The 55,086-nt window shown below is 61.7% G+C and carries 59 protein-coding genes (1 of these 59 only partly in view); 21 read left to right on the plus strand and 38 right to left on the minus strand.

Features of this window, described 5'->3' with window-relative positions:
• Positions 1 to 1,144: benzoate/H(+) symporter BenE family transporter (locus OB03_RS04460; protein WP_461343340.1), on the plus strand; the 1,144-nt coding region annotated here is incomplete at its 5' end.
• Positions 1,145 to 1,233: 89 nt separating this feature from the next.
• Entirely contained in the window at positions 1,234 to 1,407 is a 174-nt protein-coding gene (locus tag OB03_RS04465) for a YegP family protein (protein WP_242912443.1), read from the plus strand.
• Between the two features lie 58 nt (positions 1,408 to 1,465).
• Here OB03_RS04465 and rimM read toward each other — a convergent pair whose 3' ends face one another.
• The 3 genes from rimM to ffh form a co-directional block, all read right to left on the minus strand.
• Positions 1,466 to 1,993, minus strand: a complete 528-nt coding sequence (rimM, locus tag OB03_RS04470) for a ribosome maturation factor RimM (RefSeq protein WP_242912444.1) — start codon at positions 1,991 to 1,993, stop codon at positions 1,466 to 1,468.
• A gap of 101 nt (positions 1,994 to 2,094) precedes the next feature.
• Positions 2,095 to 2,568: a 30S ribosomal protein S16 gene (gene rpsP, locus OB03_RS04475; protein ID WP_461343341.1), complete on the minus strand. Its 474-nt coding sequence runs from the start codon at positions 2,566 to 2,568 to the stop codon at positions 2,095 to 2,097.
• Between the two features lie 25 nt (positions 2,569 to 2,593).
• Entirely contained in the window at positions 2,594 to 4,114 is a 1,521-nt protein-coding gene (gene ffh, locus OB03_RS04480; protein WP_242912446.1) for a signal recognition particle protein, read from the minus strand.
• A 532-nt stretch (positions 4,115 to 4,646) separates the two neighbouring features.
• Between ffh and OB03_RS04485 the strand changes: the two genes are divergently transcribed.
• Positions 4,647 to 4,949: a UrcA family protein gene (locus OB03_RS04485; RefSeq protein ID WP_242912447.1), complete on the plus strand. Its 303-nt coding sequence runs from the start codon at positions 4,647 to 4,649 to the stop codon at positions 4,947 to 4,949.
• Between the two features lie 119 nt (positions 4,950 to 5,068).
• Here the strand turns inward: OB03_RS04485 and OB03_RS04490 are convergent, their stop codons facing one another.
• Entirely contained in the window at positions 5,069 to 6,034 is a 966-nt protein-coding gene (locus OB03_RS04490; RefSeq protein WP_242912448.1) for a magnesium and cobalt transport protein CorA, read from the minus strand.
• Between the two features lie 96 nt (positions 6,035 to 6,130).
• Positions 6,131 to 8,302, minus strand: a complete 2,172-nt coding sequence (locus OB03_RS04495; RefSeq protein ID WP_427846558.1) for a M3 family metallopeptidase — start codon at positions 8,300 to 8,302, stop codon at positions 6,131 to 6,133.
• Between the two features lie 117 nt (positions 8,303 to 8,419).
• Here OB03_RS04495 and OB03_RS04500 point away from each other — a divergent pair, with 117 nt between their 5' ends.
• Positions 8,420 to 9,283 carry a glutamate racemase gene (locus OB03_RS04500; protein WP_461343342.1) on the plus strand — a complete coding sequence of 288 codons (864 nt, stop codon included), beginning with the start codon at positions 8,420 to 8,422 and terminating at the stop codon, positions 9,281 to 9,283.
• A 3-nt stretch (positions 9,284 to 9,286) separates the two neighbouring features.
• Here OB03_RS04500 and OB03_RS04505 read toward each other — a convergent pair whose 3' ends face one another.
• On the minus strand, positions 9,287 to 9,790 hold the full coding sequence (locus OB03_RS04505; RefSeq protein WP_461343343.1) for an S-type pyocin family protein: 504 nt from the start codon (positions 9,788 to 9,790) through the stop codon (positions 9,287 to 9,289).
• Between the two features lie 115 nt (positions 9,791 to 9,905).
• Between OB03_RS04505 and coaBC the strand changes: the two genes are divergently transcribed.
• The 3 genes from coaBC to OB03_RS04520 are packed head-to-tail and all read left to right on the plus strand — an operon-like array spanning position 9,906 to position 12,046.
• The gene (gene coaBC / locus OB03_RS04510) at positions 9,906 to 11,144 is read left to right on the plus strand and encodes a bifunctional phosphopantothenoylcysteine decarboxylase/phosphopantothenate--cysteine ligase CoaBC (protein ID WP_461343344.1); all 1,239 of its coding nucleotides are present in this window, start codon (positions 9,906 to 9,908) and stop codon (positions 11,142 to 11,144) included.
• Positions 11,141 to 11,590 (plus strand): dUTP diphosphatase, encoded by a 450-nt coding sequence (gene dut, locus OB03_RS04515; protein WP_242912453.1) that lies wholly within the window; start codon positions 11,141 to 11,143, stop codon positions 11,588 to 11,590. Before coaBC ends, dut begins: the two co-directional genes overlap by 4 nt.
• Positions 11,591 to 11,638: 48 nt before the next feature.
• Complete coding sequence (locus OB03_RS04520) at positions 11,639 to 12,046, plus strand: BLUF domain-containing protein (protein ID WP_242912454.1); 408 nt, start codon at positions 11,639 to 11,641, stop codon at positions 12,044 to 12,046.
• Here OB03_RS04520 and OB03_RS04525 read toward each other — a convergent pair whose 3' ends face one another.
• From OB03_RS04525 to dnaK, 4 genes are all read right to left on the minus strand, one after another.
• Entirely contained in the window at positions 12,047 to 12,958 is a 912-nt protein-coding gene (locus tag OB03_RS04525) for a DMT family transporter (RefSeq protein WP_242912455.1), read from the minus strand. It lies immediately after the preceding gene.
• Between the two features lie 14 nt (positions 12,959 to 12,972).
• Positions 12,973 to 13,722 (minus strand): 4-hydroxy-tetrahydrodipicolinate reductase, encoded by a 750-nt coding sequence (gene dapB / locus OB03_RS04530; RefSeq protein ID WP_461343345.1) that lies wholly within the window; start codon positions 13,720 to 13,722, stop codon positions 12,973 to 12,975.
• Positions 13,719 to 14,927, minus strand: coding sequence for a molecular chaperone DnaJ (dnaJ, locus tag OB03_RS04535; protein ID WP_461343346.1), 1,209 nt, complete (start codon positions 14,925 to 14,927; stop codon positions 13,719 to 13,721). The genes dapB and dnaJ overlap by 4 nt, the downstream gene beginning before the upstream one ends.
• Positions 14,928 to 15,230: 303 nt before the next feature.
• Entirely contained in the window at positions 15,231 to 17,129 is a 1,899-nt protein-coding gene (gene dnaK, locus OB03_RS04540) for a molecular chaperone DnaK (protein ID WP_461343347.1), read from the minus strand.
• 300 nt (positions 17,130 to 17,429) lie between these two features.
• Here dnaK and OB03_RS04545 point away from each other — a divergent pair, with 300 nt between their 5' ends.
• Positions 17,430 to 18,095, plus strand: a complete 666-nt coding sequence (locus tag OB03_RS04545; RefSeq protein ID WP_461343348.1) for an alpha-ketoglutarate-dependent dioxygenase AlkB family protein — start codon at positions 17,430 to 17,432, stop codon at positions 18,093 to 18,095.
• A gap of 39 nt (positions 18,096 to 18,134) precedes the next feature.
• Positions 18,135 to 19,043, plus strand: coding sequence for a dienelactone hydrolase family protein (locus tag OB03_RS04550; protein WP_242912460.1), 909 nt, complete (start codon positions 18,135 to 18,137; stop codon positions 19,041 to 19,043).
• Positions 19,044 to 19,106: 63 nt separating this feature from the next.
• Here OB03_RS04550 and grpE read toward each other — a convergent pair whose 3' ends face one another.
• Complete coding sequence (gene grpE, locus OB03_RS04555; RefSeq protein ID WP_461343377.1) at positions 19,107 to 19,673, minus strand: nucleotide exchange factor GrpE; 567 nt, start codon at positions 19,671 to 19,673, stop codon at positions 19,107 to 19,109.
• A gap of 43 nt (positions 19,674 to 19,716) precedes the next feature.
• A complete protein-coding gene (hrcA, locus tag OB03_RS04560; RefSeq protein WP_461343349.1) occupies positions 19,717 to 20,811 on the minus strand; it encodes a heat-inducible transcriptional repressor HrcA in 1,095 nt (364 codons plus the stop codon).
• A gap of 116 nt (positions 20,812 to 20,927) precedes the next feature.
• Between hrcA and rph the strand changes: the two genes are divergently transcribed.
• Both rph and OB03_RS04570 read left to right on the plus strand, forming a co-directional pair.
• The gene (gene rph, locus OB03_RS04565) at positions 20,928 to 21,647 is read left to right on the plus strand and encodes a ribonuclease PH (RefSeq protein ID WP_461343350.1); all 720 of its coding nucleotides are present in this window, start codon (positions 20,928 to 20,930) and stop codon (positions 21,645 to 21,647) included.
• Positions 21,648 to 21,704: 57 nt separating this feature from the next.
• Positions 21,705 to 22,085 (plus strand): hypothetical protein, encoded by a 381-nt coding sequence (locus OB03_RS04570; RefSeq protein ID WP_461343351.1) that lies wholly within the window; start codon positions 21,705 to 21,707, stop codon positions 22,083 to 22,085.
• Positions 22,086 to 22,238: 153 nt separating this feature from the next.
• On the opposite strand, the gene pnp is transcribed toward OB03_RS04570, so the two are convergent.
• From pnp to rimP, 10 genes are all read right to left on the minus strand, one after another.
• On the minus strand, positions 22,239 to 24,467 hold the full coding sequence (pnp, locus tag OB03_RS04575; RefSeq protein ID WP_461343352.1) for a polyribonucleotide nucleotidyltransferase: 2,229 nt from the start codon (positions 24,465 to 24,467) through the stop codon (positions 22,239 to 22,241).
• A 257-nt stretch (positions 24,468 to 24,724) separates the two neighbouring features.
• Positions 24,725 to 24,994, minus strand: coding sequence for a 30S ribosomal protein S15 (rpsO, locus tag OB03_RS04580; RefSeq protein ID WP_242912465.1), 270 nt, complete (start codon positions 24,992 to 24,994; stop codon positions 24,725 to 24,727).
• Between the two features lie 11 nt (positions 24,995 to 25,005).
• A complete protein-coding gene (gene truB, locus OB03_RS04585) occupies positions 25,006 to 25,938 on the minus strand; it encodes a tRNA pseudouridine(55) synthase TruB (protein WP_461343353.1) in 933 nt (310 codons plus the stop codon).
• On the minus strand, positions 25,938 to 26,390 hold the full coding sequence (rbfA, locus tag OB03_RS04590; protein ID WP_242912467.1) for a 30S ribosome-binding factor RbfA: 453 nt from the start codon (positions 26,388 to 26,390) through the stop codon (positions 25,938 to 25,940). The genes truB and rbfA overlap by 1 nt, the downstream gene beginning before the upstream one ends.
• Positions 26,391 to 26,463: 73 nt before the next feature.
• A complete protein-coding gene (locus OB03_RS04595) occupies positions 26,464 to 27,153 on the minus strand; it encodes a DUF2459 domain-containing protein (RefSeq protein WP_461343354.1) in 690 nt (229 codons plus the stop codon).
• Between the two features lie 3 nt (positions 27,154 to 27,156).
• On the minus strand, positions 27,157 to 27,669 hold the full coding sequence (locus tag OB03_RS04600) for a hypothetical protein (RefSeq protein WP_461343355.1): 513 nt from the start codon (positions 27,667 to 27,669) through the stop codon (positions 27,157 to 27,159).
• A 127-nt stretch (positions 27,670 to 27,796) separates the two neighbouring features.
• On the minus strand, positions 27,797 to 30,763 hold the full coding sequence (gene infB, locus OB03_RS04605; protein ID WP_461343356.1) for a translation initiation factor IF-2: 2,967 nt from the start codon (positions 30,761 to 30,763) through the stop codon (positions 27,797 to 27,799).
• Positions 30,764 to 30,870: 107 nt separating this feature from the next.
• Positions 30,871 to 31,545 (minus strand): RNA-binding protein, encoded by a 675-nt coding sequence (locus tag OB03_RS04610; RefSeq protein WP_242912471.1) that lies wholly within the window; start codon positions 31,543 to 31,545, stop codon positions 30,871 to 30,873.
• 18 nt (positions 31,546 to 31,563) lie between these two features.
• On the minus strand, positions 31,564 to 33,291 hold the full coding sequence (gene nusA, locus OB03_RS04615) for a transcription termination factor NusA (protein WP_242912472.1): 1,728 nt from the start codon (positions 33,289 to 33,291) through the stop codon (positions 31,564 to 31,566).
• On the minus strand, positions 33,291 to 33,881 hold the full coding sequence (rimP, locus tag OB03_RS04620; RefSeq protein WP_242912473.1) for a ribosome maturation factor RimP: 591 nt from the start codon (positions 33,879 to 33,881) through the stop codon (positions 33,291 to 33,293). The genes nusA and rimP overlap by 1 nt, the downstream gene beginning before the upstream one ends.
• A 194-nt stretch (positions 33,882 to 34,075) precedes the next feature.
• Here rimP and OB03_RS04625 point away from each other — a divergent pair, with 194 nt between their 5' ends.
• A complete protein-coding gene (locus OB03_RS04625; protein ID WP_461343357.1) occupies positions 34,076 to 34,588 on the plus strand; it encodes a biotin transporter BioY in 513 nt (170 codons plus the stop codon).
• Here the strand turns inward: OB03_RS04625 and trmB are convergent.
• On the minus strand, positions 34,566 to 35,297 hold the full coding sequence (gene trmB, locus OB03_RS04630) for a tRNA (guanosine(46)-N7)-methyltransferase TrmB (RefSeq protein ID WP_461343358.1): 732 nt from the start codon (positions 35,295 to 35,297) through the stop codon (positions 34,566 to 34,568). The two genes, OB03_RS04625 and trmB, sit on opposite strands and share 23 nt — an antisense overlap.
• Positions 35,298 to 35,352: 55 nt before the next feature.
• The gene (gene htpX / locus OB03_RS04635; protein ID WP_461343359.1) at positions 35,353 to 36,330 is read right to left on the minus strand and encodes a zinc metalloprotease HtpX; all 978 of its coding nucleotides are present in this window, start codon (positions 36,328 to 36,330) and stop codon (positions 35,353 to 35,355) included.
• Between the two features lie 86 nt (positions 36,331 to 36,416).
• Here htpX and OB03_RS04640 point away from each other — a divergent pair, with 86 nt between their 5' ends.
• Positions 36,417 to 36,704 (plus strand): DUF1674 domain-containing protein, encoded by a 288-nt coding sequence (locus OB03_RS04640; protein WP_461343360.1) that lies wholly within the window; start codon positions 36,417 to 36,419, stop codon positions 36,702 to 36,704.
• Positions 36,705 to 36,799: 95 nt separating this feature from the next.
• Here OB03_RS04640 and pyrF read toward each other — a convergent pair whose 3' ends face one another.
• Positions 36,800 to 37,534, minus strand: coding sequence for an orotidine-5'-phosphate decarboxylase (gene pyrF / locus OB03_RS04645; protein WP_242912477.1), 735 nt, complete (start codon positions 37,532 to 37,534; stop codon positions 36,800 to 36,802).
• A 100-nt stretch (positions 37,535 to 37,634) separates the two neighbouring features.
• Between pyrF and OB03_RS04650 the strand changes: the two genes are divergently transcribed.
• Positions 37,635 to 38,330, plus strand: coding sequence for a MarC family protein (locus OB03_RS04650; RefSeq protein WP_242912478.1), 696 nt, complete (start codon positions 37,635 to 37,637; stop codon positions 38,328 to 38,330).
• A gap of 44 nt (positions 38,331 to 38,374) precedes the next feature.
• Here OB03_RS04650 and OB03_RS04655 read toward each other — a convergent pair whose 3' ends face one another.
• The 4 genes from OB03_RS04655 to glpK all read right to left on the minus strand — a co-directional run bounded on the left by OB03_RS04655 (position 38,375) and on the right by glpK (position 42,382).
• Complete coding sequence (locus OB03_RS04655; protein WP_461343361.1) at positions 38,375 to 39,178, minus strand: SDR family NAD(P)-dependent oxidoreductase; 804 nt, start codon at positions 39,176 to 39,178, stop codon at positions 38,375 to 38,377.
• Positions 39,179 to 39,215: 37 nt separating this feature from the next.
• Complete coding sequence (locus OB03_RS04660) at positions 39,216 to 39,686, minus strand: Rrf2 family transcriptional regulator (RefSeq protein WP_242912480.1); 471 nt, start codon at positions 39,684 to 39,686, stop codon at positions 39,216 to 39,218.
• Positions 39,687 to 39,781: 95 nt separating this feature from the next.
• Entirely contained in the window at positions 39,782 to 40,855 is a 1,074-nt protein-coding gene (locus OB03_RS04665) for a phosphotransferase family protein (protein WP_461343362.1), read from the minus strand.
• A gap of 24 nt (positions 40,856 to 40,879) precedes the next feature.
• Complete coding sequence (glpK, locus tag OB03_RS04670; protein WP_461343363.1) at positions 40,880 to 42,382, minus strand: glycerol kinase GlpK; 1,503 nt, start codon at positions 42,380 to 42,382, stop codon at positions 40,880 to 40,882.
• Between the two features lie 45 nt (positions 42,383 to 42,427).
• On the opposite strand from glpK, the gene OB03_RS04675 reads away from it, so the two are divergent.
• Together OB03_RS04675 and OB03_RS04680 are read left to right on the plus strand one after the other, a co-directional pair.
• Positions 42,428 to 43,402: a threonine ammonia-lyase gene (locus OB03_RS04675; protein WP_461343364.1), complete on the plus strand. Its 975-nt coding sequence runs from the start codon at positions 42,428 to 42,430 to the stop codon at positions 43,400 to 43,402.
• Positions 43,403 to 43,470: 68 nt separating this feature from the next.
• Entirely contained in the window at positions 43,471 to 43,944 is a 474-nt protein-coding gene (locus OB03_RS04680; RefSeq protein ID WP_461343365.1) for a MaoC family dehydratase, read from the plus strand.
• Positions 43,945 to 44,272: 328 nt separating this feature from the next.
• Here OB03_RS04680 and OB03_RS04685 read toward each other — a convergent pair whose 3' ends face one another.
• Both OB03_RS04685 and OB03_RS04690 read right to left on the minus strand, forming a co-directional pair.
• Positions 44,273 to 45,193 (minus strand): Gfo/Idh/MocA family oxidoreductase, encoded by a 921-nt coding sequence (locus tag OB03_RS04685; RefSeq protein ID WP_461343366.1) that lies wholly within the window; start codon positions 45,191 to 45,193, stop codon positions 44,273 to 44,275.
• A gap of 6 nt (positions 45,194 to 45,199) precedes the next feature.
• Positions 45,200 to 46,357, minus strand: coding sequence for a DegT/DnrJ/EryC1/StrS family aminotransferase (locus OB03_RS04690; protein WP_461343367.1), 1,158 nt, complete (start codon positions 46,355 to 46,357; stop codon positions 45,200 to 45,202).
• 211 nt (positions 46,358 to 46,568) lie between these two features.
• On the opposite strand from OB03_RS04690, the gene OB03_RS04695 reads away from it, so the two are divergent.
• Both OB03_RS04695 and OB03_RS04700 read left to right on the plus strand, forming a co-directional pair.
• The gene (locus tag OB03_RS04695) at positions 46,569 to 47,078 is read left to right on the plus strand and encodes a D-glycero-alpha-D-manno-heptose-1,7-bisphosphate 7-phosphatase (protein ID WP_242912487.1); all 510 of its coding nucleotides are present in this window, start codon (positions 46,569 to 46,571) and stop codon (positions 47,076 to 47,078) included.
• A gap of 64 nt (positions 47,079 to 47,142) precedes the next feature.
• On the plus strand, positions 47,143 to 48,018 hold the full coding sequence (locus OB03_RS04700; RefSeq protein ID WP_461343368.1) for an alpha/beta fold hydrolase: 876 nt from the start codon (positions 47,143 to 47,145) through the stop codon (positions 48,016 to 48,018).
• A 48-nt stretch (positions 48,019 to 48,066) separates the two neighbouring features.
• Here the strand turns inward: OB03_RS04700 and OB03_RS04705 are convergent, their stop codons facing one another.
• Positions 48,067 to 48,291, minus strand: a complete 225-nt coding sequence (locus OB03_RS04705) for an alkylphosphonate utilization protein (RefSeq protein ID WP_242912489.1) — start codon at positions 48,289 to 48,291, stop codon at positions 48,067 to 48,069.
• Positions 48,292 to 48,357: 66 nt separating this feature from the next.
• Entirely contained in the window at positions 48,358 to 50,421 is a 2,064-nt protein-coding gene (locus OB03_RS04710; protein ID WP_461343369.1) for an NAD(+) synthase, read from the minus strand.
• Positions 50,422 to 50,506: 85 nt separating this feature from the next.
• Here OB03_RS04710 and ftsY point away from each other — a divergent pair, with 85 nt between their 5' ends.
• From ftsY to OB03_RS04725, 3 genes are all read left to right on the plus strand, one after another.
• On the plus strand, positions 50,507 to 51,442 hold the full coding sequence (gene ftsY / locus OB03_RS04715) for a signal recognition particle-docking protein FtsY (RefSeq protein WP_461343370.1): 936 nt from the start codon (positions 50,507 to 50,509) through the stop codon (positions 51,440 to 51,442).
• A gap of 3 nt (positions 51,443 to 51,445) precedes the next feature.
• Positions 51,446 to 52,057, plus strand: coding sequence for an inner membrane-spanning protein YciB (locus OB03_RS04720; protein ID WP_242912492.1), 612 nt, complete (start codon positions 51,446 to 51,448; stop codon positions 52,055 to 52,057).
• 155 nt (positions 52,058 to 52,212) lie between these two features.
• Entirely contained in the window at positions 52,213 to 52,806 is a 594-nt protein-coding gene (locus tag OB03_RS04725) for a MarR family winged helix-turn-helix transcriptional regulator (RefSeq protein ID WP_242912493.1), read from the plus strand.
• Here the strand turns inward: OB03_RS04725 and OB03_RS04730 are convergent.
• From OB03_RS04730 to OB03_RS04750, 5 genes are all read right to left on the minus strand, one after another.
• Positions 52,803 to 53,021 (minus strand): hypothetical protein, encoded by a 219-nt coding sequence (locus OB03_RS04730; protein WP_461343371.1) that lies wholly within the window; start codon positions 53,019 to 53,021, stop codon positions 52,803 to 52,805. The genes OB03_RS04725 and OB03_RS04730 overlap by 4 nt on opposite strands.
• Before the next feature lie 61 nt (positions 53,022 to 53,082).
• The gene (locus OB03_RS04735; RefSeq protein ID WP_242912495.1) at positions 53,083 to 53,634 is read right to left on the minus strand and encodes a DsbE family thiol:disulfide interchange protein; all 552 of its coding nucleotides are present in this window, start codon (positions 53,632 to 53,634) and stop codon (positions 53,083 to 53,085) included.
• A complete protein-coding gene (gene ccmD, locus OB03_RS04740) occupies positions 53,631 to 53,789 on the minus strand; it encodes a heme exporter protein CcmD (RefSeq protein WP_242912496.1) in 159 nt (52 codons plus the stop codon). Before ccmD ends, OB03_RS04735 begins: the two co-directional genes overlap by 4 nt.
• A gap of 15 nt (positions 53,790 to 53,804) precedes the next feature.
• Entirely contained in the window at positions 53,805 to 54,524 is a 720-nt protein-coding gene (gene ccmC, locus OB03_RS04745; protein ID WP_242912497.1) for a heme ABC transporter permease CcmC, read from the minus strand.
• 74 nt (positions 54,525 to 54,598) lie between these two features.
• On the minus strand, positions 54,599 to 55,086 hold the end of the coding sequence (locus tag OB03_RS04750) for an adenosine kinase (protein WP_461343372.1). 532 nt of this gene lie beyond the right edge of the window; 488 of the gene's 1,020 nt are visible here — the last part of the coding sequence; its start codon lies beyond the right edge, outside the window; its stop codon occupies positions 54,599 to 54,601.

Consider the following 55,086-nt stretch of genomic DNA (forward strand, 5'->3'; position numbering starts at 1 on the left):
CCTTCCGCCTGCGTCCTTCTCTGCGGCTGTGGTCGCGGTTGTTGTCGGATTTGGCGGCACCGTCGCTCTGGTCGTTCAGGCCGGACAGACCCTGGGGGCCTCGCCCGCCCAGATCATTTCCATGCTGGCGGCCCTGACGCTCGGGATCGGTGTTACAGGCGCGGTTCTAAGCTGGCGGCTAAAGATGCCGGTGGTCATGGCTTGGTCCACGCCGGGGGCCGCGCTTCTGGCCGCAACCAGCGCCGGATATGACTGGGCAACAGCTGTCGGGGCCTTTGTGCTGGCAGGCCTGATGATGGTGGCGACGGGACTGGTGCCGGTTCTGGGCCGGATGGCGGGGCGCATTCCCTCGGGCATCGCCTCCGGCATGTTGGCCGGCGTGCTCCTGCCTTTCTGCATCAAGCTATTGCAGGCAGTGCCGGTTGACCCCGTTCTGGTGATCGGCCTGATCGGCCTGTTCCTGATAATGAAAAGGCTTGCCGCGACATGGGCTGTGCCTGCGGTGCTGGTCGGCGCTTTTGCCGTACTGGCTTGGCGGGGGCAGTTGCCCCTGCCGCTGGAGGCAGGTGTGCTGACGCGGCTGTCGCCAACGATGCCAATCTTTGGCTGGAAAGCAGCGGTGAGTCTGGCCCTTCCGCTCTATCTTGTGACCCTGGCCTCCCAGAACCTTCCCGGCCTCGTGGTGTTGAAGGCGGCAGGATATGAGCCGCCTGCCAACAGGCTGATCTTCTGGGGCGGACTATCCAGCACGCTTACCGCCCCTTTCGGAGCACACGGGGTTAATCTGGCTGCCATCACCGCCGCGATCTGCACCGGTGACGATGCCCATCCTGATGCCACCCAGCGTTGGAAAGTGGGCGTTATCTATGGCGCGCTCTATCTGGTCGTCGCACTGTTTATCCCGCCGCTGGTCCAACTCTTTGTCGCCATGCCTACGCATGTGCTGGCCAGCGTGACGGGGCTGGCGCTGCTGGCCCCGCTGACCAGCGCGCTGGCGGGTGTTTACAAGGACGACACCCACCGGGAGGCTGCCGTCTTGACCTTTGTCTGCACGGCATCAGGGCTGGCGCTGTGGGGTATCGGGTCGGCCTTCTGGGGACTGGTGGTCGGGTTTGCGGCCTTGCTGGTCTTCAAGCGCCCATAGCCAAGCTTTACATTCGGGGGCTTTACAGCCTTTGGGGACATGTCACCTTGGCGAGCGACCGATAACGGTGACACCCCAAGGAGACAGCCATGGCTCACAAGTTCGAAGTCTATCAGGACAAAGCCGGCGAGTACCGCGTGCGCTTTAAGTACAATTCGGAAGTGATCTTCTCGACCGAAGGCTATTCGGACAAGTCGGGAGCCAAGCGCGCCATCGAGTCGATCAAAAAATACGTCGGCGATGCGCCGGTCGAAGACGCATAAGCTGCGGCTTTCGCGCCAAGAAAAGGGGCGTCGGATCACTCCGACGCCCCCTCTTTAATTAGTCCGGATCGCGCTCGCTGGTCTCGACAGGGCGAATGACCCTCAGCCAGCCCTCGGCGATTTTGATCTCGGGGGCCGCCTCTTTGGTGAACGGCAGATACCACGTCGGACCGCCTTCGGCCGGAGTGATCTCCAGCATATCGTCGGCACCGAAGTTCTGAACCGCCTTCACCTTGCCGATGACCTTGTCGTCAGCGTCACGGCCTTCCAGACCGATTAGGTCGGTGAGGTAGAACTCGTCCTCGTCGGTGTCCGGCAGTTGGTCGCGGTGGACGTAGAGCTTGCGGCCGCGCGCAGCGTCCGCCTCTTCCTTGGTGGTTAGCTCTTTCACCTTGGCGACCAGACCGTGTTTGTCCGGACGGGCCGAGATGATGGTCAGCGCCGGCTGGCCCTTGGCATCCAGCAGGGGCGAATAGGTCTTCAGCGACTGGGCATCGGCGGTATAGGCGGTGATCTTCACCTCGCCCTTCACACCGAATGCGCCGCCGATCTGGGCCACCAGAATGTATTTGTCGTCGCCGCTCAACTCGGGGCTCCTTGGTTCAACTGTCGTCCAGATAGCAGAAAAGCAGCGCCCTTGCGGACGCTGCCTTCCTTAAATCATCGAAGATACCGATGAAGCCGGAATTAGGCTTCGGTGGTTTCTTCAGCAGCACCTTCAGCAGCCGGGGCTTCTTCAGCCGGAGCAGCGGCGGCAGCAGCAGCAGCGGCTTCAGCTTCAGCCTTGGCAGCAGCTTCGGCTTCCAGACGGTCAGCTTCGCGTTGAGCGCGTTCAGCAACGCGTTCTTGAGCCTTCTTGCCCGGGGTACCCTTCTTCGGGTTGTTGCCCTGGACCCACTTGACCTTTTCGCCCAGAACTTCGTCTTGCGACAGGAAGCGAGCAACGCGGTCGGTCGGCTGAGCGCCCTTGACCAGCCACTCGTTGATGCGCTCGACCTTCAGCGAAACGCGCGGGGTCTCGCCGTCCTTCGGCAGCATCGGGTTGTACGAGCCAACCTTCTCGAGGAACTTACCATCGCGCGGCGAACGGGCGTCGGCGATCACGATGTGGTAGTAAGGACGCTTCTTGGAGCCACCACGGGCCAGACGGATCTTCAGCATTTTAGTCTCTTTCTAGGAAAGTCAGTTATTTTTTGGGGAAGCCCGGAAGACCCGGAAGCCCCCCCGGAAGTTGTCCGCCACCCAGGCCGGCCATGCGGTCCTGAAGGGCTTTCAATTCGTCGGCGCTGGGTTCCGGCATCTTGCCGCCGCCCAGTGCTTTCAAGCGGGCCATGTCGGCACCGCCGCCGCCCATGCCGGGCAAACCGCCCATCATGGCCGCCATCTTTTGCAGGTTCTTGCCACCGCCCTTGGACAGCGACTTGACCATGTCCGACATCTGACGGTGCTGCTTGAGCAGACGGTTGATGTCTTGAACCTCTACGCCCGAACCGGCGGCGATACGCTTTTTACGGCTCGCGTTCAGCAGGTCGGGTTTCTTTCGCTCGGCCTTTGTCATCGAGGAGATGACAGCCAGCTGGCGATCGATCAGCTTGTCCGAGATGTTGTTGTCGGCCATCTGGTTCTTCAGCTTGGCGACACCCGGCAGCAGGCCCATGATGCCCTGCAGACCGCCCATCTTCTTCATCTGGTTCAGTTGGCCTGCGAGATCGTCCAGATCAAACTGGCCCTTGGCCAGCTTGCGGGCCATCTTCTCGGCCTTGGCTTGATCCAGCTCACCGGCAGCCTTTTCGACCAGCGCGACGATATCGCCCTGACCGAGGATGCGGCCAGCGACACGGCGGGCGTCAAAGACATCCAGAGCGTCGACCTTTTCGCCGGCACCCATGTATTTGATCGGCAGGCCGGTAACGGCTCGCATCGACAGCATGGCACCGCCACGGCCGTCACCGTCCGCGCGGGTCAGGATCAGACCCGTCAGCGGCAGACGCTCGTTAAAGGCCGATGCGGTACGCACGGCGTCCTGACCAGTCAGGCTGTCGGCGACCAGCAGGGTCTCGATCGGCTTGGCGATCTCGGCCACTTCGGCGACTTCGTTCATCAGCGCTTCGTCGAGCGTGATGCGGCCGGCAGTGTCGAGGATCAGGACGTCAAAGCCTTGCAGCTTTGCCGATTGCAGGGCGCGACGGGTGATCTGGACGGCGCTTTCACCCGCCACGATCGGCAGGGTCGCCACTTCGATCTGTTGGCCCAGCGTGGCCAGCTGTTCCATTGCGGCCGGACGACGGGTGTCTAGCGAGGCCATCATCACCTTCTTGCGGTCGAACTTCGACAGACGCAGGGCCAGCTTGGCCGAGGTGGTGGTCTTACCCGAGCCTTGCAGACCGGCCATCAGGATGACCGCAGGCGGGGTGGCATTGGTGTTCAGCGGAACCGGCTCTTCGCCGCCCAGCATTTCGACGAGGCCGTCGTAAACGATCTTGATGACCTGATCCGCGGGCTTAACCGCACGGATGACTTCCTCGCCCGTCGCCTGTTCCTTGGCGCGGCTGATGAAGTCCTTGACGACCGGCAGGGCAACGTCGGCTTCGAGCAGGGCCACGCGAACTTCGCGCAGGGCCTCTTCGACGTCCTTTTCGGACAGCGCGCCGCGGCCGGTAATCCGGTCAAATACGCCTGTCAGCCGCTCGTTCAGAGCATCAAACATTCAAAACCTCAAATCCATGGCGGGCGGTTAGGTCGGCTCCATACGACAACGACCTCTGTGGACGTAACACGTCGACAGAGGGTTCTCGCCTGCCTCGTTCTCGATGCTGGAGCTACCGGCCTATCGGCCTACTTGAGCCCCGAAAGACCCAAGGACCACCGTCAAAACCTGAGCCCTGTAAAACGTGCTCAAGTAGCGCGGTAGCGCGGTAGCACAACAAACAAAGAGCTGTCGTGCAGGTGGAGACGCGAGTTTCACTTGCGCCGGAAGTGGGGGCTTATGCCTCATTTTCAAGCCCGTGTCGACTCAGGAGTCCCGCAGCCACCGAGAAGAGCATTCAGATGCCACCGCAACATATTTAGAGATATTACATGACGGTAATATTGCATTGATTTCATGTAAGATAAGTAATCATGAGCAAGAATTATAGATTGGTCCGAATTATACCATAGCGCTGTCATTTCAACTTCAACGTCATGGGACACAAGGGCAGCCAGTACAGATGACCACTCCAACAAGCTGGAAACGCCCAATGATCAAGATCGTATCGCTTGCGGCCGCCGCCGCTCTTCTGGCCACCTCGGCCCACGCCCAGATCACCATCAGCACCAACGATATCGGCACGCCCGCCGGTGCCGCCCGCTTCGAGCAAGACGTGCGAAAGGCCGCCCGCACGCTTTGCGGTGAGCAGCGCGGGCTTCGCGGACTGTCCTGCAAGCAAGCCGTTCGTGAAGAAGCGCTTGAGCGTCTGCCGGAGCCGCTGCGCATGGCCTACGTCCAGTCGCGCTCGGCCCGCACCATTGAATACGCCGCCAATCGTACCAACGAAGGGTAAGGCTCCCGCTAGTCTGTAAGCGTTGTCCTAGAAGGTTAAGTAACCGTCCCGTCTCCCCGCCTCCAATCGACGGGACGCAAAGGCATCGCCCCTAATCGGGCGGTGCCTTTTTTTCATGCCTAAAGCCAGCCGGACTTTTTGAAGCTGATGTAAAGGCCGCTGCACACGGCCAGCATCAGCAGCAGAGCCGCCGGATAACCCCAAGTCCAGCTCAGTTCAGGCATATGCTGGAAGTTCATGCCGTAGATGCCGGCGATCGCCGTGGGGGTCGCCAGTATGGCCGCCCATGCCGCGAGCTTTCGGGTGATGATACCCTGGCGCTGCTGCTCGAGCAGGCTGGACAGGTCGAACACGGACAACAAGATTTCGCGCAAGCCCCCTGCCCTGCTGGACACCCGGCGGACGTGGTCGGTGACGTCCCTGAAATAGGGCCTGACATCCTTGTCGATGCCCGGCAAATCAAGAGTGCCCAGGCGGTTGGCCAATTCTTCCATCGGACCGAGAACACGAGTGAACTTCAGCAGCTGGCGACGTAGCTGGAACAGGGACGTGATGTCCTGACGGGACAGGAAGCGATTTAGCGTCGTCTGTTCGAACTCCAGCACCCTGTCTTCGATCGCGTCGACGATCGGCAGATAGCCGTCGACGATGAAATCCAAAACACCATGAAGGATCAGGTCCGGGCCGTGTCGCAGAAGAAGTGGCGCGGCCTCCAGCTGTTGCCTGAGCTGGGTATGTCCGCGCGCCGATCCGTGCCGGATGGTGATGACGTAGTTCTTTCCCAGAAAGATATGCGTCTCGCCGTAGATGATCTCGTCATCATGCTCGCGCGCCGTTCGCGTGACCACAAACAGACCGGTGCCATAAACCTCGAGCTTGGGGAGTTGGTGCGCGGTCAGGCTGTCCTCGACGGCGAGGTGGTGCAGTTGAAACCGCTGGACCAGCGCCTCCATTTCCTCGGTCGTGGGCTCGAACAGACCGATCCAGACGAACTCGCCGTCACCGAGGGCCAGACCTTCGGGGGTCAGGGGCGCTTCCCGCACCCGCTTGCCGTTTCGATAAACATATGAGGCGACGACAGTCATGGCAGGCCCTTAGGTTTGCCCGACGCTACGCCGCCTTTGCGCAAAAGAGAACGGCCGGTGAAGACATCCACCGGCCGTTCATATGGTCATTCCGACTTAGTGGGTCGGGAAGCCACGCACCTTCAGAAGGGCAGCCACATCCGGGTTACGGCCACGGAAGCGGCGGTAGGCTTCGCCGCGATCCGTGGTGTTGCCTTCGGACAGGATGATCTCCTTGTACTTGGCACCGATCACCGGATTGAACACGTCTCCGGACTCTTCGAAATAGGCCCAGGTGTCAGCGTCCATCACTTCGGACCACAGGTAGGAATAGTAGCCTGCCGAGTAGGCATCCGAGGTGAACAGGTGGTTGAACTGCGGCAGACGGTGACGCATCACGATCTCCTTCGGCATGCCGAGGCGTGCGAGGGATTCACGCTCGAAAGCGTCGATGTCGGTCGGCGGGGTCGCCTGGGTGTGCAGGTCCATGTCGACCAGAGCCGACGACAGGTAGGACACCGTGGCGTAGCCCTGATTGAAGGTCGAGGCGGCCTCGATCTTCTCGACTAGCGCTTGCGGCATCGGCTGGCCGGTTTCGACGTGCTTGAGGAAGCCGTCGATGATCGGACGCGACAGCACCCAGTGCTCGTGAACCTGCGACGGATATTCGACGTAGTCGCGCGGCGTACCGGCCAGAGCCGGATAGCGGACCTTGGACGACAGCGAGTGCAGGGCATGGCCGAACTCGTGGAACAGGGTCTCAGCATCGTCCAGCGAGATCAGCAGCGGGCCCGACGGAGCCTTGATGAAGTTGTTGTTGTTCGAGGCCAGAACATTCTTCACGCCGTCATACGACGAGTATGAGCGATAGGTCGTCGCCCATGCGCCCGAACGCTTGCCCGGACGGGCGAAGTCGTCCGAATAGAACAGGCCGACGTGCGAGCCGTCCGACTTGTTCTTGACCTCGAACACTTCGACGTCCGGATGGAAGACCGGCACCGAACCGTCGGTGATCTTGTGGAAGGTGAAGCCGTACAGGCGCTCGGCCATGTAGAAGGCGCCGCGCTTGACGTTGTTCAGTTCGAGGTACGGTTTGATCTCGTTCTGGTCGAGGTCGTACTTCGCCTTACGGACCTTCTCTGCGTAGTACAGATAGTCCCACGGCTCGATGTCGTGACCGGCAATCGCCTTCATGTCAGCGACTTCTTCGGCGACGCGGGCCTTGGCCGGAGCCCAGACGCGTTCCATCAGTTCCATGGCCGCCGCCGGGGTCTTGGCCATGGTGTCCTGCATGCGCCATTCGGCGTGGTTCTTGAAGCCCAGCAGCTTGGCGCGCTGGTCACGCAGGGCGACGATCTGGGCGATGGTGGCGTTGGTGTCGTTCGCATCGCCATTGTCGCCGCGGTTGACGAATTTACGCCAGACCTGTTCGCGCATGGCGCGGTCGTCACCGAACGACAGGAAGGGATCCACGCTGGAGCGGGTGTTGGTGATCGCCCAGCCGCTCAGGTTGTTGGCGCGTGCAGCAGCCGCCGCCGCGGCCTTGTCGCCTGCCGACAGACCCGCCAGCTTGGCTTCGTCAGTGACGTGGATGTAGGTCTTTTCGTCCTCGACAACCTTCTGGCCGAAGGTGGTGAAGGCGTTCGACAGGGCGGTGTTGATACGGCCCAGTTCTGCCTTGCCGGCAGCGTTCAGTGCCGCACCGTTGCGCACGAAGCTGTTGTACGAACGCTCGGCGATACGGGCCTGTTCAGCGCTCAGGCCGGCAGCAGCGGCCGTTTCGTGAACGTGCTTGATGCGGGCGAACAGAGCTTCGTTGAAGGTCGTTTCGTCGCTGGCAGCCGACAGCATCGGCGACAGTTCGCGCTCAAGCGTGCGGAAATCGGCCGAGCCAATGTTCGAGGTCATGACGCCGAACAGGGCCATTGACCGGCCCAGCGCCTCACCCGACAGCTGCATCGCCACCGAGGTGTTGGCGAAGGTCGCCGGTTCCGGATTGTTGGCGATGGCGTTGATTTCGGCACGGCGCAGTTCGATGCCTTCGATGATGGCTTCGCGCAGCTTGGCCGGGGTGACCTTGTCCCACGGCGGCACGCCTTCGAACGGGCCGGTCCAGACTTGCAGTAGTTCAGCCTTCGGCGCGGTGGTCGGCAAAACAGCGCGGGCGACGGCGATCTCGTTCGCCGATGCGGCTTGGCTCATCGAGCCCCCCAAATCCGTTCCTGCTGCGGCGCAGCCAGCCAGAGCAAAGAGGCTGGCGCCTCCGATAAGAAGGTGGCGTCTGTGCATCCGGTCTCTCCCAACCTGATTAAATCATACGCGCGCTATCCAGAGATCGCGGCGATTACGACTTGGGTGTAATGCGAAGTGATGGACGGCGAAACCCTTGAGGTCTAAAGGCCGCATATGGCGATAGGCGTTTTTGACTCCGGCGTGGGTGGACTGACGGTCCACCGTGAACTCGTGTCCCGATTTGCGGAGCGGGATTTCATCTATTTGGGCGACCAGGCCAATGCGCCTTATGGCGGGCGTGGCGGCGAAGAAATCGTCGAGCTGACGCGCAAAGGTTGCGAGACCCTGTTCCGCGCGGGTGCCTCTGTGGTGGTTCTGGCGTGCAATACGGCTTCGGCCATCGCACTACGCCGCCTGCAACAGACATGGATCCCCGGTCTTCGCGAAGAGCTGAGCCGTCCGGTCAATGTGCTGGGTATCATCGTGCCGACTATCGAAGCCGCCACCGGCCTGCCCTGGTCCTATGAGGCCGAGCGTGACGGTCGCCTCGAGGGCGAGAAGAAAGAAGCCATCGACATCACCGGCATCTTCTGCACCGCTGCCACTGCCATGAGCCGCGTGTACGAGATCGAGATCGACAAGCGCCGCACCGACCTTGCCGTCTTTACCGAGCCCTGCCCCGGTCTCGCGGGTCTGATCGAACTAGGCGCACCGGAGGAAGAGCTGCGCGTGGTCGTGCGGGACCATGTGGACTCGCTGCGTCGTCGCATCGGTCGCCATCCGGACAAGGCCATTCTGGGCTGCACCCACTACGAGATCGTCGCCAATCTGTTCGCAGAGACTCTGCCCGAGGGTGTGCAGGTCATCAGCCAGCCCACCGCTGTAGCCGACAGTCTGGAACGTTATTTCGAGCGTCACCCCGAATATGATCTGGGCAATACCGGACGTCGCACCTTCCTGACCACCGGCCAGCCGGGACCGCAGTCGGACCTCATCGCCCAGTTCTGGGGTGCGCCTCTTACGTTCGACGCCGCATAAGCCTTAGCGGTTAAAGCTTCCGGCGGTCGACTTCTGCCGTTCCCAGTAGTCGGCACCGTTCGAGGGTTTGAACATGGTGCGGACGACCCCGCGCTTGTCCACGACGGCGAAGGTGTTGGTGCGCGCCTGATAGATCAGCACGTCGCCGTTGGGTCTGCTGATTTTCTCGGCATCAGCAGGAGGTGACTTGGTGAACTGCTTGGCCTTGGCCAGATAGTCCTCGGCGCTGGTCGAGCCGAAATCGGCACCGTTACGCTCAAACAGTCGCACCGCTTTGGCCCCCGCAGTTTCGCTGCGATTGGAGGTCAGAACAACGGCGGCTTCTGCCGGAGCATTGGCGGGGGCGGGCGTCTGCACCACGGGCGCCGGTGCCGGGATCTGTGCTGTTTCTACAGCCGCCAGCGCCTGGGGGCGTTCTCGCGTTTCGACCGCCGAGCCCCCGTTGTCGCAAGCCACAAGACCAAGGGCCACGAATACAGTCGCCCCGATAACCACTCGTTTTTTCACTACACCCACCCCCTGAATATCAACGTTATTCTTAATAGGATATTTGGGGATATGGCAACGCTCGGGACCGAAGGCTTGTCTCGACGCGGTCATGTTCGGCGTCTAAACACGCACTATGAGCAATCCGACCCTTCTTGGCCGCCGCGTTCTGCTGATCATTGGTGGCGGTATCGCTGCCTATAAGTCGCTGGAGTTGGTGCGACTGATCAAGAAGTCCGGCGGTGAGGTTATGACCCTGCTGACCAAGGCTGGCGCAGAGTTTGTCACCCCTATGTCTCTGGCCGCGCTCAGCGGACATCCGGTTCGCCAAGACCTGTTCATGCCCGAAGACGAAACGGCGATGGGACACATCGAACTGTCGCGCTGGGCCGATCTGGTTGTGGTGGCCCCGGCGACAGCGGGGCTGATAGCCAAGGCTGCCAATGGCATGGCCGACGATCTGGCCTCGACGACCCTTTTGGCGACCGACAAGAAGACCCTGTGGGCACCGGCTATGAATGTGCGGATGTGGGAACATCCAGCGGTTCAAGCCAATGTCTCCAAGCTCAAATCGTTTGACGGATTTCACCGCGGTGCCTTCGTTGGTCCAGATCAGGGCGAAATGGCATGTGGGGAGTTCGGGTTTGGCCGCATGGCCGAACCGGCCGCTATCCTTGATGCCATTGCGGCCGCGCTGTCGGACAGCAAGCCCTTGGCCGGACGCAAGGCTGTCATCACCGCAGGCCCTACCTTTGAGGCCATCGACCCCGTTCGCGGCCTGACCAACCGCTCCAGCGGCAAACAGGGCTATGCCGTCGCCGCCGCACTGGCCGAGTTGGGGGCCGAGGTCACTCTGGTGTCGGGTCCGGTCTTTCTGAACCCGCCCGCAGGTGTGCGCCGCATTCCGGTGGAAGCCGCGACCGAGATGCTGGCCGCGGTAGAGGGCGAGTTGAAATCATCTCCCGTCGATATTGCCGTCATGAGCGCTGCGGTCGCCGACTGGCGTGTTGACGGTGTAGCCACCGGCAAGATCAAAAAGGTGCCAGGCGGCGGCCCCCCTGCCCTGCAACTGATCGAAAATCCGGATATTCTGGCAGCCGTTTCCAAATCGGGTCCGTCGCGACCCAAGCTGGTCATCGGTTTTGCCGCCGAGACATCGGACCTCGAGGCCAATGCGAAGGCCAAGCTGTCGCGCAAGGGCTGTGACTGGATTGTCGGTAATGACGTCAGCCAGGACGTCTTTGGCTCGGACGGCAATGCCGTCACCCTGTTTACCCGCGACGGCAGCGAAAATTGGGCGCGTCAGTCCAAAACCGACATCGCCAACCGTCTGGCCCAACATATCGTCGAACACTTCAAGGCAAATCCTCAATGAGCACCTTGCGTATCCTGCCCCTGCCGCACGCCGAAGGTCTGGCACTTCCGGCCTATGAGACGCCGGGGTCAGCGGGGATGGACCTTCGCGCAGCGATTGGTGCGGACGAAGTGATCACCCTGCAACCCGGTGCGCGGGTTCTGGTACCTACGGGTTTGAAGATCGCTCTTGAACCCGGCTTTGAGGCGCAAGTGCGTCCGCGTTCAGGTTTGGCACTGAAGCACGGTATCACGACCCTGAATTCGCCCGGCACAATCGACAGCGACTATCGTGGAGAACTTGGCGTCATCTTGATCAACCACGGTCAGGTGTCGTTTGAAATCCGTCGCGGCGAGCGAATTGCTCAAATGGTCATCGCGCGACACGAACAATGTCATATCGTTGTTACGGATACCCTTGACGAGACCCTACGTGGCGAGGGAGGGTTCGGTTCGACAGGCAAATAGCCTGAAAGATCGAACTCTCTCGGGTCGATCGGGGGGTGTATTGGCGTGATGAAAAATCTGGAATGTCTGGTCTACATCAGTCGATGCACCCTCGACCAAGCTGCGCTCGAAGCACAGTTGGAGGATCTCGTCGCGGTTTCTGCGTTCCGTAACAAGAGCGCACAGATCACCGGCGTACTGGTGCACGAGAACGGCTACTTCTTCCAGATGCTGGAAGGGGCACCTGCGGCGCTCGATCTTCTGATGATCCATCTCCATTTTGACGAGCGTCACGAGGACATCCGCGTGGTCGCGCGCGAGAAAATCCCGACCAAAAACGCCGTGTCATGGGCGATGGTGACACCCCCGCTGGATCACCCGCTGCGCCGCGATCTGCGCACGCTTGCCAGCAATCCCCCATCCAGCGTCCAGCCGTGGCGCAGGTTGTTGCTGGAAATGATCCCCGAAAACGCCTGACTAAACGCTCGCGTTGGCGCTCGGTGGGGTGATCTCGCGATGGCGTACGCGCTCGCGCCATGCCGTATAGAGGCCGCTGGCGGCAATCAACGACGCGCCAGCCAATGTTGCGGTCGTAGGCACGTCCGACATCAGCATCCAGCCCAGCAGCACCGCGCCCACCATTTGTAGATAATCTAGCGGTGCCAGCGTCGACACCGGCGCATGTCGCAACGAGTTGGTCATCAGCATCTGGGCAAAGCCCCCCGTAAGGCCTCCCGCCGCCAATATCGCCATGACGGCCAGGGTGTGGGGATGGCCGTTGAACAGCGCCACAGTGCCGCCTGCGACCGCGCAGGCGATAAAGAACCAGAAGACAATCGAAGTCGCACTCTCGGTTTTTCCCAACTGTCGTAACGTCACGGTGACCGAGGCGGCCACAAAGGCCCCGCACAGCGCAAACAGCAACCCGACAAGCGGCGGAGCTCCTGCTGCCCCCGGACGCACCACCACCATCACGCCTATGAAGCCGATCAGAATGGCGACCCAGCGATGCAGGCCCACTTTTTCCTTCAGGAACAGGATAGAAAGCAAAGTGGCAAAGATCGGGGCGGTGAAGCCGATGGTCGTCGCATCGGCCAAGGCCAGATGTTTAATGCCCTCGAAGATCAGGAAAATACCCGAGACCCCGAGCGCGCAACGCCACAGGTGAACGAGCGGGCGCTTGGTTTTGATCGCATCAAGGCCGGTCTTCTGGCCGACGATCCATAAGAGAACCACCGGAAGACCGAACAGGGCGCGGTAGAAAACCATCTCGCTGGCGGCCACAGGCTCCAGAGTCGCGCCCCATTTCATCAGGCCGAAGCTCAGCGAAAAGCACAGCGCCGAGGCGGCGCGGAGCATGATGCCGTAGCTGGAACCCGATTTGACCATATCTCCCGAAGCCCTCAGGCCTGACGGAAGCCGAGCACGTCCTGCATGTCGTAAAGACCGGGCTGGCGATTGCGAACCCATGCGGCAGCGGCCACCGCGCCCTTGGCGAACAGGCTGCGGTCGATGGCAGAGTGCGACAGGCTGAGGACCTCGTCCTCGGAGGCGAACATCACGGTGTGCTCGCCGGTAATGCCGCCGCCACGGATGGTGGAGAAGCCGATCTTGCCGCTCTCGCGTGGACCCTGGACGCCGTCATAAGGGGCTGTGCGCAGTTCGGAAAGTTCACCGCGACGCCCATCGGCTGCCGCCTCGCCCAGCATCAGGGCAGTGCCTGAAGGACTGTCGACCTTGCGACGGTGATGGGCCTCGGTGATTTCGATATCCCAGTCAGCACCATCAAGGCGCTGGGCGGCATTGCGGACCAGACCGATCAACATGTTCACGCCCAGCGAGAAGTTGCCGCTTTTGACGATGGCGACCTTTTCGGCTGCCGCTTCGATCAGCGCTTCTTGCTCTTCATTCAGTCCGGTCGAGCCGATAACCAACGCCGGTCCGCCTGCTTCGGCACAGGCTTGCGCCAAGGCGACCGAAGCCTCGGGCGTCGAAAAGTCGATGATGACGTCGCACAGCTTCAGATCAACCGTGTCACCACGGTCGAAGCGTGCAGCCACAACCACATCCGAACGTGCATCCAGTACATTGGAGACCGCACGGCCCATGCGGCCCCTATAACCGGATATACCGGCGTGGAAAATTTCACTCACGCAGCGTCTTCTTTCGAACCGTCGGTTTCAGCACCCATGATATCTGCCCAGAAACGCTTGGCCTTGCCAGCGAAACTGGTGTTTCGGGGTGTCTGTTTTTCGCCGAGAGAAGCGGCCAGTTCCTGCATAAGTTCCTTCTGGCGCGCCGTAAGATCTGTGGGTGTTTCCACGAACAGTTCGACCACGAGGTCGCCACGCGTACGCCCGTGCAGGTGGGGCATACCCTTGCCCTTGATCCGAACGGTCTTGCCCGTCTGTGAGCCTGCCGGAACATCGACCGGCTGACGGCAGGCACCGTCACAGGCGGTCGAAACAAGACAAGGTGCGTCGACCGAGCCGCCCAGCGCGGCAACCGTCATCGGCACCGGAACGGTGACCAGAAGATCGAGGTTGTCACGTTCGAACAGTTCGTGCGGCAAGACGGACAGGAAGACATAAAGGTCGCCACGCGGACCGCCGCGCTGTCCGGCCTCGCCCTCGCCCGTCAGGCGGATGCGCGATCCGTCATCGACACCGGCAGGGATCTTCAGCGACAGACGGCGGGTCTTGCGGACCTGACCGTGACCACGGCATTCCGGGCACGGGTCGGTGATCATCTCGCCCGAGCCGCCGCAACGCGGGCAGGTGCGTTCGACCTGGAAGAAGCCATTGGCCTGACGGACACGGCCAGCACCGCCGCAGGTCGAGCAAATGGTCGGCTTGCTGCCAGCCTTGGCACCGGAACCTTCGCACGGCTCGCAAGTCATAGTGGTGGGGACGGAAATCTCGACCTCGGCACCCTGATAGGCCTGCTCGAGGGTGATCTCCATGTCGTAGCGCAGGTCCGAGCCACGGCGCGGGCCGTTGCTGGAGCGACCACGACCACCGCCGCCAAAGGCATCGCCGAACGCGTCGCCGAAGACCTGGCTGAAGATGTCGTTGATGTCGTGGAAGCCTTGGCCGCTGCCTTGACCGAACGGGTTGCCGCCACCGGCACCGCCATTCACGCCTGCGTGGCCGTAGCGGTCATAGGCGGCACGCTTGTCGTCGTCAGACAGCACCGAATAGGCTTCGGAAATCTCTTTGAATTTGGCAACAGACTCTTCGGAGCCACCGTTGCGGTCGGGGTGGTGCTGCATCGCCAGCTTGCGATACGCACTCTTGAGGCCTGCGGCGTCGATCGTCCGCTCCACCCCGAGGATTTCGTAATAGTCACGTTGCGCCATCAGGCGTTCGTCCTCTTACCTTCTCGCCGCCCCTGCGGACCGTTGATCCAGCCCGTCAGCGTACGGATTGATCCAGCAGACATTGGGTGCCGGATCGAATGATGCAAGTTGTGAAACTGACCCGAGCTACCCGGCAGGGCCTCAAGGGATCTCACAGATAATGTCCTCATGTAGCCCGAAGGGCGGTAGGACAACTTACTAACTGCCCTCATGTAGCCCGACGGGCGATAGGGCAACTTTTCCAAGAAAGACCCCGCCTACCGTTTGGCAAGCGGGGCCATCTCTTCACCTAGCCCCGAAGGATCAGGACTTCTTGTCGGCGTCGTCCGAGACTTCCTCGAACTCGGCATCGACCACGCCATCGTCAGCCGGCTGTTCGGCTGCACCCTCGCCACCCTGCTGGGCAGAGTACATGGCTTCACCCAGCTTCATCGAAGCTTGGGCCAGAGCGTTAGTCTTCTCGCGGATCGGCTCCGGATCGGTGCCTTCCTTGGCCGACTTCAGCTCGTCGATAGCGGTCTGGATGGCGGTCTTTTCAGCTTCGCCAACCTTGTCGCCGTGTTCCGACATAGCCTTCTCGGTCGAGTGGATCAGAGCATCGGCCGAGTTAACAGCTTCAACCAGTTCCTTACGGGCCTTGTCCGCTGCAGCGTTGGCTTCAGCTTCCTTGACCATTTGCTCGATGTCCGAGTCCGACAGGCCGCCATTGGCCTGAATGCGGATCGAGTGCTCTTTGTTCGTCGCCTTGTCCTTGGCCGTGACGTGCACGATGCCGTTGGCGTCGATGTCGAAGGCAACCTCGATCTGCGGCATGCCGCGCGGTGCCGGTGGAATGCCCATCAGGTCGAACTGGCCGAGCATCTTGTTGTCTGCGGCCATCGGGCGTTCGCCTTGGAACACGCGGATGGTCACAGCCGACTGGTTGTCTTCGGCGGTCGAGAAGACCTGAGCCTTCTTGGTCGGGATGGTGGTGTTGCGCTCGATCAGCGGGGTGAACACGCCACCCAGGGTCTCGATGCCCAGGGTCAACGGGGTTACGTCCAGCAGCAGCACGTCCTTGACGTCGCCTTGCAGAACGCCAGCCTGAACAGCAGCGCCCAGAGCCACGACTTCGTCAGGGTTCACACCCTTGTGCGGCTCTTTGCCGAAGTATTTCTTCACGGCTTCCTGAACCGCAGGCATGCGGGTCATACCACCGACCAGAACCACTTCGTCGATGTCCGAAGCCTTCAGGCCGGCGTCGGCCAGAGCCTTCTTGCACGGCTCGATCGTACGGGTGATCAGGTCTTCGACCAGAGCTTCCAGCTTGGCGCGCGACAGCTTGATGTTCAGGTGCAGCGGGCCCGAAGCGTTCATGGTGATGAACGGCAGGTTGACCTCGTACTGGGTGGTCGAGGACAGTTCCTTCTTGGCCTTTTCGGCCTCTTCCTTCAGGCGCTGCAGAGCCAGCTTGTCCTGACGCAGGTCGACGCCCTGCTCCTTCTTGAACTCGTCGGCGAGGTAGTCGACCAGACGCAGGTCGAAGTCTTCACCACCGAGGAAGGTGTCGCCGTTGGTCGACTTCACTTCGAAGACGCCATCGCCGATCTCGAGGATCGAGACGTCGAAGGTACCACCGCCGAGGTCGTAAACGGCGATCTTCTGACCGTCGTTCTTGTCCAGACCATAGGCCAGAGCGGCTGCGGTCGGCTCGTTGATGATACGCAGGACTTCAAGGCCGGCGATCTTGCCGGCGTCCTTGGTGGCCTGACGCTGGGCGTCGTTGAAGTAGGCCGGAACCGTGATGACGGCCTGGGTGACGGTTTCACCCAGGTAAGCCTCTGCGGCTTCCTTCATCTTGGTCAGGGTGTAGGCCGAAACCTGTTGCGGCGAGTAGTCCTTGCCGTGGGCCTTGACCCAGGCGTCGCCGTTCGGGCCCTTGGTGATTTCAAAGGGCACCATGCCCTTGTCCTTGGCCACCACCGGATCGTCGAAATTGCGGCCGATCAGGCGCTTGATCGCGAAGAAGGTGTTGGCCGGGTTGGTCACAGCCTGACGCTTGGCAGGCTGACCCACCAGAACTTCACCGCCGTCCTGGATCGCGACCACCGACGGGGTGGTGCGAGCGCCTTCGGCGTTTTCGATGACCTTGGGGTTGCTGCCGTCCATGACGGCGACGCACGAGTTGGTGGTGCCGAGGTCGATGCCGATAATCTTGGCCATGGCCTTGTCTATTTCACTCCTTGCGGCGGGCGATGCGGCGGCCTTCAAAAGCGCCGCGCTTGACCGCCCCCAGTTGGGCTTGAGACGCCTCACCGGCAAGGCCGGATCAGCAGGTTAAATCAGATTGGCCGATCCGTCGTGAAACCACGACCGGTTCGTGACCGTTCGCAGTCGGATATGGGAAAGTCCCTAGCGGCTGCAAGGGCTTCCGACGCAATGAATCTGTTTTCTGTCGACGTTGCGCCAATTCCGCCCTTGAGGGATCGACCTTGCCGCCATTCGCGCGCAGTTTTGATGACAATGAGTGAAGATACCGTCTCCAATCTGATCGTTCCGCCGACCCTGAACACGGGTCTGGAGGGCTTTGTCGTCTGGCCGGGATTACTCGATGGGGACCAGCAGATCGCCTTGCTGGATGATATTCGCGCTGTGGTCAGGGCCGCGTCGTTTTATCGGCCGGTGACACCGGGCGGAAAGGCGTTTTCGGTACGCATGACCAACTGCGGGCCATTGGGATGGGTATCGGACCGCAAGGGCTATCGATACCAGCCGCTCCATCCGGAAACCAATGAGCCATGGCCGCCAATACCACCTGTTCTGCTGTCGATCTGGAATGAGCTGAGCGGATACTCTGCGCCGCCCGATGCCTGTCTGGTGAACTTCTATGAGGACACCGCCAAGATGGGACTTCATCAGGATAAGGATGAAGCGGACTTTACTGCTCCGGTTCTTTCAGTCTCATTGGGCGACACCGCTGTTTTCCGATATGGTGCCGCCGAGGGTGGTCCGACGCGTTCAGTCAGACTGGCATCGGGGGATGTCTGCATCCTGTCTGGACCGGCGCGATTGGCGCGCCACGGGATCGACCGGGTTATTTCAGGGACGTCGCGCCTGCTGCCATCCGGAGGGCGGATCAATCTGACTTTGCGGCGTGCAGTCGCCCCTAGTGACGGCACAAGCACTTAATGTTTCACATGAAACGATAACGGACGGGAGCTAGAGACCATGGCCAACATCACCACTCCGGAAGGTTTGTCTGAAGACCAAACGGCCCCCACACGCCGTGGTCTGGGCAAGATCGCAGCGGCCGGCGCGGCCTTTGCTGCCTATGCCCCCGCAGCGATGTCGCAAGAGGCGACGCCGATCCAGACCTCGAGCGATGGACTGGATGCGGGAGACATCACCTATCCGGCACCTGACGGTTTCCAGCTGCCGGCCTATGTGGCGCGCCCCTCAGGTGCAGGCCCCTTCCCTGTGATTATCGTCGCTTCCGAGATTTTCGGCGTCCATGAATACATCCGCGATGTCTGCCGCCGACTGGCCCGTGAGGGCTATGTTGCGATTGCGCCCGCCTTCTTCGTGCGCGAGGCCGATCCGGCACCGCTCAGCGACTTCCAACAGATCATCGCCATCGTGAACAAGGCTACCTATGAACAGGTGATGGGCGATATCGCCGGCGGGCTGGCGTGGGCCAAGGCACAGCCGTTCGCAGACACGGGCCGCGTGGGCATCACCGGTTTCTGCTGGGGCGGCAAGGTCGTGTGGCAGGCCGCCGCGCGCTTTGGCCAGGAAATAAAAGCAGGCGTTGCTTGGTATGGGCGCTTGGCCCCTGCCGCCAACGCCACCCCGGAACAAATCGAAGCCGGAAAGCCATGGCCCATTGATCTGGTTGGCGAGCTGGGCGGCCCGGTCATCGGTCTCTATGGCGATCAGGACACCGGCATCCCCAACGACAGCGTTGCCGCCATGAATGAAGCCCTCGGGGCCGCAGGTCGCACCGACAGCCATGTCACCCTGTTTGAAGGGGCGCAGCACGGTTTCCATGCCGACTATCGCCCCATGTACAACCCGTCTGCAGCCCGAGAAGGCGAGCGCCGGATGATCGAGCATTTCGCCCGCTTCGTGAAAGGCTGAGATACAAAAAACCCGCTGTCCAATGGGCAGCGGGTTTTTCATTTTTAGTGTCTGGCTAGCCTATCAGGCCTTCTCGTCCAGATTGCCGCCGGTAGTGTTGGCTTCGCTATAGGCACCACCCGCCGCTGGGCCCGAGCCCTTGGCGGCCACGACGACCATGGCCGCACGCACGGTGCGGTCAAACAGCGAATAGCCCGGCTGAAGCGTCTGGATGACCTGACCGCCCTGAACCGTATCAGACGGCTGTTCCATCATTGCCTGATGGAAGTGCGGGTCAAAGGCTTCACCGGCTTCTGGAGCGACCTTCTTCAGACCATTGGCCTCGAAGGCCGACAGAAGCGACTTTTGCACCAGTTCCAGACCCGTCACGAGGCTGGCAGTCGCGCCTTCCGACTCTTTCGGCGCGGCTTGCAGCGCACGCTCCAAGCTGTCGGCGACGCCCAGCAGATCCTTGGAGAAACGCTGGATGGCATAGGCGCGTGCGTCGTTAGCTTGGGTCTCAGCGCGGCGCTTGGTGTTCTCGGCCTCGGCGGCAGCACGCAGCGCACGGTCACGCCACTGGTCGCGCTCGGCGATCAGGGCATCGAGCGCGTCCATCTGTGCGTCTTCGTCATTTTTCGGGATGGCCATGTCCTCGTTGAGGTCTTGCTCGAGTTGATCCCGGGTCTCTTCGTTATGATCCGTCACGTTCCTGTCCGTCCAGAATCCGGCCCAGCACCCGGGCGGTATAGTCCACCAACGGGATGACACGGGCATAGTTCAATCGCGCGGGTCCTATCACGCCAATGGCACCAAGGACACGCTGTCTGCCTGACATATAGGGTGCCGCGATGACTGCGGAACCCGAAAGTGAAAATAGTCTTGTTTCTGCACCGATATAGATGCGCACGCCCTGTGCGACACCCACGTCGTCCAGCAGATTGATCAACTGTTCTTTCTGTTCGAGATCGTCGAACAAGATCCGCACGCGTTCGATGTCCTCGACCGCCTTTGCGTCTTGCAGAAGATTGGCGCGACCCCGCACGATCAGGCTGCGGTCGCGTTCGCCCTGCCCTGTCCAAGCGGCGAGCCCCTGCTCGACCAGACGGGCCCCTGCCTCGTCCAGTTCGCGCCTTGCCGTCTCCACCTCGGCACACATTTCCTGACGGGCATCGGCTAGAGGGCGGCCTCGCAGACGTTGGGAAAGGAAGTTGGAAGCCTCCTGCAGCGTCGACGGCGTCACGCCCGCGCTGAGGTTCATGATCCGGTTCTCGACCGTGCCGTCGTCCGCAACCAGAACCGCCAAAGCCTGATCAACGCCCAGTTTGACGAACTCGACATGGCGCACGCCTGCGTCGCTGACAGGGCTGGCAACGATGCCCGCCCCACCTGCAAGACCCGACAGAAGCGAGGACGCGGCCTCCAGCGCTTCCTCCACATTGGCCGAATGTCCACCCGAGCCCATGCTGCCCAGACGGGCATCGATTTCGCGGCGCTCCTCCTGACCGAGATCCCCGACTTCCAGCAAGCCGTCGACGAACAGCCGCAAGCCAGCGTGGGTGGGAGCGCGACCCGCCGATGTGTGCGGCGACAGCAACAGCCCCGCTGCCGTCAGTTGCTGCATGGTGTTGCGGATCGAGGCCGACGAGAGCGACACGCCGCCCTTCTGGATGGTCGCCGAGCCGACCGGCTCACCCGTTTCGAGATAGCTTTCAACGACGCGACGGAAAATATCGCGAGCACGGCCGTCCAGCGTGGACAGGCCCGGCGAAGGATGGAGCAGGCTCATTGTCCGGTTGATCCTAGAAACTCTCGAGCGCGCATGGACGCGCGCCGTCTTATTCAGGATAAGCAGTCAACTGCGCCGCGCAAGCTGCGGCTATCCTACTTTTGCGAGGTATCTCCATGCGTCCTTCCGAACGCACCCCCGACCAACTGCGCACCGTCACGCTGGAGACAGGCGTAACCCGCTATGCCGAGGGCTCGTGCATGGTTAGCTTTGGCCACACCAAGGTGCTGGTCACCGCCTCGGTCGAGGAGAAGGTGCCGGGCTGGATGCGCAACACGGGCAAGGGCTGGGTGACCGCTGAGTACGGCATGCTGCCACGCGCCACCCACACCCGTGGCCGCCGTGAAGCGGCTGCTGGCAAGCAGTCGGGCCGCACACAGGAAATCCAGCGTCTGATAGGCCGCTCGCTGCGCGCTGTTGTCGATCTGGAAGCTTTGGGCGAGCGTCAGGTCGTGGTGGACTGTGACGTGATCCAGGCCGATGGCGGCACCCGTACCGCGTCCATCACGGGCGCTTGGGTCGCTATGGCCATCGCCTTCAAGAAGATGGTCGAAGCCGGAACGCTGGCCAAGTACCCGATCTTCGATCAGGTCGCCGCCGTTTCGTCCGGTATCTATAATGACGTCGCCGTGCTGGACCTCGACTATGACGAGGATTCCACCGCAGAAGCTGATAGCAACTATGTGCTGACGGGCAACGGCAACATCGTTGAAATTCAGGCCACCGGCGAAAAGCGCGGCTTCTCGCGCGCCGAATTCGACCAACTGTTCGCGCTGGCCGAGAAGGGCTGCGTAGAGCTGTTCGAACTGCAAAAGGCTGCAGTCGAAGCGGCTTAAGCCCGGAACCGTCATCACAGGCAGGGGCTTATCTTTCTGAACAAGGAAGGAAGCCCCATGCCCCGCCAAGCCATCGCCCTTGTGTCGACGAGCCTGTTCGCACTGATACTCGGTGCCTGTGACGCCCGACCGTCTGACCCCGTCCCGACCCCGGCGGTCCCGCCGACGACGCCTGCGGCCGCCGCCGTCGAGACCACTGCCGTCATTCAGTCCGGTAGCCTCTCACCGGAAGGCCAACCCCTCGAAAAACCGATCACCTGTCGCGAGGAGCGCGGAGACGAAGCCGCGCAGGCGCTGGTGCGTCGCTGCATCGCCGTAAGCCCCGCGACACGACCGCCCTGCAACGTCGCCAATCCCTGTCAGATGATCGAAAACGAGATTAAACGCGGCTGCGACTTCTTCGGCCCCGACGAAAAGCTCGCCGAGTGCGCCGCCTAACTCCAAAAACTCTCAGAGTATAAAAGCGCTCAAGAAGTGAGCGACCGCGTCGCGAACGTAGCGCCCGACAGAAGGCAAAGCCTTCTGTCGCTCGATCAAAAAACCCCGCCGGACGAAGTCCGACGGGGTTCTTTTTGATCAAAAGATCAACTCTTAGTCGCGGCGCGGACGACGACCGCCACGGTCGCCACCTTCACGCTTCGGACGGCCACCGGTGTCGTCAGACAGCGGGGCTTCGCCGCGCTCGGCGCGCTCGGCGTTGATCTTGTCCGTCAGGTCTTCACCCGTGGCTTGATCAACAACCTTCATCGACAGCTTGGTCTTGCCGCGGTCGTCGAAGCCGAGGAATTTAACCTTAACTTCCTGACCTTCCGAAACGACGTCAGCCGGGTTGGCAACGCGTTCCAGAGCCAGTTGCGACACGTGGACCAGACCGTCCTTGGCACCGAAGAAGTTCACGAATGCGCCGAAATCGACGACCTTCACGACCTTACCGGTGTAGATGGTGCCGACTTCCGGCTCTGCTGCGATCGAGTTGATCCAGTCGCGAGCGGCTTCGATCTTCTCTTGTTCGTTGGCAGCGATCTTGATCGTGCCATCGTCAGCGATGTCGATCTTGGCACCGGTCTTTTCCACGATCTCGCGGATGACCTTGCCGCCCGAACCGATGACTTCGCGGATCTTGTCGACAGCGATCTTGATCGACTCGATCTTCGGAGCGAACTCGCCCAGTTCAGCGCGCGGCGCTTCCATGGCCTTGGCCATTTCGCCGAGGATGTGCAGACGACCAGCCGAAGCTTGGGCGATAGCCTGCTTCATGATCTCTTCGGTGATGCCCGGGACCTTGATGTCCATCTGCAGCGAGGTGATGCCTTCCGAGGTACCAGCGACCTTGAAGTCCATGTCGCCCAGGTGATCTTCGTCACCCAGGATGTCCGACAGGATGGCGAACTCGCCCGACGGCTCCAGGATCAGACCCATGGCGATACCCGACACCGGACGGATCAGCGGAACGCCCGCATCCATCAGGGCCAGCGACGAACCGCAGACGGTTGCCATCGAGGACGAGCCGTTCGACTCGGTGATCTCCGACACCAGACGGATAGTGTACGGGAAGTCTTCCTTCGAAGGCAGCATCGGGCGGATTGCGCGCCATGCCAGCTTGCCGTGACCGATTTCGCGGCGACCCGGCGAGCCCATGCGACCAGCTTCACCGACCGAGTATGGCGGGAAGTTGTAGTGCAGCAGGAAGTTTTCTTTGTAGGTGCCGGTCAGGCTGTCGATGTACTGCTCGTCTTCGCCGGTGCCCAGCGTAGCGACGACCAGAGCTTGCGTTTCACCACGGGTGAACAGGGCCGAACCGTGGGTGCGCGGCAGGACGCCGACTTCCGAAACGATAGCGCGGACCTTGTCGAGCGCACGACCGTCAACGCGGTGAGCGTTTTCGATGATGTCGCGACGCAGCACGTCAGCTTCACATTCCTTGAAAGCCGCCGAGAACTTGGACGAGTCAACGCCGTCCGGGTTCTCTTCGGTCTTCACGAGAGCTTCGGCAGCCTTCTTCTTGGCAGCGTCAACGCCCGAGCGACGTTCGTACTTGCCCGGATGCGCGTAGGCAGCCTTGATCTCTTCGCCAACCAGCGACTTAATCGAAGCGACAACGTCCGAATGGTCTTCGGCCTGGAAGTCGAACGGCTCTTTAGCGGCGTGCTCAGCCAGTTCGATGATGGCGTCGATGACCGGCTGCATGCCCTTATGGGCAAACATCAGGGCCTCGAGCATCTTGTCTTCCGACAGTTCCTTAGCTTCGGATTCAACCATCATCAGAGCGTCGGCAGTGCCGGCGACGACGAGGTCGAGGTCCGAGGTCGGGATTTGGTCGATGGTCGGGTTCAGAACCAGCTCACCGTCGATCATGCCGACGCGAGCAGCACCGATCGGGCCCATGAACGGAACGCCCGAGATGGTCAGAGCAGCCGAGGCTGCAACCATGCCGACAACGTCCGGATCATTTTCCAGGTCGTGCTGCAGGACGGTGACGACGACTTGCGTCTCGTTCTTGAAGCCCTTGACGAACAGCGGACGGATCGGACGGTCGATCAGGCGCGAAACCAGGGTTTCTTTTTCGGTCGGACGGCCTTCACGCTTGAAGTAGCCACCCGGGATCTTGCCGGCTGCGAAAGTCTTTTCTTGGTAGTTCACGGTCAGCGGGAAGAAGTCCATTCCCGGCTTCGGTGCGCGACCGTAGACGACGGTGGCCAGAACTACGGTCTCGCCGTAGGTCGCCAGCACAGCGCCGTCGGCTTGACGGGCGATGCGGCCGGTTTCCAGCGTCAGCGGGCGACCCGCCCACTCGATCGTCTTGCGTTTGATGTCGAACATATTTCTTCTTTCGTCTCCCGCGGGCGTATTCCCGTCGGGGGTGTGCGGAGCCTCGGGCCGTTCAGTCCCTTGGTCCCCGTATATCCGGTGATGCCTTCATCTCCGGATGGTGAAGAGGACCATTTCTCGCGGCCCTCGCGTCGGTTGCGCTGTCTCGTCCCACAGCGCCGGGAAACTCATATACTAGGAGCGGAACGAGGCGCGGACGTGACCGCCCGCGCCTCGTGGAAATTCATCCGATCCGCAACCGGGGCGCCTTAGCGACGCAGGCCCAGCTTGGTGATCAGCGCCACGTAACGGGCGTTGTCCACCTTGTTCAGGTGGTCGAGCAGACGACGACGCTGCGAGACCATCTTCAGAAGGCCGCGACGCGAGTGGTTGTCTTTTTTGTGGGTCTTGAAGTGCTCGGTCAGGTTCGCGATGCGGACCGACAGGATTGCAACTTGCACTTCAGCCGAACCGGTGTCGCCTTGCGAGCGAGCGTTTTCAGCAATGACTTCAGCTTTACGGGTAGCCGTGATCGACATCAGAGTCTCCGTTATTGGAGGTTAAATACGCGGTCTGGCGCAAGCCGACCGGCCTTGAGATTGCAGAGGCAAACCAGCGTCCCGTCCGAATAGACCGAGATCAGCCCCTCTTCCGACGACAGCCGGCTTTGGAGTTGTTCGATCTGCTGCGGCAGCAGAACAATGGGTCGTCCCTGTCTCAGAGAGAGGGCTTCCTGTTCCGTCACGGCCAGATCCGGGATGTCGTCCAGAGCGGTCGCAACAGGCAAAAGGCCTTCAGAGGCGCGGCCCTTATGCGCCAAATCCTCGAGAAAATCCAGTGTGACGGCGTTCTGCACGGAAAACGGCCCCACCATCTCGCGTCGCAGAACCGAAACATGCCCCTCTGCCCCGAGGACGGCGGCAAGATCTCGCGCGAGAGAACGCACATAGACGCCCTTGCCCGTGCGCATGGTGACTTCGATGTGGTCCGCATCCGGTACGTCGGTGACGGCGACTTCGTGGATCGTAACGCGACGCGATTTCAGTTCAACTTCAACGCCTTCGCGCGCGAGGTCATAGGCGCGCTCGCCGTTGACGCGGATCGCCGAGAAGGCCGGAGGGACCTGATCGATCTCTCCAACGAACTGCGGAAGCGCGGCCTTCACCTGCTCGACCGTCGGGCGCACATCGGACGTACCGATGACGGTGCCTTCACGGTCGATACTGTCGGTGGAGGTGCCCCACTCGATGACGAAGCGATAAATTTTCTGCGCGTCCATCATGAACGGCACAGTCTTGGTCGCCTCGCCCAGCGCAATCGGCAGGATTCCAGATGCCAGCGGGTCCAGCGTCCCCGCATGTCCCGCCTTCTGCGCATTGAACAGACGGCGGACCTTGGTTACCGCATCGGTCGAGCCCATCTCGTAGGGCTTATCCAGACAGACCCAGCCGTTGACGATATCGCCCTTCTTGCGGCGGGCCATCAGTCTTCCTGTTCGTCGTCTTTGCGTTGCAGGTCCGCCTGAATGCGCGGATCGGCAAACAGCTTGTCCATCATGTTCGCGGCGTTGAAGCTCTTGTCGTGCAAGAAGCGCAGTTCCGGCGTGTATTTCATGTCGATGCGGCGGCCCAGCAGGCCGCGCACGAATTTCGAATGCTCGTTCAGTGCCTTTTCGACGTCCTCTTCGAGGCCGTTGGTGTCAGCGGTCGTAACGCCTGCGCCCAGCGGCTCGACGAAGACCGTGGCGTGGCGCAGATCAGGGCTCATGCGCACTTCGGTCACGGTCAGGGAAACGCCGGTCAGCACTTCGTCGTGGATTTCGTTTTCACGCAGCACATCAACCAGGGCGTGGCGGATCAGCTCGCCTGCGCGCAGCTGGCGCTGGCTCGGACCTTGGGGACCACTGGCGTTGCGGGTGTGTTGTTTGCGGGCCATGTGACCTGCCTCCTTCATCTTCGCGCCGCCGGGGATCGGACGCCGGCTGACTAACGCGAAGGGCGCGGTCTAGTCATTGTGGACGATCAAGTCCAGTTCGACCCTCGTTATAGGCCTCTACAGCGCGTGTCAGTTCAGCAGATACGAGTGAGCGACCAACAGGCACGCTGACACCGCCGGCATGTAGCACAGAGGCCATCCAGTGGTTGCACAGGTGCACAACGGAGAACCGCTCGGAGGAGTCCCAGAAGGTCGCGTAGGACACGGCGCTGCCCACCACCTTGGCAGGCAGGGGTTCGCGTTTGGCATCCAGCGTCAGGGTCTCGAGGATGCGCTGCCGAAGGGCGATGGCACCCGTTTCGTCCACTCTGAAGGAGACAGCGTCATAGGGGAAGTCTTTGCCCGCCTCGGTCTGCACCGGAATAAACCGCACCACAGAGGTCGATCCGCCGGGCGTGAACAGTGCCCTCAAACCGTCGGGGAGCCGCCCGATGATCTCGCCCTCTTCCTGATAGAAGCGGCTATCACCCCAGCCGATGAGGAACCAGTCGCCCTGCCCGCTCGACGCCGTGGCCTCGGCCAAGGCATCGTCATGGGCCATCAGCAAGGCGCGCGGCACAGCCAGATCGGTGTGAAAGCCGTTGTCCAAAAGATAGAGACTGACAACCGGCTGCTGCGTTCGCGGAGCAGCTTTCCAGTCCGCGCTCCACCAACCGGCCAGCCCTGCCACTAGCATCAGCAGAGCGAGGCCAAGCCAGCGCATGGCTTAACGGTCCGAAGGCATATCGCTCAGCGAGTTGGGCAACCCCGCCCATTCGCCGCGATAGCGGTATTTCAGGGCGACGCAGTGGCGTTTCTTGCCATCGGGCCAATGTCCGACAGCGTGGATGGTCAAGGGACGGCCCGAGCGGACGCGGCCCACCACCAGCCATGCCTCTTCCGATCCGGGGCACAGGGCGCGGCCAAGGGCGCGGCCATCCCCTTCGGGCACGATGGCATAGACGCTTCCCCCTCGATCTTCGGAGGGCACCACGTCTTGAACACCACTGACAGACTGGGGACGGAAGTTCGCCGAGCCGCGGCTGGTAGTTGAATACAGGCCACGCACCCGTGTCGCACCGAATAGGCCGCGCTCGATCTCCAGCGTGATGCCGCGCGTCAGCGACTGGGTCGTCCGGTCATCGGCGTCGAACGCCAGATAGCGGACATCCGCCGCGGCGTTTCCAGCCACGGCCGACAAGGCTGTCATCGCCAGCACCGCCCAAACGCTTTTGTTCATCACATATTCCGTCGATATCGCCCCACCAGAACGTATCGTCTCGGCAGATAGGCGCAACCCAAAGAAAAAGGCGCGGTACCTTTCGATACCGCGCCCTTTATTCCGATCACCTCGGAAGAGACGAACCCTAGTCGAGGGTGCGCTTGATCTCTTCGACGGTGAAGCACTCGATGAAGTCGCCTTCCTTGATGTCCTGGAAGCCGGCGAACTGCATGCCGCATTCCTGACCCGACGGGACTTCGTTGACTTCGTCCTTGAAGCGCTTGAGCGTGTTGAGCACGCCCAATTCCAGCACCACCACGTCGTCGCGGATGATACGGACGCGAGCGCCCTTGCGGACCACACCTTCGGTGACACGGCAGCCGGCGATACGGCCGACCTTGGTGATGTCGAAGGCTTGCAGCACCTTGGCGTTACCCAGGAAGGTTTCGCGTTGGATCGGTGCCAGCATGCCCGACAGCACGCCCTTAATGTCATCCAGCAGGTCGTAGATGATCGAGTAGTAACGGATCTCGACGCCTTCGCGCTCGGCCAGATCGCGTGCTTGCTTCGAAGCACGGACGTTGAAGCCGAGGATCGGAGCACCGGCCGACTTGGCCAGGTTCACGTCGCTCTCGGTGATACCACCAGCAGCTTGCAGAACCACACGGGCGCGCACTTCGTCGGTGCCCATCTTCTCCAGCGATGCCGCTATGGCCTCGCCCGAGCCTTGGACGTCCGACTTGATGAGGACCGGCAGTTCGCTGATCTTCTTGGTGCCCAGCTTGGCCATCATGTCAGCCAGCGACAGAGCACCACCAGCAGCCTGCGACTTATCGCGCTTGCTACGTTGACGATATTCTACCAGCTCGCGGGCACGGGCTTCGCTTTCCACCACGGCGAAGGCATCGCCCGGGGTCGGTGCTTCGGACAGGCCGAGGATTTCGACCGGAACCGACGGACCAGCTTCGCTCAGTTGCTCGTTGCGCTCGTTCAGCAAGGCGCGAACCTTACCCCACGATGCACCAGCCACCACGATGTCAGCACGCTTGAGCGTACCGCGCTTGACCAGAACCGTAGCCACCGGGCCACGACCCTTGTCCAGCTTGCCTTCGATGACCACACCTTCAGCCGAGCGTTCCGGGTTGGCGCGCAGTTCCAGAACTTCGGTTTGAAGCAGGATGGCGTCGGTCAGGCCCTTCAGGTTGGTGCGTTCCTTGGCCGACAGCTCCACAATCATGGTGTCACCGCCGTAGGCTTCGGCAACGATCTCGTGTTGCAGCAGCTCGTTGATGACCTTCTGCGGATCAGCGCCCGGCTTGTCGATCTTGTTGACGGCCACGATGATCGGCGAACCAGCAGCCTTGGCGTGCTGGATGGCTTCGATCGTCTGCGGCATCACGCCATCGTCGGCAGCCACAACCAGAACCACGATGTCGGTCACGTTCGCACCGCGAGCACGCATAGCCGAGAAGGCGGCGTGACCCGGGGTGTCCAGGAAGGTGATGCGCTGACCATCTTCCAGGCGAACCTGATAGGCACCGATGTGCTGGGTGATGCCACCAGCTTCGCCAGCGGCGACGTCCGTGGTGCGCAGGGCATCCAGCAGCGAGGTCTTGCCGTGGTCGACGTGGCCCATGATGGCCACGACCGGAGCACGTGCTTCGGTGGCGTCGCTGTCGTCGGCTTGAGACAGGAAGCCTTCTTCAACGTCCGAGTCCGAGACGCGCTTGACGGTCATGCCGTATTCCGAGGCCACCAGTTCGGCGGTATCGGAATCGATGACGTCGTTGATCTTCATCATCAGGCCCTGACGCATCAGGAATTTGATGATGTCGACACCACGCACGGCCATACGGATAGCCAGTTCGCCAACGGTGATGACGTCAGGAATGACGACTTCGCGCGGACGGTTCGGAGCGTCGGTCGACGAGCCCTTACGTTTTTCTTTTTCACGTTCGCGAGCACGGCGGACCGAGGCCAGCGAGCGCATGCGTTCACCGGCTTCACCGTCACCGGCCACCGAGTGAATGGTCAGGCGGCCTTCGCGACGCTTGGGTTCACCACGCGTACGGCTGACGGCCTTGCTCGGGGCGTTCTCGCCGAAACGCTTCTCGCGGCTGTCGCCATCACGATCAGGACGGCTGAAGCCTGCACCAGCGGTGCGGACCGGACGTGCCACTTCCGGCGTTGCCGGCGGTTGGTTCGGAGCGGGACGGCCACCAGGACCGGTACGCGGACCCTTGCCAGCAGCGTTCGGAGCCGGACGCGGGTTCAGCGCCGAATAACGAACAGTCTGTGCCGGACGTGCCGGACGGTCACCGCCCTCGGTGCGGTTGCCACCTTGCGGACGGCTACCCTGTGGGCGGTTGCCTTGCGGACGATCCGATTGCGGACGGTCGTTGCTTTGCGGACGATCGCCAGCACCCTGGGCTTGCTCGCGAGCCGAGCGGCCGCCCAGCGAAGCGGCCGGAGCGCGGTTGCTCGGAGCCTTGGGCGTACGTTGGCCGAAGTTGACCTGCGGGCGCGGCTTCGGAGCCGGAGCCGGTGCCGGAGCAGCGGCGGCTACGGGCTTGGGAGCCTCGGCAGCCTTCGGTGCTTCAACCTTGGGCGCTTCTACCGGCTTCGGTGCTTCGGCCGGCTTGGCAGCAGCCTTGGCAGCTTCGACCTTGGCGGCCTCAGCAGCGGCAGCAGCGCGTTCGGCAGCAGCCTTTTCGGCAGCAATCTTTTCAGCGGCCTGACGGCGCTCGCGTTCGGCATTGGCTACGGTTGCAGCGGCAATGGCGCGACGACGGGCCTCCATCTCCTCGGCGGACAGACCGCCTGCGTTGGATTGGCCACGCGGCGCGTTACCGCGCGGTGCATTGCCGTCGTTACGTGGGCGCGCAACATCGAAGCCCTGAGGGCGTTGATGGCCGCCGCCAGCGCCTGGACGGCGCTTGGTCTCGACAACAACCGTCTTCGATCGGCCATGGCTGAAGCTTTGCTTCACCGTGCCGGTCGAGACCGAGCCTGCAGCCCGCGGCTTCAAAGTCAGGGGCGCGCGGGCGCCGCCTTGCGAAGGCGCATTGCTAGGGGTCTTGCCGTCGTTGGTTTTGTCGTTTTCGTCGCTCATCCGGTCGCTTTACTTGTGGCGGAGAATTCCGCCTTCGTCTTTTATACCCATACACGAATACGGCCCCGCCTCCTTAACCGGAAGCTGGCCCGTATCCACCAAACCCGTCAGGGTTCTCCTTCAGGACCTCGATCCCGAATGTCTTCCTCGGCGTCGCCTTGCTCGATCCGGCGCCAATCCTGAGGTTGGAGAACCCGAAAACCTGCCAAACGTTCGACTTCTTCTGTCCAACGAGCAGCGCGTCCGCCTTTCAGCAGGACGGCGTGTATCGCATTTTCCAGCCCAAGGGCCAAACTCAATTCATCCGCAGTGAATGCGCCGCACATTTTCGGCGCCGGAGCCACATGTCTGGCCATAGCTATCAGCTTATTGCGGCCATCTGCTGACCCGTCGGAAGCTTCGAGCATCCATGCGGCCTTGCCACTGCGGATCGCAGCGGCACTTTTTTCGAAACCAGAGATAAGTACGCCTTCGCGCCGGGCAAGGCCCAGTTGGTCCAAACAACGCTTAATCAGCAGTTTTTCGACCAAATCCGACAAATCTGATGCCGGTTTCAGCGGGGCCTTGGCGGCCCGCGCGAACATATTCTTCTTAACCGCCATATCGACAGAGGCGCGATCGGCCGCGACCCAAAGGCCGCGACCGGGCAGCTTGCGCGCCAAGTCGGGATAAACCGCGCTGTCCGGACCAGCGACGAAGCGGATCAGACGAGATTCATCGAGAACCTGGCGGGACACCAGATCCTGACGCTCTCTATCGATCAGCACCTCGGGCATAGTCATGAACAGCAGCGGTCCTCATCACGCGTCTTGGGGTTCGTCGGTGTCGCCTTGCAGCTCCACCTCTTCGACTTCGCCTTCTTCGGCGTTGTCGTAGTACTCGCCGTCAAAGGCTTCTTCACCTTCGACTTCTTCTTCGTATTCCGGCTCGGGCTGCGGCAGTTCCGAAGCGTCGATCCAGCCAGCAGCCACGCGGGCCTGCAGGATCAGCAGTTCGGCAGCTTCCTGCGTCAGGTTGAAGCTTTCCAGCACGCCAGCCAGCTTCACGCGCTCGCCGTTACGCATTTCGTGACCACCGCGGATTTCGTCGGTTGCCAGATCAGCCAGATCTTCAACGGTCTTCACGCCTCCTTCGCCGAGGGCAACGGCCATCTGCGGGGTGATGCCCGGGATTTCCAGAACACCGTCTTCGACGCCCAGCGCCTTGCGCTTGTCGTCGAGTTCGGATGCCAGACGCTCGAGGTATTCACGAGCACGGGTTTGCAGTTCTTCGGCGGTGTCTTCGTCGAAGCCTTCGATCTCGGCGACTTCATACGCTTCGACGAACGCCAGATCTTCCACCGTAGCGAAGCCTTCGGTCACCAGCAGCTGGGCGATGGTTTCATCGACGTCCAGAGCTTCCTGGAACAGCGAGGTGCGTTCAGCGAATTCACGCTGGCGACGCTCGGAGTCCTGGGTCTCGGTGATGATGTCGATCTGCCAGCCGGTCAGTTGCGAGGCCAGACGTACGTTCTGACCGCGACGGCCAATGGCCAGCGACAGTTGATCGTCCGGAACCACGACTTCAACGCGGTCGGCGTCTTCGTCCAGAACCACCTTGGACACTTCGGCCGGAGCCAGAGCATTCACGATGAAGGTCGGCTCGTCATCAACCCACGGGATGATGTCGATCTTCTCGCCTTGCAGCTCGGCCACAACAGCCTGAACGCGCGAGCCACGCATACCGACGCAGGCACCGACCGGATCGATCGATGAGTCATTCGACAGCACGGCCATCTTGGCGCGCGAACCGGCGTCGCGGGCAGCGGCGCGGATTTCGATGACGCCGTCATAGACTTCCGGCACTTCCTGGGAGAACAGCTTGGCCATGAAACCCGGATGGGCGCGCGACAGCATGACCTGAGGGCCCTTGGCCTCGGGACGGACGTCGTAGATGTAGGTGCGGATGCGGTCGCCGATGTTGAAAACTTCACGCGGGATCGACTGATCGCGGCGCATGATGCCTTCGCCACGGCCCAGATCGACGATCGTGTTGCCGTATTCGACGCGCTTGACCGTGCCGTTGACGATCTCGCCAACGCGGTCCTTGAATTCTTCGTACTGGTTGGCGCGCTCGGCTTCACGGACCTTACCGGTCACGACCTGGCGGGCCATTTGGGTTTGCACGCGGCCGAACTCGAACGGCGGCAGAACCTCGATGTATTCCTTGCCGACAACGGCTTCCGGATCGCGCTTGGCGGCATCGCGCAGGCGAACCATGGCGCTGTCGTTGAACTCTTCGAGTTCGTCTTCCGGCTCCCAGTCATCAGCCACGATGGTGGTGTGACGGGTCAGCGAAAGCTCGCCGGTCTTGTGGTCGATCTTGGCGCGGATGTCGTGGTGCGCGCCATAGCGCGACTTGGCGCCCTTCTGGATCGCTTCTTCGATCGCGTCGATTACGATCTCGCGGTCGATGTTCTTTTCACGCGCGACAGCATCGGCGATCGAGAGCAGTTCCAGACGGTTTGCGGAAATTCCGGTCACGGCCATCAGGCTTCGTCCTTGGACAGGTCAGGGTTTTGGTTATCAGGCGCACCTTCCGGCAGGCCATCATCTTCAGGCTCGCCACGGGCAGCGCGCAGGGCGGCACCACGCTTGAGCAATTCGTCGGTCAGAACCAGCTTGGCATCGGCCAGCCATTCAAACGGGATCAGGGCCGTTTCTTCTTCGCCGTCCAGATCGATAGCGACGTGATCGCCTTCGACACCGGCAACAATGCCCTTGAAGCGTTTGCGGCCCTCGACCATGCGGTCGGTTTCCAGACGGGCTTCAAAACCTTCAAACAGGTCAAAGTCCATCAGGCGGGTCAGCGGACGGTCGATACCCGGCGAAGAGACTTCCAGCAGATACTCGCCGGCAATCGGGTCCGAGACGTCGAGAACTTCAGAAATCGCGCGGCTCAGACGAGCGCATTCCTCGACCGAGATGTCGTTGTCCGACTTGCGTTCGGCCATGATCTGCAGACGACGACGCAGGGTGCCGCCCATCAGGCGCACACGCACCACCGCCAGCCCTTGGCTGTCGGCGATTGGATCGATCATTTCGAGAAGAGCGCGGTCTTCTGCGGTTTTGGCCCGCACGCGGAACCTCCGGAAAAACAAAAGCGACGGTCCGTCCGGGCCGCCGCTGAAACGACGCCGTTGACGTCGGTCTAACGATGTAGAGGTCCATATAGGGCAAACCCGCAACGTTGTCAGCCCTTAAAGACTTGCAGCGCTCCCTAACAGCATGCTTGTCAGCCTGCATGCGAGGATTTCTGACCAGTTTTGGACTGATGGTCGGGTTCGCGGCCTTGATGGCTGCGGGCGCGCAGATCGACGTCCCCATGCGCCCCGTACCCATGACCCTACAGTCGTTCGCCATCCTGCTGGCCGGACTGTGGTTGGGGCCGATCCGGGGAGCAGGTGCTGTGCTGTTGTATCTCGCATCTGCAGCAGTCGGGCTGCCGGTTCTGGCCGAGGGGTCTTCAGGTTTAGAGCCGTTTAGCGGCGCGACCGCAGGCTATATCTACGCCTTCCCCGTTGCAGCGTTTTTGGCCGGACTTTTCACCCGATTGGCTGAAAAGCGGCCGTCGCTGTCGGGGGCGCTCGCCTCCATCGCGACGCTGTTCGGCTTGCACCTGATCCTGCTGGGAGTGGGCACGGTGTGGCTTTCCACCCGCATAGGTTTCGCCGACGCCATGAGCGGTGGTTTCACGCCCTTCCTGATCGGAGCGGGCGTGAAATCCGCGCTGTGCTGGCTGGTCTGGCGCGCGGTTACGCGGTTCAGACGCGGCGGAACTGAATGAAGATCGGGTCGGTGTCGCCCAGTTTCTTTTCTTCGTAGCGGGTTACGAAGTGGTCCGACGGCGGGACGAACCAGTCTTCGCCTTCGGTCTCGATCCGTTCCAGACCCTCAGTGCGAAGCAGCCGCTCCAGTGTCCATTCCGCATAGTCGAACCAGTCGGTCACGAAACGCACCATGCCGCCCGGTTTCAACAGGCGGGCGATTTCCTGTGCGGTCTCGTCCTGCAGGAAGCGGCGCTTGTTGTGACGGGCCTTGTGCCATGGATCGGGGAACAGGATCATCACGCGATCCAGCGAAGCGTCCGGCAGGGCCGACATCACCGCGCGGGCGTCGTCGGCGTGCAGGCGAACATTCTTCAGCTGACCTTCCTCGACGTGACGCAGGGCCGAGGCCACGCCATTCAGGAAGGGTTCGCAGCCGATCATTAGGGTGTCGGGGTTTTGGCCAGCCTGATGGGCCAGATGCTCTCCGCCGCCGAACCCGATTTCCAGCCAGGCCGCCTTGGCCTCCGGCATCAGGACCTTAGGATCGATCGGGCCCGCCTTGGGATCGGGCACGGCGATCTGCGGCATGAGGGTGTCAAAAAGGGCAGCCTGACGCGCCTTGATAGGACGCGACTTGATGCGCCCGAACGAGCGCAAAGGACCATTGGGAAGAGCCCAGTCAGGGCGTTCTGCGTTGTGGTCGGGATTATCGGGCGTATCGGTCATGTGCGCGCCCTAGCCGATTACAGGCGCGCACGCAAAGCGTAGAAACGGATGAGGCTCAGCCCCACGGCCCGCGCGGGTTGTCCTGTGGTGTAGTGGGCACGCTGGTTTTGGCAGGCGCAGGCGTTGTGGGCACACTGGTCGAGGCAAAGCTTTGCGAGGCCGGGCGCGCGGAGCCGCCCATCTTCACAGCCAACTCCATCAGAGCGCGGACGCGGTTGTGCGTCGCCGGGTGGGTCGAGAACAGATTGTCGGCCCCCTTCCCGTTCAACGGGTTGATGATGAACATGTGGGCGGTCGCCGGATTGCGCTCGGCCTGCGGGTTCATATTGCCGCGTGCATAGGCTTCGATCTTTTGCAGCGCGTTGGCGAGCGCATCCGGATCATTGGCGATTTCGGCGCCCACGCGGTCGGCCTCGTATTCCCGTGCACGGCTGATAGCCATCTGGACCAGGCCCGCGGCCATCGGGGCCAGGATCATCAGGGCAATGGTGCCGATCATGCCGCCGGGGCGTTCGCGATCATCGCCGCCGCCAAAGAACATCGCGAAATTGGCGAGCATGGCGATAGCACCGGCGATTGTCGCGGTGATCGTCATGGTCAGGGTGTCGCGGTTTTTGACGTGCGCCAGTTCGTGGGCCATCACGCCACGGATTTCTGCGCGGGTCAGCATGTCCAGCAAGCCCGTCGTGGCGGCCACAGCGGCATTCTGAGGATTGCGACCGGTCGCAAAGGCGTTGGGCTGGTTGTTCGGGATGATGGTGATCTTGGGCAGAGGCATGCCGGCATCAAGCGCCATCTGCTTGGTATCGGCCACATAGGCGCGCACCACGGCGTTGGGATGGCTCTCGTCCACCACCTCAGCCTTGTACATCTTCAGGACAATCTTGTCGGCGTTCCAGTAGGAGAACAGGTTCATCCCGCAGGCCACAAGGAAGGCAATGGCCATGCCGCCGGTTCCCCCGATCATAAACCCGATCCCCATGAACAGGGCGGTCATCACAGCCAGTAGTGCGAAGGTCTTGAGATGATTCATTGGGCTTTAGTCGTCAAAGTGGGTGGCACGAGCGGCCTTATCCCCTATTTGATCATCTAACCCTCCGCTCTCAAGACGGTGCCCCTGTGACCGAACATCCCACCCCTTCGTGCGGCTGCCACTCTGATGGCTGCTCGACCCACGTTCACGACGACGCGCAAGCCGACGCGCCGCGCTATAACGAAGACGTTCCGCATGCGACGCCCGAGCGTCCGCTAAGCGAAGCGGCCCGTCGTGCCTTGATGGAAGCGGCCGAGCGCCGTGCCATCGATCTGGCGGCGAAGAACAATCCTGCCGAGTTCGGCGGTCGCAACGGTCCAGAACCGACGCGTTTCGGTGACTGGGAGAAAAAGGGCATCGCGATCGATTTTTGACATCGCGTCACTCCCTCGCGACCTTGTGCCGCAGGGTTGTGAGATCAAAAACGGCGGCTCCGTTCGGGACCGCCGTTTTTGCGTTCAGGACATGATCAGACCAATGCGATTTCGCGGGTGATGGCCTGTGCTGCCTCGCGCGGATTGGCCGACGCTGTGATAGGGCGACCGACCACAAGATGCGTCGCGCCTGATTTCAGAGCTGTCGAAGGCGTGGCGGCGCGGGCCTGATCGTCCAGCGCGGCACCGGCGGGGCGCACGCCCGGCGTGACGATCAAGAAGTCACTGCGGCCGGCCTCTTCGGCAATCTCGCGGACACGGGCGGCCTCGTGCGGGCTGGACACCACACCGTGGATGCCAGCCTCGAGTGCCTGACGCACGCGCAGTTCGACCAGATCCGCCGCCGACAAGCTATGGTCATCGGCCATCAGGTCATCGTCGGTCAGGCTGGTCAGGACCGTCACGCCCAAAATCTTGAGGTCCGATCCTGCAGCACCGCGGGCCGCAGCCGCCATTACCTGAGGGCGGGCATGGACGGTCAGAAGGTCACAGCCCGAGCCTGCCAGAACCGCCGTAGCCTTTTCGACCGTCGCGCCGATGTCGTGCAGTTTCCAATCGAGGAAGATTTGCGCGCCTGAGGCTTTCAACTCTCGGGCCAGTGCCATGCCGTCAGATGCAAACAGTTGCAGGCCGACCTTGTAGAAGCCCACAGCATCGCCAATCCGCTCGACCAGCGCGCGGGCGTCGCCCGCCGTCGGGACGTCCAGTGCACAGATCACCCGGGGGTCAAACGGGCGGTTGGCCAGATCGTTATTGACGGCTTCTGACATTTTGAACCTCTGTGCGGGTTGCAGCATCGCTCATATACCCCGATAGGAAGACTATAGGGGCGCCGCGGGCGCATAATCTGATTTTTGGTGAGGCGACGCGATGAACGCGAGCGAACTGGGTGTCAACCTCTTCGTGACGCTGTTTGCGTTGTTGGACCCGATCGGCAACCTGCCGATTTTCGCGGCCGCAACGGTTGGTGCCACGCTGCGACAGCGGGTGTCGGTTTCATTCCTGATCTGCCTGTTTGCTTTCGTCTTCCTGCTATTCTTCCTCGCGACCGGTCTGTGGCTGCTGGAGTTCTTCGGCATTTCGCTGGCGGCCTTCCGCATTGCGGGCGGTATCCTGCTGCTGTTCCTCGGTCTGGATATGGCGCGCGAAGACTTCCTGAAGATGTTCGCCGACAACGATGTGACGCACGACAAGTCCGATGTGCGCGGCTATGCGCGCCGTCGTTTCCAGCGTCTGGTCGTACCGTTCGCCATCCCGCTTATGATCGGGCCAGGTGCCATCTCGGCGGTCATCATCAATGCCGGTGAAGCCGCCAAGCTCGGCGCGATTGGCATGTCCTATTCGGTGGCGGCGATTGGCGGTGCCTGTATCGTTTCGTTCATCTGCTTCTCGATGACCGGATGGTTGAACCGCATCCTGGGCGAAGTGGGCATGGCCATTATCGTGCGCGTTCTGGGCCTGATCCTGTGTGCGTTGGCGATCCAGTTTATCCTGATGGGTCTGGGCGAAGCGCTGCCGGGGATGATCAGCTCGGGCGTGACCACGCCCTATCCGTCGGGCAACTGATGAAACGGAAAACGGCGGCTCCCACCGGAGCCGCCGTTTTTCTTTTAGATCCGCTCCAGCGCCTTGGCGTGTTTGGCGGCGGTATTCAGCCCCAACCGGTCGGGCATCAACTTGTTGATCGTGGCCAACAGTCGATAGCGCTTGCCCGGAATGATGCGTGGCTTGTCGGTCTCGACGGCATCCCAGCCGTCGTGCGCCACCCGTTCGGCGCTCAGCCACATCCATTTCGGATAGGCCTTAGAGACCTGATCGCGCGAGCCGTTCACATCGTGGAACTCGGTATAGGTATAGCCGGGACAAAGCGCCGTGACGTGCACCCCCTTGCCGCGGTTCTCGATCCAGAGACCTTGGGAGAAGCGGATCAGGAAGCTTTTGATCGGCCCGTAAAGCGTGTCGCCGCCAGTAGCCTGAAGGAAACCGGCCATGGAGGCCACGTTCAGAATACGCCCCCAGCCACGCTCCTGCATCGCCGGCATCCACGCGCGGGACAGCTCCACCGGAACGCCCAGCATCACGCGCAGCATGGCGGCCTGGGCCTCGGGAGGCGTCGTGACAAAGCCCTTGGTGTTGCTAAAGCCCGCATTGTTGATCAGGCCATCGACCGTCAGACCGCGCGCGGCCACCGTAGCGACGAGCTTTTGTGACGCATCCGGTTCGGCCAGATCAGCCGTGATGACATGAGCCTTTATACCGTGTTCAGCCTCGACCTCGGCGGCCAAGGTGTTCAGCGGACCTTCGCGGCGGGCGATCAGGATCAGGTCATAGCCCTTGGCGGCGCACACACGTGCCAGCGCCGCGCCAATCCCTGCCGATGCGCCTGTAATGGCAATCGTGCGTCGTGCCGTCATCCGTCCCTCCCCGTAAGCGGATGCTATGTCAGTGATATTATGCCGCCTGCGGACAGGAGGCGTGCGGGGTCAAGCCGCGCAGACATTCCGGATCTTCGGCCAGAAGGTCGGCAATGGTGATTTTAGACAGGGCGTTCGCAGCGGCTGTATCTGCTGCCGTCAATGCCTTGGCCACCTGACGCGGAATGTGCTGACCGACGGGGCAACCCTTGGCCCCTTCCGGCGTCGAACCCAGATGGGCGCATCCGTTCACGGCTCGAAGCACCTCGTCGAGGTGGATGGTCTCGGGACGGCGCAGCAGCCACGAACCACCGCTCGCCCCCGGACGGGTCGCAATCAGGCCCGCCTTGGCCAGCAAGGCCGTCACGCGGCGGATCACCACCGGATTGGTCGGCACCGAGGCGGCCAGAACGGCGCTGGCCGCAGCATCCTTGGCGTCATACGCACCCTTGTGGGCCAGATAGGCCAAGGCGTGGGCGGCGACCGGGAATTTTTGGCTGTCAGACATGTGGCATAGCTCTCCGGCCCTTAAGGTAAGGCGTCCACAAGGGTTTCACAAACCTATCTGCATCAGAATCTGTTTCTTTTATCGGATGCAGCGCGTTAAGCCCCTGCCTTTACAGCATATTCCCATGCGGCGTCAGACAAAGGTTTAACCTGTGCGGCCATGGCCTTGGCATGGTCACTGGCGGCTGTGCCATCGCGGACCCGTCCGGCGATCCCCTGACAGATGGCGGCGAGCCGGAAGAGATTATACGCCAATAGCCAATCCAGATTGGTCGGCTTGCCCAAACCAGTCGCCTGACCATAGCGCTCGGCCAGTTCGTCGATGGACGGGATGCCCAGTGCTTCGAGGTCCGCACCCAACAACCCGTTCCGCAACTCCTGCGGAATGGCATAGGCGATCAGCAAATAGGAAAAATCGGCCATCGGATCGCCAAGGGTCGAAAGTTCCCAATCCAACACAGCCTGCACCTTCGCCGCGCTCGGGTGAAGGATCATATTGTCGAGGCGCCAGTCGCCATGGACGATGCGGCTCGGCCCCTCGGCAGGAAGTGTCGCCGGAAGAAAGTCGATCAGACGATCCATGGCCGGTACCGGCTCGCCTTCCGAAGCGCGATATTGCTTGGTCCAGCGGCTCACCTGACGTGCGAAGTAGTTGCCCGGCTTGCCATAGTCCGCCAAGTCGATGGCGACGGGATCAAGCCGGTGAAGCGCAGCCAGCGTATCGACCTGTGCAAACCAGATTTCGCGGCGCTGCTCCGGCGTCAGGCCCGGCAGTTTCAGGTCCCAATAGATCCGGCCTTCGACCTTTTCCATCACATAGAAAATGGAGCCGATGACGCTGTCGTCCTCGCACAGGCCATAGGGCCGCGCGACGGGGAAACCCTGTTTGTGAAGGGCGCTGATGACGGCGAACTCACGATCCACCGCATGGGCGCTGGCTAGGAGGGTGCCCGGTGGTTTGCGGCGCAGGACATAGGATCGCGAGGGCGTGACCAGCTCATAGGTCGGGTTCGACTGCCCGCCTTTGAACTGCCGGACCTCCAGCGGCCCTGCAAATCCTTCGACATTTTGGGCGAGCCAAGCCAGAAGCGCTGTCTCGTTCAGGCGATAGCGGGGATCAACCTCGCGTGTGCCGGAAAATGCCGTCTGGGCGTCCAGTGCCTCGCTCATCTCGTCCCTCCCCTCGCTGATATGTCAGTCGTCGGCTGCCGCTACGATGGCGGCCTTTACCGCCCGACGCCAGCCCTTGATCAATCGGGCGCGTTCACCCGCGGGCATGGAGGGCTGCCATAGGGCCGGTGCCGTTTGTGGCGGGGCCCACAGCGTCTGTGTCAGGCCGCAGCCCAACGCTGCCAGTCGCGCCGCGCCCAGCGCCGTCATTTCCTGAAACGCCGGCCGCTCGACCTCGATGTAGCAGATGTCGGCGATGAACTGCATCACAAAGGCATTGGCCGTCACGCCGCCATCGACCTTGATCCGCTTCATCGGCGGCGCACCGTCTTTCTGGAGGGCCTCCAGCAAATCGTAGGTCTGATAGGCAAGGCTCTCCAGTGCCGCACGCACCAGATGGGCCGGTCCGCTGTCGCGGCTAAGGCCAATGACCGTCCCGCGGGCATCCGGCTCCCACCACGGTGCCCCTAGACCCGTAAAGCCGGGAACCAGATAGACCCCACCATTGTCATCCAGCGTCTGGGCGACCGCCTCTGACTGGCGGGAATCCGAAATCGCCTTCAGCCCGTCGCGCAGCCACTGAACGGCAGATCCTGCCGAAAAGATGGAGCCTTCCAGAGCATAGTGGACCTTGCCATCGGCAGCCCAGCCCATGGTGCCCAGCAGACGGGCTTCGGATCGCACAATGTCCGGCCCCGTATTGGCGACGAGGAATGCACCGGTGCCATAGGTAATCTTGGCGTCGCCCGCCTCCAACGCCCCGTGTCCGACGAGGGCCGACTGCTGGTCCCCCGCTACGCCGTGGATTGGTAGCGCCCGACCCAGGAGCGAGGGTTCGCAGTCACCGAAGTGGCTATCGCTGGGTTTGATCTCCGGCAGGGCTTCCACCGGAACATTGAACAGGTTGCACAACGACGGCGACCACTGCATCGTCTCCAGCGCCATCAGATTGGTGCGAGCGGCATTAGTCACATCGGTGACGTGGGCGGTACCGTTGGTCAGCTTCCACATCAGCCAACTGTCGATGGTGCCAAGCTTGATCTCGCCAGACTTGGCGCGCGCGCGACCGTTCTCGACCTGATCCAGCAGCCACGAGAATTTCGACGCCGAGAAATAAGGATCGAGGATCAGGCCGGTCTGTTCGCGCACTTCATCTTCATGGCCCGCCTCGACCAGTCGATCCATTTCGGCAGCAGTGCGGCGGTCTTGCCAGACGATGGCGCGGTGAAGCGGCTTTCCGGTCTGGGCGTCCCAGATGACCGAGGTTTCGCGCTGGTTGGTGATGCCGACGGCGGCAAACCGCTCGACGCTGCCGGACTTCTTGATCACCTCGCGGCAGGTTTGCAGTACCGCCCTCCATATCTCTTCGGCATCATGCTCGACCCATCCCGACTGCGGAAAATGCTGAGCAAGTTCGATCTGGCTGACCGCCAGAACCGAGAACACACCCTCGGGCGAAACCTCGAAGGCGATGGCACGGGTCGAGGTCGTGCCCTGATCGATCGACAGGACGAGATCATGCTTCATGAGGGTAACTATGCAGATGTCACAGTTACCCGTTAAGGGAAAACTATGCGCACCCCGACCTATTCCGGCGTTGTTGACGCCGCCCGCCAGATCGCCCCTGCCATCGTTCGTACGCCGCTGCTCGAACTCCCCGCTCTGAACGGGGCCGTCGGCGGGCGGGTTCTGATGAAGGCCGAGACGCTCCAGGTCGCGGGCGCGTTCAAGTTTCGCGGGGCTTATAACCGCATCAGCCGCCTGACCGACGAAGAGCGGACGCGCGGCGTCGTCGCCTTTTCCTCCGGCAACCATGCGCAAGGCGTCGCCGCCGCCGCCCACGCCATGGGTACCAGCGCCATCATCGTCATGCCCGCCGACAGCCCCAAGGTGAAGGTCGAGGGCGTTCGCAGCTTTGGCGGCGAGGTGCGCTTCTATGACCGCTGGACCGAGAGCCGCGAGGAAATCGGGGCCGCCATCGCCAAAGAGCGCGGTAGCATCCTCGTGCCGCCCTTTGATGATCCGTACATCATCGAAGGTCAGGGCACCTGTGCGCTGGAACTGCTGGATGATGCCGATGGCCCGATTGATCAGCTTCTGTGCGGTGCTTCGGGCGGTGGCCTGATGGCCGGTATCAATCTGGTCATGGCTGAGCGTAGTCCCGACACCGCCGTCTATGTAGTCGAGCCTGAGGACTTTGACGACACCCGCCGCTCTCTGGAAGCGGGCACCCGCACGGCCCACCCCCAAGGCAAGCCGTCGATCTGTGACGCGCTGATGGCCCCAATGCCGGGGGAGCTGACCTTCCCCGTCAACCAGCGGCTGGCCGGTGCCCTCACCGTCTCGGATGCCGAGGTGGCCGAGGCCATGCGCTTTGCTTTCCGCTGGTTGAAACTGGTGATCGAACCCGGCGGCGCGGTCTCTCTAGCCGCCCTGCTCAGCGGGAAGATCGACACCAAGGGCAAGACCACCGCCATCATCCTTTCGGGTGGCAATGTCGATCCCGAACAGTTCGGTGACATCATCAACGGACGCTTCAACGGCTAAGGCTCGCTTGCATTCGGGTAAATGACGCGCAAACCTGCCCCTTAAATAACAAGGGGAGGTTTTGAATCATGCCATCTGCACAGGAGCTGCCGTCGCTCATCGGCACCGAAGTGGGCGTCAGTCGCTGGATCGAGATTGATCAGGCGAGGATCGACGCTTTTGCGAAGCTGACCGAGGACGAGCAATTCATCCACGTCGATCCGGACATGGCGAAACACACACCCTTTGGCGGCACCATCGCCCATGGTTTTCTGACGCTCAGCCTCGGCTCGGCCATGAGCTATGATGCCGTGAAGCCCGTCGATGGTGTGGTGATGGGCGTAAACTATGGGTTCGACCGCTTGCGATTCCTCGCCCCGGTGAAGGCCGGTAAGCGCGTGCGCGGACGTTTCGTCCTTAAGAACGCCGAAAACAAGGGTTCAGACGGCGGTGTGACCCGCTGGCTTCTGACCCACGAGATGACCGTCGAGATCGAAGGCGAACCCAAGCCCGCCCTTATTGCGGACTGGCTATCGATGCAGATGGTGCGTCAGGAAGGCTGAGCGTGCGCGGCCTGAAACCTCTGCAAATCCACGCACAGGCCAAGGCCGTCAAAGCACCCCCGGCGAACATGCCGCCCGTACCTGCACCGACACTGCGGAGAGCACTCCACATAATGTACTGGTGTAAGTGTTTCATCGCGTTGCACTTAATGTTCCACGTGAAACCAAGCCCTTGAAAAAGCCGGTATTTAGGGTTGATACAGCACGATATGCCACCGCCCAAGCGGGCACCATGAGTGCAAACGATCCCCACGCCTTCCTCTTCTGCCCCAACGAAAAACGGCGACCCGATCCGGATCGCCGTTTTCGTAACAGGGTGTGGAATAGCTTATTCAGCGAGGCAGCGCAGGGCCACTTCGAGGTTACGCAGACCGTCTTCGCCGGTAACCGCTGGGGTCTCGCCGGTGGCGATGGCGGTAGCGAAGGCTTCCAGTTCCTTCTTCAGCGGCTCGTTCGGCCAGCTGTTGAGCATGCGCGTCGAGTACGAACCATCCGGCTGTTGGCCGAAGTACTCGGTGACCTGACGCGTGATCAGGTCGGCGACCACGAAGCGCGACTTGGTCGCGACCTGCAGGGTGCGGGTCTTGTACGGCGTCACCCAGTTGGTGGTGATGTGGGCAATGGTCCCGTTTTCCATGCGGAACTGCAGCAGGGCCGAGTCTTCGCGCAGAGCGTGGGTGTGACCCAGCAGGGACTGCACATCGGTCATTTCCGAGCCGGTGAGGTGACGGATGATGTCAATGTCATGCACCGCCAGATCGATCACGACGCCAACGTCGCCCATACGCGGCGGGAACGGGCCCACGCGGGTGATCTGGATCGAGATGATCTCGTCGTCGGCGATGGCGCGTTTGACCGTCTCGACCGCCGGATTGAAGCGCTCGACGTGACCGACCATGAGGACACGGTTGTTGGCGCGGGCGGCATCGATAATGCGCTGCGACTCTTCAACCGTCGGGGCGATCGGCTTTTCGACCAGAACGTGGATGCCACGCTCCAGCAGGGCCACAGCCGTGTCGGCGTGGAAGCGGTTCGGGGTCGCGACAATGGCGGCTTCGATACCCGAAGCGGCAAAGGCGTCCAGATCGGTGAAGGCGGTCGCCTCATAGGCCGCGGCCACGCCGTCAGCGGTCACCGCATCCGGATCAAACACAGCCGACAGGTCGAACTCGCGCATATCGGCGGCGACGCGGGCGTGGTTGCGGCCCATGACGCCGACCCCGGCGACACCCAGTTTCAGAGCAGTCATTTTCAATCAGCCTTTGAACGAAGCCACAGCGGCGATGATCTTGTCCTGGGTCGCCTCGTCCAGATCCGAGTGCATCGGTAGGCTCATCACCACATCTTTCAGGCGCTCGGTTTCCGGCAGGCCACCGGCACCGCGCGGGAAGTTCTCGTAAGCCGGCTGCATGTGTAGCGGGATCGGATAGTAGACGGCAGTCGGAATACCCTGCTCTTTCAGGTGAGCGACGAGGCCGTCACGGTTCGGATGTTCGATGGTGTACTGGGCCCAGGTCGACATATGGCCCGCCGGCACATCGGGCACTTGGGCGACGTGGGCGCGCAGGCCCTCGTTGTAGCGCGCAGCGATACGGTTACGCCATTCAATCTCGTCACCGAACACCTTCAGCTTTTCGATCAGGACCGCAGCCTGGATGGTATCCAGACGGCTGTTACGACCGATGCGCATGTTCAGATATTTCGGGTCATGTTCGAAGGTGCGATCCTTCAGGTCCACGGCTACAGCCTTGCCGTGCACGCGCACGGAGTCCAGCAGTTGGGCCAGTTCGTCGTCATTGGTCAGCACAGCACCACCGTCGCCATAGCAGCCCAGCGGCTTGGCCGGGAAGAAGCTGGTGGTTGTGACATCGGCCCACTCCAGCGGATGCTTGCCATCCACGGTGCAACCAAAGCCCTGTGCCGAGTCCGAGATCAGCTTCAGGCCGTGCTGGTCGACGATCTTCTTGATGGCCGGATAATCCGCCGGTTGGCCGAACAGGTCGACAGCAATGACGACGCGCGGGGTCAGACGACCCTCAGCTTTGATGGCGTCAATGGCGGCGGCCAGCTTGGCCGGGTCCATGTTGTAGGTTACCGGATCAACGTCCACGAACACCGGCTCGGCACCGAACCACGGCACGACCTCGGCGGTGGCGGCAAAGGTGAAGCTGGGCACGAACACCGCATCACCCGTGCCGATTTCCCACGCCATCAGGGGCAGGGCCAGAGCGTCAGTACCATTGGCGCAGCCCAGAGCGTGCTTGGCCTGCCCAAAGGCGGCCAGATCAGCCTCGAACTGGCGGACCTGCGGGCCCATGACCCAAGCGCCGCCTACGACGGCCTCGGCCACAGCGGCTTCGATCTTGCCATCGAGACGCAGGCGTTGGGCTTGAAGGTCAATAAACGGGATCATAGTTTCGCTCTCCACAGGGTCGGGGGCGGCGCCCATCAGGCGCGTCACAGAATTGCGCACGGTCTAGCAAACCCTGCCCTGCTCGGCAAAACGCCACAGGGTCACTTCACGTTGCCGGATGCAACGAAGCTGTAACATTCCAGGCGTGGAAATACGCGCCCAGTCGCGCTATCGAGGCCCCTCCCCCTGACCGCAACAAGGTGCTTCCGACATGGGCCGTCCCGCCGCATTCCTCGACCGTGATGGTGTCCTGATCCATGACTGCGGCTATCCGCACCGTCCCGATCAACTGGACATGATGCCGGGCGCTTCCGAAGCGGTGAAACGCCTGAACGACGCGGGCTATGTCGCTGTAATCGTTACCAATCAATCCGGCATCGCGCGCGGCTACTTCTCTGAAGACACAATGCATGCCTTCCACAAGCTACTGCTGGCTGAACTGGCAAAGGGCGGGGCCTCTATCGACGCCATCTACTTCTGCCCGTTCCACAGCGTAGCAGTCGAGCATCGCTACGAGCATCCAAACCATCCGGACCGTAAGCCGAACCCGGGTATGCTGCTGCGCGCTGCAGCCGATCTGGACCTGAACCTCGACGAAAGTTCCATCATGATCGGGGACAATCTGTCGGACATGCAGGCCGCCAAAAACGCCGGAGTACGGGGCTTTCACTTCCTTGGCGGCAACCTCAACGAGTTCGTTTCGACAATAGTCGGCGACTGATCGACAATTCCTAATAGGGTGAATAACCTAAGGCTTAAGTTCATTGCCTTGGGGTCATCCTTTTATGACAAGCACCGCGTTTTCAGAGTTTTATTGGGCCAGCCGCGATGGCCTGAAACTCTACGGTCGCGACTATGACCCCGGGATTGCTACCGGCAGACTGCCGATCATCGCCATCCATGGTCTGACCCGTAACAGCGCCGATTTCGACGGCATCGCCAACATCCTGCGCGATGCGGGTCACCGCGTACTGGCGATCGATGTCCGTGGTCGGGGCAAGTCGCAATATGCGACCGATCCCATGACCTATGTACCCGCTACCTATGCGGCGGATGTCGTCGATCTTCTTGAACAGAAATCCATCGGGCGCGCGATTTTCCTTGGCACATCCATGGGGGGCCTGATCACCATGGCCCTTATCGCGCTCAAGCCCCAGGCCATTGCCGCCGCCGTTCTTAACGACGTAGGACCCGAGGTTGCGCCCGAAGGGCTTGCCCGTATCGCCGCCTATACCGGCAAGTCGGTAAGCATCAGTAACTGGGACGATGCTGCCGAATACGCACGCAACATCAATGAGGCCGCCTTCCCCCACTACGACCAGAGCGATTGGGAGGCGTTTGCCCGCCGTATCTTCCGCGAGGACGAGCACGGGGTCCCTGCTCTGGCCTATGATCCCGACATCTCGGCTCCGATCCGCGCCGCCGGTTCAGGCGCTCTGGTCCCCGACCTTTGGCCGCTTTACCGCGTCCTGACGGAGCGCCCCACCCTGATCGTACGCGGCGGTACGTCGGACCTTCTCAGCACCACCATTGCCGGACGTATGATTACCGAAGGCAAGAACACCAAGCTGATCGAGGTGCCGGACATTGGCCACGCCCCGATGCTGGACGAGCCCGAAGCTGCCGAGGCGATTTTGGATTTCGTCGGCAAGATCAAATGACCAACGAAAAAGGGGCGCTGTCACAGCGCCCCTTTCTTTATTTCGGTTTTAGGCCTTTTTGACGAACTCGGTGCGCAGGACCAGTCCGCGAACCTTTTCGACATTGGCTTCGATCTCTTCAGGATCGCCCGTCAGGCGTATCTTCATGACCTTGGTGCCGCGCTTCAGCGTGACGCCGCCGGAGCCTTTGACCTTCAGGTCTTTGATCAGGGTGACGCTGTCGCCGTCTTTGAGCTCTGCGCCGTTGCTATCGCGTGTGATTTCGTCGGTCATTTTCGCCCTCTAGCGCCTGCACCCGCCTCAGGTCGAGTAAAAACCTTAGAAGCAGAGTGGTTTTTTCTAAACCGCCGACAAACTGACCGGCGGAAGATTGGCGTCCAGTTCATCGAGCCATACCCGCGCCGAGGAATCCGACGGTGCGCGCCAGTCTCCACGCGGTGAAAGAGACCCACCGGTGACGACCTTGGGTCCGTTCGGTACGGCCGAGCGCTTGAACTGGCTGGTCTGGAAGAAGCGGATCAGGAATTTGCGCAGCCAGAAGCGGATGACCTCAAGGTCATAGGCGATCTTCTCTTCTTCGGGCGTTCCCACCGGCCATTCACCGCGCGATGCCTCGCTCCACGCCTGGTGGGCCAGATAAGCAACCTTGGAAGGCGCCGCGCCAAAGCGCGTGATGTGGAACAGGAAGAAGTCGTTGAGAGCGTATGGTCCCACCGTCCCTTCCGTGGACTGGAGTTTTCCGTCCGCACCGGCCGGCACCAGCTCGGGCGAAATCTCGGTCGCCAAGATGGAGTACAGCGTCGGGCTTGCCTCTGCGCCAACCAGTTGTTTGTCCGCGACCCAGCGGATGAGGTGACGGATGAGGGTCTTCGCCACACCGCCGTTGACGTTGTAGTGGCTCATATGATCGCCGACGCCATAGGTGCACCACCCCAGCGCCAGTTCCGACAGATCGCCCGTCCCCAACACAAAACCGTTGTTGTGGTTAGCCAGACGGAAAAGATAGTCGGTGCGCAGTCCGGCCTGAACGTTTTCAAACGTTACGTCATAGACCGCCTCGCCCTTTGCGAACGGATGGCCGATGCCCTCCAGCATGGCTCGGGCGGCCGGGCGAATATCGATCTCGTTGCCCGTTACGCCCAGCGCATTCATCAGCGCCCAAGCATTCGACTTAGTGCCTTCCGAGGTCGCGAAACCCGGCATGGTGTAGGCCAGAATGCCCGTGCGCGGCAGGTTCAGACGGTCAAAGGCGCGGCAGGCGACCAACAGGGCCTGCGTCGAATCCAGCCCGCCAGACACCCCGATCACCAGCGTCTGCGAACGCGTTGCCGTCATACGGCGCATCAGGCCCTGGACCTGAATATTGAAGGCCTCGAAACAGTCGCGGTCCAACCGCGCCGCATCATCCGGCACGAAGGGGAAGCGGTCCATGGGGCGGATCAGACCTCCGGAGGGACCATCTGCCGCCACAAAAGGCACAACCGTCGAGGTCTCGCCTTCCTGTCGGGCACAATCGGCGAAGGTGCCATTACGCATCCGGTCCATGCCCAGACGATCCACATCGACATCGGCGATGGTCAGATGGCTTTCCATGGCGAAACGCTCGCCCTCGGCCAGTTTGGTGCCCAGTTCGTAGATGGTCGCCTGACCGTCCCAAGCCAGATCGGTCGTGCTTTCGCCCCAGCCAGATGCGGCAAACACATAGGCTGACAGGGTGCGGGCCGACTGGCTGGCGCACATCAAAGCGCGGTCATCGGACTTCCCGATGACGATGTTGGAGGCCGACAGGTTGCAAAGGATGCGCGCGCCCGCCAGTGCCGCACGCGTCGACGGCGGCTGAGGAGCCCAGAAGTCCTCGCAGATCTCGACGGCGAAGCTGAAGCCGGGACGGTTCACCGCCTCGAACACCAGACCCGGCGCGAAATCGACCGCGTCGCCATTCAGCATAATGACGTCTTCGGTCCGCGAGGCCGCCGGTGCGAACCAGCGCTTTTCATAATATTCGCGATAGTTCGGCAGGAAGCTTTTGGGCACCACCGCCAGAACCTCGCCGCCCGACAGCACGACCGCGCAGTTGAACAGGGCATCGCCCTGGCGGACCGGCGCGCCGACCACGACCGTCAGTTCGTATTCGCCAACGACCTCGGCGAGACGGCCGATCTGGCGCTCGACCTCGTTCAGCAGCGGTCCCTGATGGTGCAGATCATCAATCGCATAGGCACTCAGCGACAGTTCCGGAAACACCAAAAGATCAACTTCGGACTCAACCGCCTGCTCGATCAGCCGGATGTGCTCGTCGGCATTAGCGACCGGATCGGCGATGTGAACCACCGGCGTCGCCGCGGCTGTGCGAACGAAGCCATGGGTGCGGGCGTGATAAAAGTCGTGGGTGCTGCGAGCCATCAAGCTTCCTAATGCGCGAAACAGACAACCTATCCATATAGGTTCGGACGTGACCTGAGAACCGCACTCCGCTAGAGCAGTAGTTATGAGCGATACGCCGAAAAAAGGCTGGTTCCAGCGCCTGAGTGAAGGCCTGTCCCGGTCCTCCAAACAGATGACCGAGCAGGTTGTCTCGACCTTTGTGAAAGAACCCCTCTCCGAAGAGGCTCTCGAGCGACTGGAAGAGCACCTGATCGAAAGCGATCTTGGCCCTGCGGCCTCCGCCCGCATCGTAGAGCGCTTCCGCGCCCTGCGTTTCGGCAAGGAGTCCGATGAGCGCGAAGTTAAAGAAGCTCTGGCCGAGGCCGTGGCGCAGGAGCTGCTGCCGCGTCAGGCCAAGTTTGACCCGCTAGGCGGTACGAAGCCCTATGTGGTGCTGTTCGTCGGTGTGAATGGTTCGGGCAAGACGACAACCCTGGGCAAGATCGCGTCCGATCTAACGGCCAAGGGTGCCAAGGTCATGATCGTGGCGGGCGATACCTTCCGCGCCGCTGCCCGCGAGCAACTTAAAGTCTGGGCCGATCGCGCAGGGGCCCATTTCGAGAGCCGCCGCGATGGTGCTGACGCCGCAGGCCTCGCCTTTGATGCCTATACCAAGGCCAAGGCCGAGGGATTTGATGTCGTACTGATCGATACGGCAGGTCGCCTCCAGAACAAATCGACCCTGATGGACGAGCTTTTGAAGATCGTCCGTGTCCTGAAAAAGGTCGATGCGGATGCCCCGCACGAGACCCTGCTGGTGCTTGACGCCACGGTCGGTCGCAATGCGCTGGAGCAGGAAAAAATCTTTGGCCGCACGGCCTATGTGTCGGGCGTGGTTATGACCAAGCTGGACGGCACGGCTCGCGGCGGTGTGCTGGTTCCGGTCGCTCAGGCGTCGGATGCCCCGATTAAGCTGATCGGCGTGGGTGAAGGTGTCGAAGACCTTCAAGACTTTGACGCCCGTGCCTTCTCGCGTTCCCTCGTCGGTCTGGAGGACTGATCCATGGCTGAAGACAAAAAAGCCTCCAACCTGCGTCAGGCCGTCGATTTCGGTGCGCTCGTTGCGTTCATGGGCTCCTATGCCTTCCTGCGCTTCGCGCGGGGGATGGAGAGCTCCGAAGCTCTCATTCAAGCCACTTGGGTCTTGGTCGGTGCCTCGATCCTTGCGCTTCTGGCGGGCTGGTTGCTGGAAAAACGCCTCGCGCCCCTGCCGCTGTTCAGCGGCCTGTTTGCACTAGTGTTCGGCACGCTCACCATCTTCTTCCATGATCCGAACCTGTTGAAGATCAAGATCACGGTCCAAAACCTAGCCCTCTCCGTGATCCTTCTAGGGTCGCTGGTGTTCAACAAGGCCGCGTTCAAATACCTGCTGGGTAGCGCGTTCAATCTGACGGACGCGGGCTGGAAGGGTCTTACGCTACGCTACGGCCTGTTCTTCCTGACGGTGGCTATCGTCAACGAAGTGATCTGGCGCACGCAGACCGATGACTTCTGGGTGGCCTTCCGCGGCGGCCTCTGGATCGCCTCGGCGGCGTTCGGGATCTGGCAGGTGTTCTTCATCATGAAACACCTGATCAGAGACGACGAGACCGACCCCAAGTCTGAAGAAGCCTAGGATATTGAAAACCCGCCGCACGAAAGTCCGGCGGGTTTTTTATCATCCGCCTCTTCCCGAAATGTCAGCACACCGACGTTGAAACGTCGTCAAAGTTTCAACCGAGATTGGTACGCGCCTATATGAAGAGGCGCGCCCTCCGAAAGGAAACCGTGATGATCAAGACGGCAAAAGCACAAGGCCCTGTGTCCGAACTGGTGCAATCGCCCAGCCACCTGCTGCACCGCGCCTTGCAGTTGTGCCTCGACATCTATGCCGAGGAAGCCGTCGATGCCGGTCTGACCCAGCGCCAATACGCCGTGCTGGAAGTGGCCGCGCAAAAACAGGGCCTCACCCAGACCGATCTCGTCAAAGCCACGGGCATCGACCGCTCTACGCTGGCCGATTTGGTCAGCCGAATGATTACCAAGGGCTACCTGGAGCGCGAACGCTCTACCCTCGATGCACGCGCCAAGGCCGTTCGTGTGTCAGAGGCCGGCATGGCCGCTTTGGCAGCCGCCCGCCCTTGCGTGGAAAGCGCCGACAAGCGGCTTCTGGCTATGCTTCCCAAGGCAAGGCGTCAGAACTTTATGGAAATCCTGCAGCATCTTTCCGACGTAGCCGATGCAGCCCCCGAAGAGATCAAGGCCGCGAAGAAGGCCGCCAAGAAGGCTGATAAAGAAGCGCGTAAAGCCGCAAAGCTCGCCAAGAAGTCCCAGAGGGATGACGAGGGCGACGCCAGGAAGTCCAAAAAGGCGAAGGCTGCCTAGACCCGGATATCCAGATAGCTGCCCGGGCGTTTCAGGGCCGGTGTAGCCGGAGCTTCGGGCTCGGCCTCGGGCTCTACCGCAGCCGGTGCCGCAGCGGACGGGCGAAAGAACGCCGCCTGCGCCTCGCGCAGGATTTTCGTCGCATTTACAGGCGCGGAACCCTGCCCCGAGGACGCGGGCGGGAAGAACGGGCGCTGTGAAGGAATGCTCGACATAGCCGAAGCTTTGCCGACGGCAGGCTAAATTATGGTTAACGGCGCATTCACCGTGTTTCGGTCAGCGTTTTTGAAACGCTGCCACCAGTTCGGCGCGATCCTGATCCGTGATGATCGGTCCCGATGCCTTGTGCTGTATGGTGCCATACGCGTCGATGACGAAGGTTTCCGGCACGCCCGATATACCCAAATCCAGGCCCGCCCGACCTTCGCGGTCGACCAGAACCACGTCGAAGGGATCGCCCAGTTCATCCAGGAAGGCACGGGTCTTGGCCGGATCGTCCTTATAGGCGATGCCGATGACCTTCACGCCCTGTGCTTTCAGCGCCATCAGTTGCGGATGCTCCAGACGGCAAGGCGCGCACCAGCTGGCAAAAACGTTCAGCACCACCGGCTTGCCGACCGCGGCGGTCTTGGCATCCAGCATCTTGTCGGAAACCGCAGCGCCTTCCAGCAAAGGCAGCACCGTCTCCGGCACAGGTTTGCCGACAAGCGCGGCAGGGCGATATTCAGCACCCTGCCCGCTATTGGCCATCCGGTTCATCTGGAACGCCAGAAAACCGCCCAGCGCGACGAGAGCGATAATCGGCAGCAGGGCCATCCAGCGTGTCATTGACGCACCTTCTTGGCTTCAACCCGCGCCAGTTCCGACTTCCAGCGACGGGCCTCAATCAAAGCGCGGGCGGCCAGCGCCACAAAAACCAGTGCGGTGATGGCAAAGGCGGGCCAGACGAAGGCACCGTATTTTCCCATGTCGAAGTCGAGCATCTTCAGTCTCTCCGATCAGGCATTGAAGGCGGCGCGGGCGCGCATGGCGAGAACGCGGCGACGGCGCACCTCGGTACGGATCGCCGTCACCCACACTGCGCCAAAGAACAGGCCATAGCCCGCAATCATGGCTAGAAGGCCCGGCAGATAGACGGGATCGACCGAAGTCCCGCCCGAGCGGATAAGCGAAGCCGGCTGGTGCAGGGTATTCCACCAGTCGACCGAGAATTTCACGATGGGCAGGTTGATGAGGCCGACCAGACCCAGAACCGCAGCGGCCCGCGATGCGCGCTGTTCGTCGTCGATCGACGAGCGCAGGGCCATATAGCCGATGTAGAACAGGAACAGCACCAGCACCGAGGTCAGGCGGGCGTCCCACACCCACCACGTCCCCCACATCGGCTTGCCCCACAACGAGCCGGTGATCAGGGCCAGTGCCGTCAGGGCTGCGCCCGGAAGCGCCGCCGCCTTGGCTGCGGCATCGGCGAGCGGATGGCGAAACACCAGCGCAAACAGGCTGGAGACACCCAGCGCAGCATAGGCCCCTAGGCCGACAATGGCCGCGGGTACATGGATGAACATGATGCGGACGGTATCGCCCTGCTGATAGTCCTCGGGGACGGCGAAGGCCTGAAACGTCCCGAACGCCAGCAACCCGACAGCCAGAAGCCACAACACCGGCATAAGCGGTGAAGTGAAACGCATGAATTTGTCGGGATTTGCGAGACCAAACATATCGCAGCGATTACTTGGCCCGGGCGCTCACGGCAAGCGGGCGTGTGAAACGCCCGCCGCCGCAACCGGTCGCCTTAGAGGGCGAGAGACTTTTCCTTGGCCAGATCGGCCAGCGACACCTGCGGGCGCGGGCCCCAGTGCGCGATCACTTCGCAAGCGGCCAGCGAGCCGAGCTTGCCGGCATCAGCCAGCGGCAGACCGCGTGCGACACCCAGCAGGAAGCCGGCAGCGTATTGGTCACCGGCTCCGGTGGTATCCAGAACTTTCTCGACCGGGAAAGCCGGCACGGCGTGGCGTTCTGTCCCGGCGATGATCACCGAGCCCTTTTCGCCGCGCGTAACCGCAGCGATCTCGACCATTGCGGCCAGTTGATCGGCGGCGGCATCGAAGTCTTCGGTTTCGAACAGGGCCGAAAGTTCAGCCTCGTTCGCCAGTACGATGTCGGCAGACGACTTGATGAAGGCGAGCAGTTCGGCGCGCCAACGGTGAACCACGAAACTGTCCGACAGGGTGATAGCAACCTTGCGGCCTGCCTTGTGCGCGGCGGCGGCGGCGGCTTCGA

Source organism: Brevundimonas sp. GN22 (assembly GCF_054824005.1).

Bases quoted from the DNA above. Each gene is read 5' to 3' on its own strand.
- dnaJ (WP_461343346.1), bottom strand. From the start codon at position 14,927: ATGGCGCAACGTGACTATTACGAAATCCTCGGGGTGGAGCGGACGATC.
- OB03_RS04485 (WP_242912447.1), top strand. From the start codon at position 4,647: ATGATCAAGATCGTATCGCTTGCGGCCGCCGCCGCTCTTCTGGCCACC.
- ftsY (WP_461343370.1), top strand. From the start codon at position 50,507: ATGAGCGATACGCCGAAAAAAGGCTGGTTCCAGCGCCTGAGTGAAGGC.
- OB03_RS04650 (WP_242912478.1), top strand. From the start codon at position 37,635: ATGAACGCGAGCGAACTGGGTGTCAACCTCTTCGTGACGCTGTTTGCG.
- OB03_RS04710 (WP_461343369.1), bottom strand. From the start codon at position 50,421: ATGGCTCGCAGCACCCACGACTTTTATCACGCCCGCACCCATGGCTTC.
- OB03_RS04525 (WP_242912455.1), bottom strand. From the start codon at position 12,958: ATGGTCAAATCGGGTTCCAGCTACGGCATCATGCTCCGCGCCGCCTCG.
- OB03_RS04660 (WP_242912480.1), bottom strand. From the start codon at position 39,686: ATGTCTGACAGCCAAAAATTCCCGGTCGCCGCCCACGCCTTGGCCTAT.
- OB03_RS04595 (WP_461343354.1), bottom strand. From the start codon at position 27,153: ATGCGCTGGCTTGGCCTCGCTCTGCTGATGCTAGTGGCAGGGCTGGCC.
- OB03_RS04720 (WP_242912492.1), top strand. From the start codon at position 51,446: ATGGCTGAAGACAAAAAAGCCTCCAACCTGCGTCAGGCCGTCGATTTC.
- ccmC (WP_242912497.1), bottom strand. From the start codon at position 54,524: ATGTTTGGTCTCGCAAATCCCGACAAATTCATGCGTTTCACTTCACCG.
- truB (WP_461343353.1), bottom strand. From the start codon at position 25,938: ATGGCCCGCCGCAAGAAGGGCGATATCGTCAACGGCTGGGTCTGTCTG.
- OB03_RS04550 (WP_242912460.1), top strand. From the start codon at position 18,135: ATGGCCAACATCACCACTCCGGAAGGTTTGTCTGAAGACCAAACGGCC.
- htpX (WP_461343359.1), bottom strand. From the start codon at position 36,330: ATGAATCATCTCAAGACCTTCGCACTACTGGCTGTGATGACCGCCCTG.
- OB03_RS04520 (WP_242912454.1), top strand. From the start codon at position 11,639: ATGAAAAATCTGGAATGTCTGGTCTACATCAGTCGATGCACCCTCGAC.
- pyrF (WP_242912477.1), bottom strand. From the start codon at position 37,534: ATGTCAGAAGCCGTCAATAACGATCTGGCCAACCGCCCGTTTGACCCC.
- pnp (WP_461343352.1), bottom strand. From the start codon at position 24,467: ATGTTCGACATCAAACGCAAGACGATCGAGTGGGCGGGTCGCCCGCTG.
- dut (WP_242912453.1), top strand. From the start codon at position 11,141: ATGAGCACCTTGCGTATCCTGCCCCTGCCGCACGCCGAAGGTCTGGCA.
- OB03_RS04690 (WP_461343367.1), bottom strand. From the start codon at position 46,357: ATGATCCCGTTTATTGACCTTCAAGCCCAACGCCTGCGTCTCGATGGC.
- OB03_RS04695 (WP_242912487.1), top strand. From the start codon at position 46,569: ATGGGCCGTCCCGCCGCATTCCTCGACCGTGATGGTGTCCTGATCCAT.
- OB03_RS04465 (WP_242912443.1), top strand. From the start codon at position 1,234: ATGGCTCACAAGTTCGAAGTCTATCAGGACAAAGCCGGCGAGTACCGC.
- trmB (WP_461343358.1), bottom strand. From the start codon at position 35,297: ATGACCGATACGCCCGATAATCCCGACCACAACGCAGAACGCCCTGAC.
- ccmD (WP_242912496.1), bottom strand. From the start codon at position 53,789: ATGCTCGACTTCGACATGGGAAAATACGGTGCCTTCGTCTGGCCCGCC.
- OB03_RS04735 (WP_242912495.1), bottom strand. From the start codon at position 53,634: ATGACACGCTGGATGGCCCTGCTGCCGATTATCGCTCTCGTCGCGCTG.
- OB03_RS04600 (WP_461343355.1), bottom strand. From the start codon at position 27,669: ATGAACAAAAGCGTTTGGGCGGTGCTGGCGATGACAGCCTTGTCGGCC.
- OB03_RS04685 (WP_461343366.1), bottom strand. From the start codon at position 45,193: ATGACTGCTCTGAAACTGGGTGTCGCCGGGGTCGGCGTCATGGGCCGC.
- rpsO (WP_242912465.1), bottom strand. From the start codon at position 24,994: ATGTCGATCACGGCTACCCGTAAAGCTGAAGTCATTGCTGAAAACGCT.
- hrcA (WP_461343349.1), bottom strand. From the start codon at position 20,811: ATGAGCCTGCTCCATCCTTCGCCGGGCCTGTCCACGCTGGACGGCCGT.
- nusA (WP_242912472.1), bottom strand. From the start codon at position 33,291: ATGGCCGTGACCGGAATTTCCGCAAACCGTCTGGAACTGCTCTCGATC.
- OB03_RS04625 (WP_461343357.1), top strand. From the start codon at position 34,076: ATGGTCGGGTTCGCGGCCTTGATGGCTGCGGGCGCGCAGATCGACGTC.
- grpE (WP_461343377.1), bottom strand. From the start codon at position 19,673: ATGGCCATCCCGAAAAATGACGAAGACGCACAGATGGACGCGCTCGAT.
- rpsP (WP_461343341.1), bottom strand. From the start codon at position 2,568: ATGCTGAAGATCCGTCTGGCCCGTGGTGGCTCCAAGAAGCGTCCTTAC.
- OB03_RS04700 (WP_461343368.1), top strand. From the start codon at position 47,143: ATGACAAGCACCGCGTTTTCAGAGTTTTATTGGGCCAGCCGCGATGGC.
- OB03_RS04570 (WP_461343351.1), top strand. From the start codon at position 21,705: ATGCCCCGCCAAGCCATCGCCCTTGTGTCGACGAGCCTGTTCGCACTG.
- infB (WP_461343356.1), bottom strand. From the start codon at position 30,763: ATGAGCGACGAAAACGACAAAACCAACGACGGCAAGACCCCTAGCAAT.
- OB03_RS04665 (WP_461343362.1), bottom strand. From the start codon at position 40,855: ATGAGCGAGGCACTGGACGCCCAGACGGCATTTTCCGGCACACGCGAG.
- rph (WP_461343350.1), top strand. From the start codon at position 20,928: ATGCGTCCTTCCGAACGCACCCCCGACCAACTGCGCACCGTCACGCTG.
- OB03_RS04610 (WP_242912471.1), bottom strand. From the start codon at position 31,545: ATGACTATGCCCGAGGTGCTGATCGATAGAGAGCGTCAGGATCTGGTG.
- glpK (WP_461343363.1), bottom strand. From the start codon at position 42,382: ATGAAGCATGATCTCGTCCTGTCGATCGATCAGGGCACGACCTCGACC.
- OB03_RS04490 (WP_242912448.1), bottom strand. From the start codon at position 6,034: ATGACTGTCGTCGCCTCATATGTTTATCGAAACGGCAAGCGGGTGCGG.
- OB03_RS04730 (WP_461343371.1), bottom strand. From the start codon at position 53,021: ATGTCGAGCATTCCTTCACAGCGCCCGTTCTTCCCGCCCGCGTCCTCG.
- OB03_RS04495 (WP_427846558.1), bottom strand. From the start codon at position 8,302: ATGCACAGACGCCACCTTCTTATCGGAGGCGCCAGCCTCTTTGCTCTG.
- ffh (WP_242912446.1), bottom strand. From the start codon at position 4,114: ATGTTTGATGCTCTGAACGAGCGGCTGACAGGCGTATTTGACCGGATT.
- OB03_RS04545 (WP_461343348.1), top strand. From the start codon at position 17,430: ATGAGTGAAGATACCGTCTCCAATCTGATCGTTCCGCCGACCCTGAAC.
- dnaK (WP_461343347.1), bottom strand. From the start codon at position 17,129: ATGGCCAAGATTATCGGCATCGACCTCGGCACCACCAACTCGTGCGTC.
- OB03_RS04655 (WP_461343361.1), bottom strand. From the start codon at position 39,178: ATGACGGCACGACGCACGATTGCCATTACAGGCGCATCGGCAGGGATT.
- OB03_RS04500 (WP_461343342.1), top strand. From the start codon at position 8,420: ATGGCGATAGGCGTTTTTGACTCCGGCGTGGGTGGACTGACGGTCCAC.
- coaBC (WP_461343344.1), top strand. From the start codon at position 9,906: ATGAGCAATCCGACCCTTCTTGGCCGCCGCGTTCTGCTGATCATTGGT.
- OB03_RS04680 (WP_461343365.1), top strand. From the start codon at position 43,471: ATGCCATCTGCACAGGAGCTGCCGTCGCTCATCGGCACCGAAGTGGGC.
- OB03_RS04725 (WP_242912493.1), top strand. From the start codon at position 52,213: ATGATCAAGACGGCAAAAGCACAAGGCCCTGTGTCCGAACTGGTGCAA.
- OB03_RS04675 (WP_461343364.1), top strand. From the start codon at position 42,428: ATGCGCACCCCGACCTATTCCGGCGTTGTTGACGCCGCCCGCCAGATC.
- OB03_RS04705 (WP_242912489.1), bottom strand. From the start codon at position 48,291: ATGACCGACGAAATCACACGCGATAGCAACGGCGCAGAGCTCAAAGAC.
- rbfA (WP_242912467.1), bottom strand. From the start codon at position 26,390: ATGGCCCGCAAACAACACACCCGCAACGCCAGTGGTCCCCAAGGTCCG.